Genomic DNA, 57,671 nt, shown 5'->3' with positions numbered 1-57,671 from the left:
ATCGCAGAAGGACGCGTACTCCCGGGCGTAGAGGATGAACGTCTCGTTATCACGAGACGCGGCTAGAACTTCGGTTTCGGCATGGATCTGCTCGGTGCGACGGTCGCGATGCGTCCCTGCGTTTCGATCGGCGCCCGGGCGTTCGGGTAGCCGGCGTAGTAGCCGGGCACGACCCGCCCCACCACCAGCTCTTCGAAGGGGACGAACTCGACGTCGGCGGACTTGAGCCGTTCCAGCGTCGGGCTCTCGACCCGTTCCGCGGCGAGCGCCACCGCGAGGTTCTGCTCGGCCGCGGCCCACGACGAGGAGCCGAGATAGAGCAGCTTCACGGGCACGATCAAGGCGGGCAGGCACCACGGGCTCACTCGCCAGGCCAGGACGGCGACGAGGAACGTGAGCGGCAGGAAAAGCCCGATGCGCAACGATCCTTCGGCGTTCTGCCGGTCGTATTCCCCGTAGAGCTGGTCCTCCTTCCCCAGCAGCCTCGGCCCGACGTAGTCCAGATCCTCCTTGGCCGATTCGACGTAGACGTCGAGCCGGACGACGGTTCCGAGGAGATGCCACCGGTGGAGGTAGTCGTCCATGGCCCGGCGCCGGTGATCGCCGCTTCGGACACCGGCGACGATCTCCGGGAGTTCCTGTCCCGCCCGCCGGGCGAAATCCTGGAGACCGGCGACATGGGACAGCACCTGGTCACGGAAGGTCTCGTCCGTGAGGAACCGGTCGGACAGCTTGTTGAGCACGGCGTCCCGCAAGGCACGCAGGATCCGGCGCCTGCCGCGGTATTTCGGCTCGATCCAGGCGATCCTTCGCAGTTTCGACCGCCGGAACAGCGGGGTCACGATCGTGTCCAGCCAATGCGTGACGGCGAGGGACATCGTGCCGAGAAGGTAGGCGGCGAAGGTGGCGGCCGCGAAGATCGCGGCCTTACCCGCCCAGGTTCCCAGATCCAGGAGGTCCTTGTAGACACCGGTGGCGTGGACGTCCGGCGGCAGACCGGGCCGCAAGGCGAGCCAGAGGCCGAGCAGCCAGACATAGCCCGCGGCGAGCGGCGCCCGGAGTTCCCGCAGCCCCGGAAGGAGACTCGACAGCATGGCCCTCCGCCCGCCGACGACCGGTCGCACCAGGCGTCGTCCTCCGGTCGCTCGCCGTTACAGCGCAACTCCCTCCCTACGGATTGAGCCGAACGGCGCAACCCTCGCCCCCACCCGTGCCAATCCGACAGACCTTCGCGTTTAGCGCTCGTTATGCGGGGTATCGGTTCTCCGCACGACAGAACGAGGGGCCTGACATGCAACCCACCGCCAGACGCGCGCACACCATCGCCCGCGATCTCCTTTCACTCACCAGAGCGGGCGAGGCCGACCGGCTCGCCGCCGCGCTGGTCTCCACCGCCTCGTCCGGCAGGCAGGGACCGGCGCTCGGCGACGTCATCGGCCGTCTTGTCGACACCTTTTCCCTGGCCGCCAAGGATCGCCGTCGTTCGCTGCGGATCCGTGAGCCGTTCACCCTGCGCCTGCGGGATCACTCGGGCCTGACGGTCCGGCCCGACAGACTCGACCCGGCGGTGGCGGCGATCGTCCGCGCCATCGCCGCCAGCGTCCGTGACGACCGCGACACCTGTGCCGACCAGATCGGGGAGGCCTGCGAGAACACCGATCTGGACCAGCGGATCCGGGTTCTGGCGCATTGCCTCGTCTGGACGTCGGATTTCCTCAGCACCGACACCACCGCCTATCCCCCGGTGCTGTCCTGCCTCAAGGGCTCGCTGCCCCATCGTCCACAGTAGACATTGCGCGGTTCGGATGACTTCACGCCCTACGTGTGGACATCCCTGACACGGCGGGGCAAGGTGGAACTCCGCGCACGAAGTCCTAGTCCCCGATGACGGGCGCACCTTGGCGGCCAGTTCCCCCGACCCAGGAGCGCAGACTTGGACGAGGTAGCGCCATCGACGGTACCCGCTGACTCCCGTGCCGACGCCACGGCGAGGCGGCTGCCCAACCCGGACAGCAGACTCGTCCGGGCGGCCGTCGCGGGTGATCCGGACGCGATCCGGGAACTGGCTCGTTTCCTTTCCCCGCACGTGTTCCGCTACTGCGCCTCCCGGCTCGCGACGGCCGGGACGGGCGTTTGCGACGCCCAGGACTGCGCGCAGGAGGTGCTGCAAGCGGTCCTGATCGCCTTGCCCCGCTACCGGTACCGCCCGGACCGGTTCCTCGCGTTCGTCCTCGGGATCGCCGGGCACAAGGTGGCCGACTTCCATCGGCGCCGCTCCCGCGAACCGGTGGCCTCCGTCCCCGAGGTCGGCGACGCCCTGACCTTCTGGGCACGCCGCGACCCGGACGAGATCGAGCGGCTGGAGCACCGGATGCAGGCCGGGGTCCTGCTGGCCCGGCTGCCGATGCCGCACCGGGAGGTGCTCGTCCTCCGGTTCGTGTTCGGCCTTTCGGCCGAGGAGACGGCCGAACGGCTCGGCCTGCCGAGCGCCGGAGCGGTCCGCGCGGCCCAGTTCCGGGCGCTGGCGCGGCTGCGTGCCCTGCTCACCGAGCGGAACGCCCGTTACGCGGCCGATGTCCCGATCATCGGCCATACCACCGAACCGGAGCTCGTCCCGGTATAGAACCGTCCACTTCGGACGATCGATTTCTTGTACGCCGCTTGTACGAGGGTCCTCCATCCTGTCCACCTATTCGGGGATACCACTGGAGGACAGAAATGAAGATCCGATCCAGGATCGTCAGAGGTGCCGTGGGCACGATCGCGCTGGCCGGGGCGATCATGCTCGGCGGCGCGGGCGAGGCACTGGCGGCGTCGGGCACGGTGAACACCGACTCCGGGGTGGCCGTGACGGTGCGGTCGAGCCCGAGCACCAGCGCGAGCTCGGTCGGCACGGTCGCGAGCGGCACCGCCGTCACGATCGACTGCCAGGCGAACGGCTCGACGGTGACCGGGAAGTACGGCACCACCGACATCTGGGACTACGTGCCGTCGAAGGGCGGCTACATCAGCGACGCCTACGTCTACACCGGCTCGGACGGCCGGGTCGCCCCGGACTGCGCCGGCAGCACCCTCTCCTGCTCCACCGCGGGCACCGGCAACCCGAGGACCTGCGCCGAAGCCGTCGCGTGGGCGAAGGCGCACGTGCACACCAACAACGACCCGGACTACTACCGCTGGTGCGACCGGATCAACTCGTGGGCCTACGGCTGGACAGCGAGCGGCTCGGAGACGGCGTACGTCCACTGGACCCAGCTCCCCGGTTCGTACAAGCACCCGGGTGACACCCAGGTCCCCGCGGGCGGGCTCGCCTTCTTCAGCAACGGCGGCACTGGGCACACCATGATCTCCATCGGCGGCGGCAAGTTCCTGTCGAACGACATCCACGGCAAGGGCAGTTTCACCGAGACCACGATCTCGGAGATCAAGAGCGCGTGGAACTACACCTATCTCGGCTGGTCGCAGCCGTGGTTCAAGATCAACCACTGATCGCGGACCACCTCGGCCACCGCCGGACGGAGGGGGTCCCCGTCCGGCGGTGTCCGTCCCGTTTGTCAGCCACGCTCAGCACCGGAAACCGCCCTTTCGTCGCATCGTGATAAAAAGCGGCCGCTCCGTCGGGTTAGAGTTGACGGATGGGCACCGAAGCTCTCGCTACTCCCGCACCCCGGGAGCAGCGTGTGCTCATGCAGGCGATGCTCACCCGGCTGCCCGAGTTCAGCGATCGCCTGGCCCGGCTGCTCAGCGACGAGGACGAGTTCTACCACCAGGTGGACAGCACCGCGCCGGACGAGTTGCGCAAGGTCTGCCGGGCGAATCTGGAGCGCGCGCTGACAGCGCTCGTCGAGGGGCGGGGGCTCCCGCTCGACGCGGCCCGCAAGACCGGACTGGCGCAGGCCCGGCAGGGTATCCCGCTGCCGTCCGTGCTCCGCGCGTTCCGGATCGGCGGGATCTTCGTCTACGAACGACTGCTGGAGCTGGCGGGTCCGGGATTCATCAACCCCGCGCGCACGGTGGAGATCAATTCCAACGTGTGGAAGACCATCGACCTCTACTCCGACGCGCTGACCACCGCGTACAGCGAGGTCGCCGCCGAACTCTCCCAGGAGAAGCTCGCCCTGCTGGACGGTCTCCTCCAGGGCAGGTTCGCCACCCAGGTGGAAGTCGAGAACGCCGCCAAGGAACTCGATCTCCCGGCGGCGGGCACGTTCGTCGCCGTCGTGACCGAGGCCGTCGAGCCGGATGAACGCCCCGGGGTCGAGGCGCTGCTGCGGGCACGGCGCTGGAAGTCGGTCTGGCGGCCGGGCGCCGAGATCGGCCTGGTCGTGATCGACCGCGTCGAGGACGTCCGCCGGCTGCGTGACGTCCTGGGCACACTGCCGCTGGCGGTGGGGATGAGCAGGCCGTTCAACGGGTTCCTCGACGTACCGGACGCGGTCCACCGGGCGCGGATCGCCCGCCGTTCGCTCGCGACGGGCGCCACCGGGGTCGCCGTCTTCGGTGACTCGCCGGTCACCACGCTGGTCGCGAGCGCGCCGGAGATGTCACGCGACGTCGTCCGCGCGGTACTCACCGGGCTCCTCGTGCTGCCCGCGGCCGAACGGCAGGTCCTGCTCGACACCCTGGTCGCGTGGTTCGCCGGGCACGGCTCCGCGAAGGAGGCCGCGGACCGGCTGATCGTCCACCCGAACACGGTCCGGTACCGGCTGCGCCGGGTGCAGGAACTGACCCGGCGCGACCTGTCCGATCCTGTCGACGTCGGGGAGCTCTACGTCGCGCTGGAAGCGGTCCGGCTCGCGGACGACCGGCCTTAAGAGCGTCTCTCCGGCGCCATGTCGGCGTCGATGATCTTCGCGAGGTCCAGCAACGTGTGCCCGAGACCGGGCCGCGCGGTGAGCCGTACCGCGAGCGTGCGGCCGCGCGTGGTCGTGGCGACCGGCAGAGTGACCTCGGGATTGGCGGACCTCGTCCACTGTGGACGGCGTCCGGCCCCGGACAGGACGATGTCGGGATGCGGCGAGCGCCGCCCGGGACGCCACCGTGATCTCCTGGCGTCGAGGTCGCGGATCACGTTGCCGTGCAACGAAAGCAACGCCGCGACGTCCGCGACCGCGTCGCGGAGCTCGACGTCGGTGATGGAATCCGAGTAGGCGCCGATGTCCAGCGCGCGGGGATCGATCGCGTCCTGCGGCACAAAGTTCCTTTCCACGCACCGGAAGTCGTCCGATAGTGGGCCCGCTCACGTTGTTCCCGGGAACAAACATGTTTGGCGGTCTGCGCCGAATGGCCGCTTCCGTACCGCCTTCCGGTCGCACGGCGTGCCTGTGACCGCCGGTCACACCTTTGACGCTGACCGGCCCGCAAGCCACTATCTGGCGACCGATTACCGATGGGTAATGTGGATGTTTCCGTGGTTTCACCAGGAGGACCGTTGCGACGAGCGTTGAGCCTGATCTTCTTGGCCCTAGGGGTGTTCGCCGTCGCCGGCGCGGTGTTGCTGCCGACCTACGTGAAACCCGAACTCGCCAAGGTGCCACTGAACCAGGAATCGACGTCGATCCTCGAAGGCACCGCGTCCAAGGTGCTCGCGGTGAAGACCGTGGACGGCAAGACCGTCACCGAGATCCGTGACGACGCCAAACTGAAGGCCACCGCCCACGTGGTGGCGAACTTCGCGCCGCCGGAGATGCAGGAGGGCACGGACGTCGCCGTATGGCTGATGGCCGTGTCGGTCGTCGACACCGCCGACGACACCGTGGTCAGCGCGAGCAAGCGCCAGGTCTGCTTCGACCGCCGCACCGCGGAGGGCTACGTGCCGCCGGGCGGCGACCAGGAGTCGAAGTGCTCCGACAAGAGCAGCTTCGTCACCAAGCTAGAAGAGAAAGCCGAGAAGGAGAACGAGAAGCCCAAGGAGATCCAGGAGTACAAGCCTCAGCCCGGCCTGAACTTCAAGTTCCCCTTCGGTACCGAACAGAAGGACTACCAGGTCTACGACGACAACACCGGCCGCGCGGTGCAGGCCCGGTTCAAGGGTGTCGACGAGATCAAGGGCGTCGAGGTCTACAAGTTCGTCCAGGAGATCCCCGACACGAAGATCTCGACGAAGAAGGTGCCCGGTTCACTCATCGGCGCCACCGGGGACTCGGTCGAGGCGGGCCAGTTCTACCAGGGCACCATCACCAGCTGGATCGAGCCGGTGACGGGGATCCAGGTCAAGCAGGAACAGCAGTCGCACCAGGAACTCCGGTCGGCCGCGAACCCCACTCCCACGGTGGTCTTCGACGGCAAGCTGGCCTTCACCGACGCGACCGTCGACGCGATGGTCAAACAGGTCGACGAGAACAAGGGCAAGCTCGACTTCATCGGGAGCACCGGGCCGATCGTGCTCGGGATCGCCGGCGCGGTCTTCCTCGCCCTCGGGGTCTTCCTGCTGGCGAAGCGCCGCACGCCTTCGCGGCACTAACGCTTGCGCAGCACCATCACCAGGTTCCACGACGCCACTTCCCGGACGCCGGGGACACGCACGATCCACTGGGCCCAGGAAGGGTGGTAGCGCGGGTAGACCTCTTGAAGATCGGCGAGCGGCGTGGCCTTCCCCCACCGGATGGCCGCGCCGGCCGAATAAGCGAAAAGGCTCTCGCCGAATTTGTTCTTCGGCTCCTTGCCGTTCTTTTCGAGATAACGCCGCCGGGCGTAGGCGCCACCGAGGAAATGCCAAGGCGCCGTCTCGTGCCCGCCCCATGGTGAACACCAGGGCGTGAACGAGGCGAAAACCGTCCCGCCCGGTTTGGTCACCCGGCACATCTCGGCCAGCATGACCTCGGGTTCGGAAACGTGTTCGAGGACATTCGACGAATAGCAGACGTCCACGGATCCGGTGCGCACCGGCAGTCGCGTCCCGCTGCCGCGCACCATGTTCTCCCCGGCCTCACCCCGCGCCGTCAGCTCGCCGACGTCGGGATCTATGCCCAGGTAGGCGGCTCCCGCGGCACGGAAGGCATCGGAGAAATAGCCGGGCCCGCCGCCGACGTCGACGATGGTCCGGCCGTTCAACGGAGTGTGCTGCGCCAATTGCCGGACGGAGTCATCGGCCAGCACCGAATAGAAACCGTCCGGATCCGTCTGCTCGGTGAGAAAAGCCCGGAACAACGTCACCGATCGGCGCAAGCCGGCGCGATGAGGGATCGTTTCAGGGGTCACCGACCGATTACCGACCATCGAACCATCGCTTTCCGAGAATGATTCATCTACCGTGTACGCACCGGTAACCTAGCATTGTCGCCAACAGGTTGGGAGAACCACGATGGAACGGCCACGTGTGCTGCTCGTCAACTGGCGCGACACCGGGCATCCCGAAGGCGGCGGCTCCGAGCGGTACGTCGAGCGGATGGCCGAAGGGCTCGCCAAGGCCGGGTACCGGGTGGAGATCCAGTGCGCGGCCTATCCGGGCGCGAACGCCGGGGAATGGCGCGACGGTGTCCGCTATCGCCGCCGCGGCAACAAGTTCGGCGTGTACCTCCACGCGCTCCGGGCGATCCGCAGGGCACACGCCGACCTCGTGGTCGACGTGCAGAACGGGATGCCCTTCTTCGCCAGGCTGGTGGCGGGCTGCCCGGTTCTCGTGCTCGTGCACCACGTCCACAAGGAACAGTGGATCAGCGCGCTCGGCGAGACATTGGGCCGGCTCGGCTGGTGGATCGAGTCGCGGCTGGCGCCGTGGCTGTTCCGGCACTGCCGCTACGTCACGGTTTCCGAGATCACCAAGGGCGAGCTCGCCGGCCTTGGCGTCGAGGGATCACGGATCACCGTGGTACCCAACGGTTTGGACACTCCCCCGCGCGGCAAGGCCGTCCGGGAGACCGAGCCGACGCTGGTCGCGGTCAGCAGACTGGTGCCGCACAAGCGGATCGAGCACGCGATCGACGTCGTCGCGGAACTGACGCGACGCTGGCCGACGCTGCGGCTGGAGGTGGTCGGCCAGGGACCGTGGGAGGAGGTCCTGCGCAAGCACGCCCGTGACCGCGGTGTCGAAGACCGGGTGCGGCTGCACGGCTGGGTGGACGAGGCCGCGAAACACGAGATCCTGGAACGGTCCTGGCTGCACCTGTGCCCTTCGGTCAAGGAGGGCTGGGGAATCGTCATCATGGAGGCCGCCGCGCACGGTGTGCCGTCGGTGGCCTACCGGGCCGCGGGCGGGGTGGCGGAATCCATTGTGGAGGGCAAGACCGGACTGCTGGCCGACGACTTCGCCGATTTCACCGCCCAGGTGGACGGTCTGCTCGCCGACCGGAAACGCCGGAGCGAGATGGGCCGGGCCGGCGTCACCTGGGCGAGTCTGTTCGACTGGGAGCACAGCGTCAACCGCTTCGAATCACTCGTGCGCGACGTGGCCGGGGTGGCCATCCCCCATCCCAGGGTCCTGACACCGCAGGGCTTCGACGAGCCCGTCGGCCAGCCCGGCCGCGGCGGCGGCGTCGAAGTCCTTGCGGCGTGCGCGCACGGTGACGGTGCTCGTCTCCCCGACGGTCGCCGCGCCGAACGCCACGCCTGAGCGGCCGCTGGCGGCGGGATAGAACGCGATCGAGGTGACCGCGTCCGCCGCCGAAACGACGCCGAGGTTGGAAACCAGGTAGGTCGAACCGAGCCTGCCCGCAAGCAGCCGCGTGCCCAACCGGGCGATTCTGCTGCTGCGGGCGGGGAAATCGGGTTCCGGCGGCTGCGTGGCCAGCAGCGCGCCGACTTCGGCGACGCCGGGATTCCCGCCGAGCCGCAAGCGGAAGAACGCGCTGTCGTGTTCGGGTTCCGGTGCGGCGCCGCCTCGCCACGACGCCCCCACGGCGGCCACGACCCGGGCGGTTTTCCTTCCGTGCCGGGCATTCCACGTCCCGGTCAACCGCGCGGCCGCCGCCGCGAAAGCCGAGGAACCGAACCGTGAGCGAGGGAGGATCCTGGCGCAGAACACGTCACCCGGGCGACTTTCGGCGCGTTCCGGGGTGATCCTCGCCGGAGGCGCGAAAAGCGCTTCAGCGAGCCTGTGGAAGGCCGACGTGAGAAAGGACCGATCCGCCGTGCGCGCGCCGATCCCCTTGGCGGCGGACGAAATCGGGACGTCGACGGCCAGCCCGAGGATGGCGAGCAGGCCGAGACCGTCGAGCGCGCCGTGATGCGCGGCGATCAGCACGACGGGTTCGTCGATGCCGACCGCGACGCGCAGCAACGGCGCACCGCGTTCGTACGCCGCCTCGGCGAAGCGATCGCGGGTCGCCGGGAGTTCCTTCCCGGGAACGGCTTCGACGTCGGGAGCGGCCCCGAGCCACGGTCGTTCCCCGACCGCGACCGCCAGCCGCATCCGCGCCTTTTCCGGCGTCAGGACCGAAGACAGCCTCGCTTCCAGGAGGATGCTCCAGGAGACGGTGGGGTCGCCGTAGAGCCCGACGACCCGGCTCGCGTGGTCGGAGGCGAGCTCGGACACCGGCTCAGCGGTTGCCGTAAATGACGGCCTCGGGGCCCGAATTCGGGTTGAACTGTTCCTTGATCTTCGCCTGCACCTGGGGCGCGGCGTCCGGATCGGCGGAGTTCGTCAGCGCGTAACTCCCCCCTGCGGCCGTTGCGAGCCCGATGATGACGGCGGCGGCCGCGCCGATGAGGGTGCCCAAGACCTACTCCTTCCGCGACAGGGAATTCCTGCGTCGGCTCAATGTACGCACCGGTAACTTGAGGCACAACAGTGCGGCGACGATCGACAGCAGCGCTACTCCGTTTGCCAGCACCACCGGGAGCGGTGATCGCGTCACGGTCACGACAGGCGCACCCGGAGTGCGGTAAAGCGTGAGCCACTCACCGGACCACACCCGTACCGCGCCGGTCAGCAACCGCGGGTCGACCCGTCCCGGCGTCCCGTGTTCGACCAGGATCCAGCCGATTCCCGCGCCCGCCAGGTCTTCGGGCGACTTCGCGGCGCGGACACGGTCCATTCTGGAATCCTCGCCGTCGATCACCTCGCCGCCGGCCCGCAACGTGTCGTCGGTGAGGACGGTCTCCGGCAGCGCGCGTGGCGCCGGATCAAGCTGGGTGCGGTGGTCGTTCCAGGCGAATCTGCGGAACGTGGACAGCGGCAGCGCGACGACGTCGCCGGGCCGGTCGTCCTCCGCGAGCACGCGGTGGACGGCGTTCCAGTCGTCCGGGTAGCGCACCGCTTCGAGCTTTCCCCAGCCGCCCCAGGCGAGGTCGGGCATGGTGAGCAAGGGAAAGAGCGCGGCGGCCACGAAGAGCGCCCCGCGTGCCGCGCCGGTCCGCGACCGTACGGCGGCGGCTTCGACCGCGAGCGCGAACCCGAGCGCGACCGGGAGCGCCCACCAGGCCACCCATTTCTGCGCGTCCCGCAGCAAACCCGCGCCGGGAACGTGGTCCATCGCCCAGGACAGCACGGGTTCGCCGAACGGCAGGGTCGCCAGCGCGGCGAGCACGACACCGAGAACTCCCAGCGACAGCAACGCTCTCGCCGGAGGTGTACCCCACCTTCGGGCCAGAGGACGAAGACCGGCCAGCGCCACGGCGACCGTGACGAGGATCAGCACCGGCGCCATCGGCGCGCCCCGGCTGCCAGGGACGACGTCGCCGTTCCAGATGCCGCCGAGCCCGAGCACGCTCAGGATCGCGGGCCCCCAGCTTTCCGCGCGAGCGCTGAAGGCGGCCACCCCGGCGGGATCCGACAGCGTGCCGCCGTCGTGCAGGAGTGTCGGCACGAGCCACGGCAGGTTGAGCACGACGGCGAGACCGACGGTATGGCCGAGTTTTCGCGGTCCGGCCAGGACGATCGCGGTGAGCGCGGCCAGCACCCCACCGGGTGGGGTGAGCACCGCGGGGGCGCAGGCGAGTACCAGTCGCGCGAGCGCCCTCGGCTCGCTTCGGCGCAAGGAGAGCGCTGCGCGCACGATCCACGGAAGGCAGGCGTAGGTGAGCAAGAGCGGCCAATGCCCGATGAACAGCCGCTCCGCGAAGTAAGCCGTCCACGCGTAACCGGTGGCGGCGACCACCCGCGTACCGAGTTGCTCCGTCGGAACCAGCCTCGCTGCGCCGTATGCCGCCCCGAAGAGCGAAAGGAACAAGACGATTTTCTGGACGATGTCGCCCGGAACGACCGCTGTCGCGAGCGCGATCACGGCGTCTGCGGGGACCGAACGCGGCAGCGCGGAGCCGAGCCCGACCGCGTCCGGGACGAGGGACTGACGCTGGGCGAACACCATGTCGTAGCTCAGGACGAAGCCGCGTTCCAGCACCGGGAGGAACACCAGCAACGCCAGCCCCGCCGACACCGCGGCCAGGATGAGACGTTCGCGCCGTGCGTCCAAGTGCTTCTTCCCTTTCCGCCTCGATCGCGGTTATGGTCGCGGAGATTACCCGCCGGTAATGGGAGCACCGTTGAGCGTAGACGTCGAGGTCGATCAGGCCAGGACCGACAAGCGTGTCGCGGCGATCCTCGTTTCGCTGGCGCTGGCGGCCAACAACGCCGGTGCCTACGCGCTGAGCATCGTCGCCGCGCGGCTGCTCGCGCCGGGCGCTTTCGGTGAGCTGAGTTCGCTGCTGGCGGTGCTGGTGATCGGCGTCGTGCCCGCGATGGGCCTGCAAACCGTGGTCGCGCTGCGCGTCGCGAGAAAGCCACAAGACAGCGGGACGCTCTTGGCGCTCGGACTCACGACGAGCGCCATCGTCGCGGCCATCGGCCTGATCCTGGCGCCGGTACTGGTCTTCTTGCTGCACCTCGGTTCCGTGGTGCCCGCGCTGCTGCTCGCCGTCACCCTGGGCCCGCTGACCCTGCTCGGCCTGTTCCACGGTCTGCTGCAGGGCAGCGGCCGGTTCGCGCTGCTGGCCGGGCTCATGTCACTCGAAGGCGCGGGCAAGGTCGGCGGATCGCTGATCGGTCTCGTGATCGGCGGCGACGCCACCGGCGCGCTGGCCGGGACCGCGATCGGCTCGTACCTGGTGATCTTCTGCGGCTGGCTCCTCTGTGGACGGCCGCGACCACGCAAGGCTGGTTGGCAAGCGGGCGACGTCCTGCACGCGGCGCAGGCGATGCTGGCGCTGGTCCTGCTGGTGAACCTCGACCTCGTCCTGGCGCGCCACACCCTCCCCGCGAACGAGGCGGGCGAATACGCGCTCGGCGCCATCGTCACGAAAATCGCCTACTGGCTCCCCCAGGCCGTCGGCGTCCTGGTGCTCCCCCGCTTCGCGAACGGCGACGACCGGCGCCGCATCCTGCCCGCCGCCCTCGCCGTCTGCGCCGCCCTCGACGCTCTCGTCCTCCTCGTTTCTCTCGTCTTCGGGCCACGCCTGCTTTCGTTCATCGGCGGCTCCGGCTACGCCTCCAGCACCATGCCCGTCTGGCCGTTCGCACTCGCCGGCTCGATGCTCGCGCTGGTGCAGATCCTGCTTTTCTCCCGGCTCGCCGCGGGCGACCGGCGAGTGACCGTGCTGATGTGGACGACCGTCGTCGTCGAAACGGTGCTGGTGACCACTTGGCTGCACGCTTCGGCCGCTCAGGTGGTGACGGTGGCCGCTTGCTGTGCCGGGGCTCTCGCCCTCTCCGGGGCCTTACTGGAACTGCGGTCGCGCCGCTGACTGTGTGGATTTTGTTGCGTCCAACGCTCAAAAATCCACACAGTCACGCACGAAAGGTCCGCTCACGAGACTGGACCGCCGGGTTTTGTCGGTGATCGACTCCATGCTGCTTCGGTGCGAAGAGGAGACTGGGCGCGCCACCCACTGATCACCACCGGTTCGCCGGTGATCGCGGCGAAGCAACTCGAAGCCATCGGCATGGCACGCAGCACGATCTCGCGACGCTGCGAGCCCGGCGGGAGCTGGCGGATGCTGCTGCCCGGCGTCGTGCTGCTCCAGAACGGCGAGCCGACGGACGAACAGAAGATCCAAGCCGCGCTTCTCCATGCCGGTGAAGACTCGATCTTGACGGGAGTACGCGCCTTGGAGCGATACGGGCTACGCAACCTTCCGGACACCGAAGAGGTCCATGTTCTCGTTCCGGCGGAGCGCTCGGTCACCGACAGCGGATTCGCCCACATCGAACGATCGCGCCGCTTGCCGAGTGCACGCGTAAGGTCCGGTATCCCGACGGCTCCGGTCCCCCGGGCGGTGCTCGACGCGGCTCGGAGAACACCGGACAGAGACAGCGTGACGGCGATGATGGCCGAGTCCGTCCAGCGAGGTTTCTGCCTGCCGCGGTCCCTCGCCGACGAACTCGACGAAGCTCGCCGGGGACGCAGCCTGCGAAACGCCCTTCTCCCGATCCTCGGTGGCGCCCGTTCGGTCGCCGAAGCCGACGCATGGAACCTGTGGCAGCGGTCCGAGCTTCCCGCGTGCCGATGGAACGTCAAGATCTTCGACGCGAACGGCAACTACATCGCGCAACCGGACGGCTGGTGCGACGAGCTCGCTGTCGCCTGGGAAATCGATTCCCTCGGTTACCACGCGGGAGAGGAGGGCTTTCGCGACACACTCGCCCGCAACGCGCGCTATACCGCGGCCGGGATCGTCGTCCTCCAGACGCTGCCGTCACGCCTGCGTTCGGAGCCCGGCAAGGTCTTGGCCGAACTTCAGGCGGCGCTGGACAGCGCGCGACTACGACCTCGGCCCGACGTCCGCCTCGGGTGACCGCCCCTCGAACCAAGGCACGCACATCGCCACCATCGCCGCCGCGCTCAGCAGCAGCGAAGCCTGCGTAACCGGTCCATAGGCCCACTCCTGACCATGCCCCAGCAGCCGCCCCAGCACCGCGACGAGCGTGCCCGCGACCATCCCGCCGAAAGCGAGATACCGCAGCGCGCGTTCGCTGAACTGGCGGGCCAGCAGGACGGCGATCAGCAGCACGATCGGCAGCATCCCGCCCAGCACGGCCAGCAGCCCGATGAGCACCACCGGGACCACCCGCCCTGAGCCCGCCCCGACGGCGACGTGACGTCGGCGGACCGGCCACAGGACGCCGATCAGCACCGCCAGGATAGCGACGGCGCCGATCAGCAGGCCCGACCGGTACTTCCAGTCCGGGGTGAACTCCAGCCGGACGACACCGCCGGAACCGGCGGGCAGGATCCAAGCCTGCTGCCAGCCGTCGACGCGCGTCTTCACCAGCGGGGTCCCGTTCAGCGATGCGGTCCAGCCCGCGTTGGCGTTCTCCGGGACGGCCAGGACGGACTCGTCGCCACCCGCGACGGTGACCGATCGGGACGTCGCCTCCCAGGAGTCCACGGTGACGGCGCGATGCCCGGCGGGAGCCCGCACGACACCGGCGGGCTTCAGCCACAGGTCCTGGACCACGAAGGACTCGGACCGGTCGGTCCGCAGTTCGTGTCCGCCCGCCGCCAGCTCGACACCGCCCTGGGAATCGGGGCACGCGGAGAGCGTCATCGGCCGGTGCGCGGTGAAATCGGCGAGGGTGCCGCGCACGGAGGTGTCGTAGTCGAAGCCGTTCAGGCGGACGTTCGGGCCCGATCCGCAAGGCAGCGTGAACTCCGCGGCGGGAACGGGAAGTTCGGCGCCGGTCAGCGACAGGCTCCCGATCCTCAGCGAGTTCCGGGTCCGCTGGTCGTCGTCGAGGCCGGCGAACGCGATCTTCAGCTGCGACGTCTCCAACGGCGGGAACGTCGCCGCGCCGGAAGCGTCGAGTTCGACGGAGCGGCTCGACGTCGGTGTCGTCAGTTCCAGCCGCGTGGGCGCGTGCGAATCGGCGGCGACACGGATTCCGGAGACAGTCTGAGGTTTCTCCCAGTCCAGGGTCATCGTCGGCCGCAGATCGGTGACGTCGGGATGCCAGGCGGTCGCGGGATTCCCGTCCACCGCGGCGAACGCGCTCGCCGCCGGATCCCCGCCCAGTTGCGAGGTCGCCGACACCTTCACCCCGGGAAGGGTGACCGGGACACGGCCACCTCCGGCGGGCAGCACGGTGCCGCCGAACTCGTAGGCGCTCTGCGACGTCGTCGAGAACAACCGCCGGATCCCGTCCGGTTCCTCGCCGTCGCGGGCGGCGGACGCGTCGCACCGGACGTGCCCGTTGTCCGGGACGCACGCGTACCTCGGCTGCTGGCCCCGCGTGAACGCGAATCCCGGCGCGGTACCCGGCCCCAGATCGGCAGGGACTTCGAGAGCGCGTTGCGGTTCCGCGCCGGGGATCTTCAGCTCCGAGATGCCGACGTTCCCGTCCTGCCTGCCGACCACGAGCGAAAGCAGTGTGATCCGCACCTTGCGCGTCACCCCCGCCGGCGCAGGGTAGGTGTGCGCGCCTTCGCCCCGGACGACCTGGTGCTCGACGGAACCGTTGTCCGTGGTGATCCGGATCCGGGTCGGCGGCCAGCCGACGCGGATGTCGTCGACCATCGCGAGATCGACCGTGTTCACCAGCCTCGGGGTGTCGAGTTCGACTTCGAGCCATTCCCCGATCGGCCCGGTGAAACTCGAGGAATGCCAGGCGGTGCGCGGATCCCCGTCCAGCGCGGCGAACGGCTGATGGCTCGGATCGGAACCGCCGAAGGCGTCCGCGAACGACGCCGCCGTCGACGCGGTCACCGAGCGGATCCCCCGGTACGCGGCCACGGTCTGGTGCTGCTCGCCCGGGAACGGCAGGACGTCCAGCGCGGCTCGCTGCTGTCTCGGCGACTCCCCCGCGGTCAGCGTCTGGCTCAGGTTGTCCCGCACGCCGCCGACGTTGCGTTCGGCGCGGCGCAACCCGTCGGTGACCAGCCTCGGTCCGGTCGGCGAACCGCCGTCCCCGGTCAGCACCGTCGGCGTGCCGGGGTCGAGCTGCCCGGAGTTCATCAGCGGCAGCAGGTTTTCCGGCCCACCGCTCACCGTCGGCACGTCCTTCGTGGACGTCGCGGTGACCAGCGGGACCGGCCGTTTCACCTCGAAGATCTCCAAAGGCCCGAACTGGGCCGACTTCTCGATCCCCGGCGATCCGGCAAGGCCGGCGCGCAACGTCGTGAAGTCGGGGGCGCCGACCTTGGCGCGGTCGATGTCCCCGCGCAGCACCAAGAACCGGTAACCCGAACGCGCGAGGAGGGCTGCGAGCCCGGGATCGCCTCTGCCGTCGGCCAGGGCCGCGTCGACCGAGTCCATCAGGCGGGTGTTGCCCTCCGAACCCAGCGGGACCTGGTTGCGGACGGCCCACGGACTGTCCGCGATGGCCTGCGCCGGTTCGTCGACGGTCCGGCCCCAGTCGTACTCGCCGAACCCGGTCGCGGGCAGCAGCAGCGTGCGCGCCGTCGCGTCGGTCTTGGCGACGTGGCCCATCGCGTCGTACCAGTACCCCGGCACCTCGTCCCAGCCCGGCCCCGGCCGCAACGTCAGCAGCCACACCGGCGCGGCCATCGCCAAGACCAGCAGCGCGCCGAGCGCGGGCCGCAGATTCCGCCGTACCGCCGGCGCGGCGCTCGTGATGCCGTGGACGAACGCCAGCATCAACGGGAGCCGAAGCACCGGCTCGAACTTGTGCACGTTGCGCAGCGGTGCGAGCGGGCCGTCGAGCAGATGCCGCACGGGTTCCGCCAGCGGGCTGTCGAGCGTCCCGACATAGCCGACGGTCAGCAGCGTCAGCCCGGTCAGCACGCCGAGCACCAGGAACCGACGCTCGGGCAGACCGCGCCGCGCGAGTCCGAACAGCCCGACCGCGGCCACCAGCCCGGTGGCCGCCATCAGGACGGGGTTGTCGATCAGCGCCCAGCCCGACGGCCACCACGGCGTGCCCTGGACGACGTAGGCGACCCACTGGTTCGTGCCGCGCAGCACTTCGAACAGCGACATCGGCGCGGTGGTGTTCGTCGCGGATTCGATGTAGTCCAGGAACGGCAGGCTGTACTGGCCGAGCAGCACCAGCGGCAGGATCCACCACAGCATCACCCCGGCGACGAAGACGAACCACCAGATGACGAGTTCGACGTGGGTGCTCCGCCATTTCCGGGTCAGCAGCCACAAACCGGGCAGGACGAGCGCCATTACGACCATCGCGCCGTTGATCCCGCCCATGCACAGCACAGCGAGCGCGGACAGCCCGGCGGCCCGGCGAGGCGAGCCGATGCGGTCGGCGAGGATCAGCGGCAACAGCACCCACGGCAGCAGGACGGCGGGCAGCATTTCCGAGGACAGCGAACCGATTTCGGTGACCATCCTCGGCGCGAGGGCGTAACCGACTGCTCCGATCAGCCGAGTCCGTTCGTTCCCCATCTTGAGTGCGCGGGCCACCAGCAGAGCGCCCCCGAAAGCGACCGAGAGCAGGATCGCGCACCACAACCGCTGCGCGATCCACACCGGGATCCCGACGGCCTGGCACACCGCGAAGAACGGCCCCATCGGGAACAGGTAGCCGTACGCCTGGTTCTGCAACTCCCCCGCCGTCGCCTGGGGATTCCACAGGTGCAGCGCCCGGCCGAGGAACGCCAGCGGATCCACCGCGAGGTCGAGTTTGGTGTCGAACGTCGTCCTGCCGGGACGCTGCACAAAGGACAGTACCGTCAGCGCCAGCACGATCCACGTGCTCGGCTTCTTCGCGAGGGCGCCGGGGGTTACCATCCGGTAGATACTAGGCGGAAACGTGGCTACTATGCGCCTATGACAGACGGTTTCGCAGAAGCGTGGTCGCTCGCCGAACCCGTCAAGGGCTGGATGACGCGGGATCAGGGCCTCGCCCTGTGGAACGCGGCGTCCCGCCTGGAAAAGGGCGATCTCATCGTCGAAATCGGCAGCCACCAGGGCCGTTCGACGATCGTGCTCGCCAGTGCCGCGCGCACGGTCGGCGCGCGGGTCATCGCGGTCGACCCGTTCGTCGACGGACGGCTGTTCGGCGGATCCCCGACCCGCCAACGCTTCGAGGCGAACCTTAAAAGGGCGGGCGTCGACGACATCGTGGAACTCGTGGCGGAGTACAGCACGAAACTGCGTCCTCACTGGGACCACCCGATCCAGTTGCTCTACATCGACGGCAAGCACGACTACTGGACCTACACCGACGACCTGCGCTGGTCCACGAACCTGGACGACGGTAAGGAAATCCTGGTCCACGACTGCTTTTCCTCGATCGGTGTCACCCTGGGCACGATCGCGAAAGTCCTCTTCGGACGGCGCTACACCTACCTCGACCGCGCGACGTCGATGGCCCGGTTCCGCCTCACCCCGCCGACGACGAGGGACAGGCTGCGCGTGCTCGCCCAGCTGCCCTGGTTCCTGCGCAACGTCGGGATCAAGATCCTGCTGCGACTACGGCTGGCCCCGGTGGCGAGAATCTTCGGCCACGACAGCCCGTACGACCCTTACTGAGTGAGCGGCCTGCCGACGTCGACCTTCGCGAGGCAGACGGGAGCGCCCTTGGCGGACAACCGGAAGTCGATCTTGTCGAACAGGCCCTCGATCGGCAGGTACATCGTGTGCAGTCCGGGCTGGAACCAGATCGGCACGCGGTCCACGAAGCCTTCGCCGCCGTCCGAAGTGAAGTAGTCGATCCGCAGCAGGTGACGGCCGAGAACGGGCGTGTCCAACGGAACCCGGACCGGCTCCTCGCCGACGGTGTACCCGCAACCCGCCACGGGGCCGGGCAGGCCACGGGAAATCGATTCCACGCCGGTGATCGTCCTGGCGGCACCCGAATCGTCCAAAAGGGACATCCGACTGGTCGGCTGGTCGAAGTGGAAGCCCGGGATCAGGCCCACCACCCGTGAGACGCGCGCGTTCTCACCGAACCAGCCGTGCAGGATGTCGTTCGGCACCGTGGTGTCGTACAGGACGAGATCGGGATCCCGCTCGATCGAGGCGCGCGCGTTGGCGAGGAAATCCCGCGAGTGCTCGAACCGCAACCCCGGCGCCAGCCGGGAGAAACCCACGGCCGAACTCGCGATCAGGACAAGGCACAACGCCAGGGCGAGCGGACGTTTCGCCGGGGATGGAACGGGATCCGAAGGCCGGTCGAACGGTTTGGGTTCGAGGAAGGCGAAAGCGAGGCACAGCGCGACGACGAGTGTCAGATCGGCTACGTAGCGGGGATCGCTGCCCAGTTCGGGGCCGACCTCGGTGAGCCGGGTGGCCGCCGAAAGCCCGATGTCCGCCGCGAACACCAGCGCCAGCAGCACCCATGCCTTCTTCGCCCGGAGACCGCCGACGCGGATTCCGGCGACCAGCACCGCGACGGCCACGAGCAGCAGCAGAATCCGCGCTACGACAGGGGAAGCGGCGAACGTCGCCCCGGGGCCGGGGCCCGACCACGGCCCGCCGGCCAGCCCCGGAACCAAGGTGTCGCCGAGCATCCGGCCGGTCATGTCCGCGACCGTGCCGACGGTGACCGGACCGCCGCCCTGCCCGACCTGGCTCGTCGTCAACGCCAGGAAGACGGCGGCGTATCCGGCGAGGACGACGACGAAGACGCCCATGAGCACGACGTGCCGGCGCAGGGAAACGCCGAGCAGCACGGTGATCCCGGCGATCAGCACCGGGATGAACACCGCCTTTTCGTAGAAGGCCAAGCCGAAGACGGTCCAGGCCACGGTGGCGATCGCCCAGCGCCCGCCGTCGGCGAGATACCGCACATGGGCGTGCAGCGCGGCGGTGGCGGCCAGGAGCACGGGCGCGAGCTGGATCGCGTACGCCCACCACAACGTCGGGACGAGCAGCAGGGGCGACGCCGTGAACATCGTGAACGGGACGAGAATCCCCCAGCGGCGCCCGAAACAGCGCACCAGCACCGCCCACAGCAGCGCCGAGGCCGCCGCCTGCATCACCAGGACCGGCGCCATCAGCACGGCGAAGTCCAGTGGAGCCCAGGCGGTCAGCAGATCGGCGAGCAGGAATCCGCCCGGCGCGAGGTGGCCGTGGTAATCCTGGAAGTAGTAGCCGAAGTCGAACGGGCCGGCCTTCGCGGCGTGATAGGTGATGACGAAATCGTCTTGCGCCAGGCTTCCGTGCAGCGCGGCCCAGGTGTGCAGGACGAACGGGATCACGGCGGCGACGATCGCGGCGATCGTGACCGGCGAAGGTCTCTTCCCCCGGACAATCACGTCTTGCCTCAATTCTTGCAGGTCGGCGGCTGGCACATGATCTTGCTCAGCGCCTGGTAGAAGACGTCCGAGATCTTCCGCGGATCGGGGGTGGTGAACGAATCCCCGCCGGTGGCGGTGGAGACCTGCCGGAGTTCGGACGCGTCGATGTCCGGCCCGATGCCGATCCCGATGACCGGCAACGGTTTCCGCGGATCCTGGAGCTTGCCCAGCTCTTCCAGCAACCTCGGCAGCCCGATCGTGTCGCCGTCCTCGTTGCGTCCGTCGGTGAGGACGACGACCAGGTTGATCCGCCCGGGTTTCCAGTTCTGCCTGGCGTTCTGGTACGCGGCGAGGATCGAATCGTAGAGCCCGGTCGCCCCGCCGGCTTTCGGCCGCACCGCCTGCAACTGCTCCACCCCGCCCGAGGCCGTCTGCTCGGCGATCGTCTTCATCGGCAACAGGACCCGGTGGTCCCGGTCACCGTCCAATTTGGTCGAGAACAGCCACAGCCCCAGTTCCGTGGTGGGTTTGAACAGCCTGAGCCCCTGCGTCGCGGCCTGCAAGGTGAGTTCCATCCGGCTCTTCCCGGTACCCGGCACGGCGGCGGCCATCGAGCCGGAGACGTCGAGCAGCACTTGGACCCGGGCGCTCAGATTCGTCCCCGCCCAGGCTTGCAAGGCGGCGTACAGGTCCGTCACGGGTGGGGCGCCCGGCGGACGCGGCGCGGGATCGGTGCGGCTGTCCAGCGCCCGCGGTACGGCGAACTGGCCGGAGGGCGCGCGGAATCCCGCGTCGGCGAAGGTCGCGGCGGCGAGCGGATCGAGCAGCAGTCGCAGAAAACGTTCCGCCGCGCCCCTGGATGCCTCCGAAGCCTTGGGCAGCACGACGTACGGGTAGTCGAATCCCCGCACCGGGACGTCCGGGTACGCCGCCACGAGATCCCGGGCGAGGACGGACTGTTCGGTCGCCGGGAAAGCGGCCGGGAACTGGCCGGGGGCGGGATTCAGCTTCCGCAGGGCGGCGGTGAAGGCCGCCGCGGGATCGGATGCCCGCTCGGTCAGCTTCCGCAGGCCGAGCAACGTGGCGACGCCGAGCGGATCCCGCGCCGGATCCGGCATCCCGACCGGGGAACCGTCGAGGACCTCTTGCCAGGCGGGCGGTTTCCCCGGCCAGCCGAACCGGCGCGCGGTCTCGTCGGGAAGTCCCAGCACCACCGGGGAATTCGCCACCGACTGACCTGATTCGGGCAGGTTCCACGCGCCGGCGTCCCTGGCCTGCGACAACATCGTGCTCGACTCGGGAACCCAGACGTCGGGTCCGCCGGAAGCAGTGGTCCCGAGCAGGTCGGCGGTCTTGGCCGACTCGCTCGCGGTCACGTCGACTCGGAAGCATTCTTCTTGTGGCACGGTCGCCGCGAGCCGCGTGAGCACCGGCGCGACGTCGGGCGCGGCGGTGATCTCGACCGGCGTCAGCGCGTCACAACCGTTGCCCGCCAACCGGGCCCGGAGGTAGTCGACGCCCCACCAGGCACCGAGCGCGACCACCAGCAACAGGCTCAAGACGACCACGGGCGCGTTGGAACGCCCACCACGCCTCGGGCCTACCTGCATGTGCATGCCTCCGAGGTGCGGTACGGGATCTGGGATGTTGCCCAATCCGCCCGCGCACGTCAACCCTCGGGTAACTTAGCGCGCCTCGCTACGGCAAACGGCCTAACCGAAGTAGCGTCCGGCGCCGACGTGGGCACCGGCCGAGCGCCACCAGCCGGCGTCGCCGGTCGAGTCGATCCCGTCCGCGATCACCGTCGCGCCCGCGATGTTCGCGGTCTTGATGAGGTTCCGCAGCGCACGTTCCGCCAGGGGTTCCGTCCGCCGTTCCGCGAGCCGGGGAGCGATCCGGACCGTCCGCACGGGCACGTCCACGAGACAGACGACGTCACCGGCCACGCCGAAGTCCTGCAATTCGGCGTCGACCCCGATTTCGGCGAGGAGGTGGAGGTTGTCGACGGTCTCCCCGAGTTCGGCGAGCACGGCACCGGCGGGGAAGCCCAGTCGCAGCCGTGACGGCCCGAGCCCGGTCGCGGCGAGCACGTTCCGCACCGACCCGACGAGGTCGGGGTCCGCGGCCTGATGCGGTGTCAGGCCAACGACCATCGGGAGCCTGTCGTCCGATTCCTCGCACGCCGTGCGGATGAGCCATTCGCCGAGCGGCACGATGAGACCGGTTTCGTCGGCGAAACGGACGCAGGTGTCGTGACCGATCCGGCCGTGGCGCGGATGGTTCCACGCGAGCCGCGCCTCGATACCCGCCGGTTTGCCTTCCGCGAGCCACGTCAGCGGCCGGAAGTGAACCTCGATCTCGCCGGTCTCCCAGGCACCCGCCATGGAGACGGCGAGGCCGAACTCGTGCCGTTCCCTGGTGTCGAGGGCGGAATCGGACAGCGCCCACTGCCGGTAGCCGTTGCTCTGCGCCCGGCGCAGTGTCATGTCGGACACGCGCAGGAGTTCGTTCGGCGCGATGTCGCGGGGCGGCCGGTGGACCACCCCGACGCAGGCCGAGACCGCGACCCCGCTGCCGCCTTCGAGGTAGACCGGTTCGGACAGTTCCTGGTTGATCATGCCGATGACGGTGGCGACGTCCGGGCTGGTGGCGGTGTTCTGGATGAGGATGCCGAACTCGTCCCCGCCGATCCTGGCGACGAGCGCCTCCTCGCCGCCCACGACGGCACGCAGCTTCCCGGCGACGTTCTTCAGCAGGTTGTCACTGAGTTTCTGCCCGAGACCGCCCGCGATCAGGGAGAACCCGTCGAGGTCGAGGTGATAGACCGTGACGCCGAAGGCCGGGTCCGCGTGCCGCAGCGCCCGCTCCAGGCGGGTACCGAAGAACTGCCGGTTCGGCAGGCCGGTCAGCGGATCGTGCAGGGCCTGACGGCTCAGCTGCCGCTGGAGCAGCGAGACGTCGGTGTCGCCGTCGACGAGGGTGATCAGCTGCTGGGCCTCGCCCGCCGGGTCGCGGATGACGGCGCCGGTGAACCCGGCCCACGTCGGCTCCTCGTCGTCGGCGGTGACGAGTCTTCGCGTCAGCTCTAGCCGCTGAGTCTCGCCTTCGAGCAGCTTCCGGTAGCCCTCGCGCAGGCCGTCCGCGTCTTCCGGATGAATCTGGTCGTAGAGGTTGAGCCCGGTCAGATCGGCGACGGGCCGGTTCAGCATCTCGGCGAACGCCGGGTTCACCCGCTGGACCCGGCCGTCCACCCTGGTGACGGCCACCCCGGTCTTCGAGCCGGTGAACAGCTGCTCGAAACGCGCCTGCGTGAGCACCAGCTCGCGCCGTGTCTCGCGTTCGAGGGTGACCAGCGTGCGGCTCAGATCCTCTTGCTGGCTCTGGATGCTTTCGCGCAAGGCCTCGCCGTAGCCGGACGCGAGCGCGCCCAGCACCTGCAACACCCGTTCGGGGAGCGATTTCACGCTCCGCAACTCCGGTTCGTGCAAGAGCCCCTTGCCGAGCACCTCCATCGTGCGACGCAGGCTGTCCGGCCCGACGCACCTGAGCGCGACGAGCCGCGCGCCGGCCTCGGCGGCCTGCGCGGGCTCGGAGTCGTCACTCAGCACCGCCGCGAACACCTCGTCCAGCAGAGCGGAGAAATGCTCTTCGATCTGGGCGTGGGTGTACGGAAGATACGCCGTGCCGGTGACCAGGTACGCCCATTTGCGAGCGAGCGTGGCCCTGGTCGGCGCGGCGTTCTTCCGCTTCGGCGATGCGGAGGACGAAGTTCTCTTCGGGGCGTCCGGCGATACGGAGAACTCATCGCCGTTCGGAAGTGGGGCAGTCACGTCCGCCGGTCCTGGGGTCGTTTTCGCATTCCGTGGTGGAGAAACATCCTCCACGATTCTCTGGCCGTACTCACGGTTTACCAGTCACCCAATCGGGTGGTAACCCTACGGTACTGCAACACCGACCTTGTCCCTCAGCCAATCGCGTGTGGCGTCCCGGTACAGCGACGCGTTGCGGTGCAGCGCCAACGAATGTCCGGCACCGGGCAGAACATACGTGGAAAGTTCGGCTTCGGGCGCGTAGTACGGCGCTTCCGCCGGACGCAGCGTCGCGCCGCTCGAACAGTCCCGGAGCGCGAACAAACCGCAGAACAGGATGTCTTTTTCCCCGATCGCCTGGAAAACCGGCACTCGGATCGCTTTCGTCGCGGGCAGTACGATCCCGAACACGGCGACGGTCCCCATTCCCGGGACCGAAACCTGATCCTTGGTCGCCTCGTCGGCGGCAATGACCTGCGGGTCGGAATTTTCCGCCGCGTAGAAGAGGCCGGCGCGCGCCCCCGGTTTCGTCGTGAAATAGAGCGGATCACTGCCGAGCGAACCGAGCTGGTCGTCCGCGAACGCGGGCTGCAGACCGAAGAGCACACCGAGGGTCAGGGCGGGTACCGACGGCAGATGCGTCATGCCGGAGAGGATCACGCCGTCCACGTCCTGGTACGTCGACGCCTCGGCGGCGACGATGCCCGAACCGACCGAATGCCCGACGATCACGACCTTGGCGAACGGGGTGCCGCCGACCCGCCCCGCGCGCAGATGCCCGACCACCTCGTGCATCGATCGCGCGAGCGCCGGCAGCAGGAGCGGAAGGCTCGGTGGCTTGCTGCTCCCGCCCGAACCGAGCTGATCCGCCGCGAAGGTCGCGTAGCCGTGTTTGGCCATGTCACGCTGGTACGAGTAGCGATCCGGGTCGTAGGGCAGGTCCCAGTAAGCGCTGTTGTAGGTGCCGCCGTGCACCAGCAACTGGACGGCCGCGGGCGCCGGGCCGTCGGGCAGGCAGAACCGGCCGTGCACCGTCGCCGGTCCGCCGAGCGGGCCGGTGACCGGCAGATCCACGTCGGTACACCGGATCTCGACGGCCGCCGCCGGGGCGGCGACCAGGAAACCACCGAGGAGCGCGCAGCACGCGGCCACCGCGGTGGCCAGTTTGAGCGGCATTCTCACAGAACCCTCTCCGGAATCGGAACGCTCGGAAGGAGCATGAACCTTACATCGGGTAATCGAACGCTCACCGCCCGCCCGGCGTTCGCGGCACCACGGTCATCGGCAACCGGTTCGGCTGCATGGTCGCTTTGATCTTGGGAAAGACCTTCACCCCTGGTAGCGGCTCCAGCCGCCACCTGGCACCGATCGTCGCGGCGACCAGGGCGATCTCCGTGGGCGCGAACTGGTGTCCCGGGCACAGCCGGGCGCCGGCGCCGAACGGGATGAAGGCGCCCTTCGGCACTTCGGCGGCGCGCTCCGGCTCCCAGCGATCCGGGTCGAACCGTTCGGGTTCGGGGAACCAGCGCGGATCGCGGTGCAGCGTGTGCTGACTGACCGCGACCTCGGTACCGGCGGGAATCCGCACCCCGCCGAGTTCGACGTCCTCCCGCGCGCGCCGCATCAGGATCACCGGCGGCGTCCGGCGGACGACCTCGTTGATGATCCGGTGCGTGTAGACCAGGCGCGGCAAGTGCTCGAACCGGGCGGGCCCGCCGTCCAGCACCTCGTCGACCTCGGCGTGGAACCTGCGCTCGATGTCCGGCCGCGCCCCGATCTCGTGGAAGAACCAGGCCAGCGCGACGGCGGTGGTCTCGGCGCCGGTGGTGAGGATCGTGATGACCTCGTCCTCCACCTGGCGGTCGGTCATCTTCTCGCCGGTCTCGTCGTCCTTGGCCAGCAACAGCATCGACAGCAGGTCGCCCTGGTCGCCGCCCTTCTCGCGGGCTTGAAGGACCGCGTCGCCGATGACCCGCCTCAGGCGCGCGGCCGCGGCGTCGAACTCCCGGTTCGCCGGGATCGGCAGCCGCTCCACGAATTTCGGCGAGAACGCCCGGACCATGACGTACTTCAGCATGATCGGAATGGACCGCTGGATTTCGGCGAGCGCTTCGTCGCCGAGTTCGGTGGAGAACAGCGTGCGCCCCGAGATGGTGAGCGCGAGGTCCTGCATCCGCCGGTCGAATTCGACCACCTCGCCCGGCTTCCACGAGTCGGCAAGGTCTACAGCGAGCTTCGTCATCGTCGTCTCGGCGTAGAGCGCGATGCGGCTCCGCTGGAAAGCGGGCAGCATCATCCGCCGTTGCCGCTGGTTGAAGGCTCCGTTGGAAGTGGCGAGCCCGTCGCCGAACAACGGCCGCATCTTGTCGAACACGATGCCTTTGTCGAACTTCCCCCCGTCGACGGCGAGCAGCCGCCAAGCCAGTTCCGGGGTGGTGACGAGGTAGACCGGCATCGGGCCGAAGTCGAGGCGGACTACGTCTCCGTGCGAGGGCAGGGACGACAGCAGTTTCAGCGGGTCGCGCAGCATCGGCACGGTGTGCCCGAGCAGCGGCCATCGGCCCGGTGCGACAGCGACGTCCGGAGGTGGTGCCATCGTGCTCGTCTCCCGGTGCCTGGACGCTGAACCCGGTCACCTTAGGACCGCCGGGCCGCGGACGGGGTTCCGCCGCCGCACATCCACACGATCGGACGATGGCAGCCGGTTCTCCGGCTCCGGATAGACTCCTGTGCCCCAACGGATCCCAACCGAACGGCGGCGACGACGGTGACTTCGAACCTGAGCTGGGTACCCCCCGAGGTCGACACGACCGTGCCGAATCCCGCGCGGGTCTACGACTACTGGCTCAACGGCGACCACAACTTCCAGGCCGACCGCGACCTCGGCGAACAGATCCTGAAGATCATGCCGGGGATCCGCGACGCGGCCCGGCTCAACCGCGCCTTCCTGCGGCGTGCCGCGCTGCACATGGTGGAGGCGGGGGTGCGGCAGTTCCTCGACATCGGCTCCGGGATCCCGACCGTCGGGAACCTCCACGAGATCGTCCAGCAGCTCGACCCGACGTGCCGGGTGGTCTACGTCGATCGCGAATCGGTCGCCGTGGCGCACGCCAAACTGCTGCTGCGCGGCAACGACCGGTGCGCTGCGATCCAGGCCGACCTCCGCGACGCCAACGACATCCTCGACGCGCCCGAAACCAGGGAGCTGCTCGATCTCGACCAGCCGATCGGGCTGTTCATGTTGCTGCTGCTGCATTTCGTGCCGGACTCGTGGGATCCGCACGCGATCCTGGCCCGGTATCGGGAACGCATCGCCCCCGGCAGCTTTCTCGCCATCTCGCACGTCGCCGCCGACGCGGACTCGAGCGGCCTCGACGAAGCCATCGAGGCGTACAAGAGCACCCAGAACGACCCCATCCCCCGGACCCACGACCAGGTGCTTTCGTTCTTCGAGGGCTTCGACGTCGTCGAGCCCGGCGTCGTCGGCTGCGCGATGTGGAACCCCCAGGGAGCCGGCGACATGTCCAACGACCCGGAGATCAACGCGCTGCCGTACGCGGGGGTGGGCCGGAAGCCCTCGTGAGGCCGAACTCGCGTGATCGGGCACGCGAGTTCCGCCTCCAAACACGCGAGTTACGGCTTCAAGCACGTGAGTTACGGCCTCGAGCACGTGAGTTACGCGTCCGAGCACGCGGGCCGGACCCTGCCGGGCACAGGCGACTCAGGGCAGCACGTCGGTCACGGTGTCCTTGATGACCTGCCACTTGCCGTGCTCGCGTACCAGCGTCAGGCTGATCGTGTAGTGCCTGTCGATGTTCTGCGACGGCGCCTTGTAGTAGGCGTCGAGGATCGCGAAGCCCATCTTGCAGTCCTCGACGACGGTGTGGGTCACCGTCCACGGCATGCTCCACTCGTACGGGAGCTTGAACTGCACGTCGACCACCGGCTCGACGTTGGCCTCGTAGCCGATGAACAGGTTGCCCTTGCGCCCGACGGTCACCATGTTCTTGTGGATGATCGCCCGGTAGCGGGCCTCGTCGCGTTTGTTGTAGCTGTCCATGTCCTCCCAGACGGCGCGGTCGAACGCGCGCTGACAGGCCTGCCGCTCGTTTTCGGCCTGCTGGTCACTGGCCGAAGCGGCCGGTACGCCGATGCCCGCCGCCGCCACGACCAGACCGGCCAACGCCGCGTAATACCGCTTGCGCATGGGGTTCTCCTCATCCTGTCCGTTTTCTTCCACCGGCAGGTTCGCCGGACGGCGCATCACAGCTGCATCACTTCCGCACCGGCGCGGGCGCGGGGCCGGTTAACCTCGCGGGAGGGGGTGCGATGGAGTTCCGGATTCTGGGGCCGGTGCAGTGCCGCAGTGGCGCGCGGCCACTGAAGCTGGCGGGATCGCGGCAGGAACGCATCCTGGCGGCGCTGCTGCTCGGCGCCGATCACGTCGTCTCGGTCTCGCGGCTGGTGGACGTCGTCTGGGACGACGATCCGCCCGCCACGGCCGTCCGCCAGATCCGCAACCTCACCACCGCCCTGAAGCGCTCCCTGGTCGCCGAGGGAGCCGACGACGACGTCCTGACCGCCGAGGGTCCCGGTTTCGTCCTGCGCCCGGGTACTTTCGACCTGCGCTCGTTCGAGGAGCACGTTTCGCGTGGCGAGTTCCGTGAGGCGCTCGGGTGCTGGCACGGACCCGCACTGTCCGGTGTGGACAGTACGGCTTTGCGCGGCGAGGCGGACGAACTCGACGAGCGCCGCCTGTCCATTGTGGAACGTTGCCTCGACGAAGAGATCGGCACCGGAGAGGATCGTGTCGCGGAACTGACGGCCCTGGTCGCCGAGCACCCGTTCCGCGAGGCGTTCACCGGACTGCTCATGCGCGCGCTGCACCAGCAGGGCAGACAGGCCGACGCGCTGAACGTCTACCGGCGGGCGCAGGCGCGGCTGGTGGAAGAACTCGGGATCGATCCCGGCCCGAAGCTGCGCGAACTCTACGAGCGGATCCTTCGCGACGAGCCGGAATACGGCAAGGCGCGCTGCTTCCTCCCTTACGACGTCCCGGATTTCACCGGCCGGGAGGACGAGATCCGCCTTCTCCTCGACGCCGTCCGGCTGGGGCGCCCGGTGGCCGTCGACGGAATGGCCGGGGTCGGCAAGACCTCGCTCGCCGTCCACGCCGCGCACCGGCTCGCCGCCGACTTCCCCGACGGGCAGCTGTTCGTGGATCTGCACGGCCACTCCCCGGGCCGCGAACCCCTCTCCCCCGAAGCCGCGCTCGAAGCCCTGCTCGGGCAACTCGACATCCCGGCGAGCAGGCTTCCCGGCGGCGTCGACCGGCGAGCCGAACTGTGGCGGACCAGAACGGCGGGCCGGTCGCTGCTTGTGGTGCTCGACAACGCCGCGAGCGCGGAACAGCTGCGGCCGCTCCTGCCCGGTTCGGCCACGGTCGCCCTCGTCGTCACCGGCAGGCGACGGCTGGCCGCAGTCGACGGTGCCGCGTCGCTCAGTCTCGAAGTCCTGCCGGACGAACAGGCGGGCGCGCTGTTCGCGGCGGCGTCCGGCAGGCCGGATTCAGGAGTGGCCGCGCTGTGCGGGAATCTTCCGCTGGCGATCCGGATCGCGGCCGCCCGCTTGCAGAATCGTCCACAGTGGACCGTGCGGACGCTCGCCGAGCGCCTGGGTTCCGAACACGACAGGCTGGCCGAGCTGAAGGTCGCCGGACGCGACGTCGCCGCGGCGTTCGCACTGTCCTATCGGGAGCTCGACGTCGCGCAACAGCGCATGTTCCGTTTACTGGGGCGGAATCCCGGCGCCGACATCGGCGTGCCCGCGGCGGCCGCGCTGGCCGGTACCGGCGAACCCGAGGCCGAGCGCCTGCTGGAGGACCTGCTCGACGCCCACTTGCTCAGGCAGCCCGCGCTGGGCCGGTACTCGTTCCACGACCTGATCGCCGAGCACGCCCGCAACGCCGCGAGTGACGAGGAATCGGCTCCGGCGGTGAGCAGGCTGCTCGACCACTACCGCGAAGGCGGCGGTTCAGGCTGGTACGAAACGGAACGGGCCAACCTGATCGCGGTCACCCGCCACGCCCTCGGCTCCGGTCGCGAAGACCACGCCTGGCGGATCGCCGTGGACACCGCGGAGCACCTCCGGGAGAGCGGGCATCTCGACGAACTGCTCGCCGTCGCGCGCACCGGCATCACCGCCGCCCGCCGGATCGGCGACCCGCACGCGATCCAGCTGAGCCTGGCAAGCCTCACCCTGGCGTTCTGGGAGAACGGTCGGCTCACCGAAGGAATGGACTGCGCCCTGGAGCGTTTGGACGTCGTCCGTGCCGCCGGCGACCGGGCGGCCGAGGCGATCGCCCTGTCCAGGGCAGGCGCCCTGCACAGCATGCTCGGCCGCTACCCCGAGGCGATCCGGTTCTATCGCGACGGGCTCGCCGTCGAAGAGGAGTCCGCCGCCGCCGCGCTCTGGACCAATCTCAGCAACGCGCAGGAGGTCCTCGGCAGGCTGGACGACGCGCTGGTCTCCGCCCGGAGAGCGGTGGAGCTGCGCGAGGAACCTCGCGGCATGATCCTGAGTTCGGCCCAGCTCGGTCTCGTCCTCGCGCGGCTCGGCCGGTTCGACGAAGCGTTCGACGTCATCGAACGCTCGACCACCGCCTCGCAGGATCTCGGCTATCCGTTCGGCGAGGCGTGGAGCCGGATCGACCACGCCGACTCCCTGCTTCTCGCCCACCGTCACGGCGAGGCGCGGGAGCAGGCCGAACGCGCGTGCGAGATCCTCACCCGGCTCAATCATCCGCTGCTGCTGGCGATGGCGGCCAACAGCCTGGGCACGGCCTGCGTCGCGCTCGGCGAGACGGCGGCGGGGCTCCGGCGGCATCGCCTCGCACTCGAAACGGCGAGGCGGATCGGCTACCGGCTGCAAGAAGCCCGCGCACTGGCCGGCTTGGGACGAACCCGAGCCGCGCGGGACCTCTACACGGCGATGGGCCTGCCTGCCGAATCACTGAAGGTCGTCACCTGAGGAACTCGGTGAGCGGCCCGCGCAGGACGTCCGGCTGGTGGAGGACGCCGTGGTCCTGACCCTCGACCGTGACATACCGGGCGCCGGGGATCGTGTCGGCGACCGCGCGGGTGCCCGCGCGCATCCAGGCGTCGCTCTCCCCGCCGTCCAGCACCAGCGTGGGCACGGAGATCTTGGCCAGCTTGCCGTCGGGCAGCACGTTTCCGGGACCGCACAGGGCGAGGTCGTAGGGCAGGGTGTGGGCGAGGCCGGCGAACCAGGCCCAGAACGTGTCTTCCCGCATCCCCTTGACGACTTCGGCCGGGGTGCCCGTCCCCTCGACCAGGAAGAGTTCCGCCGCGCCGTCGCGGTCGCCGTCGGCGATCAGTGCCCGGACACGGTCGAAGAGGTCGGCCGCCGGCCGGGGACGGCTGTCGTCGACGACGAACGGCGGCTCGTACACGGCCAGGCTGGTCATGACGACACCTCGGGCGGCCGCCTCCAGCGCCAGCACGGCACCCGACGAGTGCCCGAAGACCGCCGCCGAGCCACCAGCGTGGTCGATCAGCGCGGCGAGATCCTCGACCTCGCGTTCCACCGAATAGACAGCGCCCGCGCCGCTGTCGCCGCGGCCGCGCCGGTCGTAGGCGAACGCGGTGAAGTCCGGGGACAGCGTCGCGGCGAGACCGGCGACGGTCGTCCGGTCGTTGAACGCGCCGCCGACCAGGATCACCGGCGTGCCCTCGCCGGTCCGGTCGAAGGCGATCGGGGTGCCGTCGGCCGAGGTCACGGTCTCGAACGAGGTGGTCATCAGGTCCTCCACAGGGTCGCTTCGACTTTAGCTTCGTCCCTGGGTCGGAGCCGATGACCACCGCTCGACATCACTTCCGGAGATTCCCGAAGAATTCCCGGAGTTCGGTCACGACGTCGTCCGGGACGGCCATCGCCACCATGTGGCTCGGGCTCTCGTGATCGGCCCAGCGCACGATGTCGTTCTTGCGCGAGGCGATCTTCCGCAGGGCGGACGGCCCGCCATGCGACACCCCGGTCGGCACGAGCTTCTGGTCGATCGGCATCGCGGCCGCGCCCTCGTAGTACGGCCACAGCGAAGTGGCGCCGGTCCCGGTCAGCCAGTACAGCGTGGCGTTGGTGAGCAGCAGGTCGCGGTCGATCGGCTCGGCAGGCGCGGCGCCTTCGGGCCAGCCGTCGAACTCCTTGAACCGTTCGACCAGGTACGCCAGCTGCGCGACCGGCGAATCGAGGAAACCGAAGCTCAGCGTCTGCGGCCTGTTCGTCAGGTACGGCGCGTAGCCGCTACCACCGGCGAAGCGCTCCATCAGCCCCGTCAGTTCGGCCTGGTCCTGTTCGGTGAGCCCCTCGAAATCGGCCGGATCGCCCATCGGGACACCGAGTCCGGACGTGATGTGCGAGCCGATGACGTGCTCGGGCGCGTGCACCGCCAGGCAGGGCGTCACCAGCGCGCCGGCGTCGTTCCCGTGCGCGCCATAGCGTTCGTAGCCGAGACGGCTCATCAGCTCCGCCCAGGTCCGCGCCACCCGCGCGATGTCCCACGGCCGCTCGTCGGCCGGTTCGGGGAACGGCGAGAAGCCGAAGCCGGGCAGGGACGGCGCGACGACGTTGAAGGCACGCGACGGGTCGAGGCCGTGGGCTCGCGGGTCGGTCAGCGGCCCCACGACGTTCAGGAACTCGGCGATCGAGTTCGGCCAGCTGTGCGTCATGATCAGCGGGATGGCGTCCGGTTCCGGCGAGCGGACGTGGAGGAAGTGCACGCGCTGGCCGTCGATCTCGGTGACGTACTGCGGGAACTCGTTAAGCTGCTTCTCCCACGCGCGCCAGTCGTAACCGTCTCGCCAGTACTCGGCCAGGTCCTTGAGGTAGGAGACCGGAACACCCCGGCTCCATTCGGCACCGGGCAGCGCCGACGGCCAGCGGGTGCGGGCCAGCCGGCCGGCCAGGTCGTCCAGCTCGGACTGCGGAATGTCGATGCGGAACTGCTCGATGTCGGTCATGGACTGACCGTACGAGCCATTCAGGCCAGATCCTGACCTAAATGGCCCGCTACCGGCCATGCATTTAGTCCTCTAAATGCGGATCACCTGGGTCGCGCCGAACGTGTCCTTCACGGGCACCTCGACGGTCTTCCGCCGCACGGTCACGCGCAGGACGTCCTGCCGCTGCGTCGGGTCCGAAACGGCCAGCTGCCAGCCGTTCCCCTTCCGTCCCAGCGCCACCGACGCGGGTCCGGACACCGACACCTCGTCGACCGAACCGGCGGCGAAGAAGTTCGCGAGCAACGTCGCGTCCCACAGCCGGACGGCCTGCGCGGTCGCGGTGTTGGACCGCACGCGCCACGACCAGGCCGAGGCGATCGTCTCCAGCACCGACGCGGTGGGCAGCACGGCGTAGGCGTAGCTCGCGCCCGAAGGGGCGGCCCCGTGCTCGATCACCAGCTTTTGATAGCGCCGGGTGTAGGGCACCGTGGTGCCCTTGGTGTTGGCGCCCTTGTCGACGTCGCGCCAGGTCCCCGTCCGGTCCTCGCGCAGCGCGGTCACCTCCGCGTCGTCGAGCAGGACATAGCCGCCGACCTTCTCCAGATGCAGCCATCGCTTGCGCCGCAAGGACTCCGAACCGCCGACGAGGTGGCCGTCGGCGAGCAGGGCACCCGAGCCGTTCTCGCCGAGGTTGCGGTTCTCGATGGTGGTCCGGATCCGTTCGCCGGAGGAATCGGTGATCCCTGCGCCGAGGCACACCACACCGGACGCCGTGAAGAACCACGACTTCTTCGCGGTCAGCGTGCCGTCCTGCGAGACGAAGTCGAGGGCGTGCGCGCCGTGCCGCGCGTCCCAGCGGACACCGCCGCAGTGATCCTTGCCGGTCAACGGGACCGACTCCAGTTTGGGAGGCGGTCCGCTCTTGGTGGTCGTGCCCGGCAGCAGCCGCGGATCGACGGTCGGCCAGTAGGCGTCGGTGAAATGTCCTTTGGCCGTGGGCAGGAACAGGTACAGCGCGCCGTCGCCGACGTGCCAGCCGTGCAGGTTCATCGAGTTGATCGACTCGTACCGCGAGATCCGCGTCGAGGCGACGCCGAGCGAGGCCGACCAGCCCTCGGTGACGTGCACCATCCGGTCCTGCTGGCCGAACACCCGGTGCGCCGCGACCGTCCGCGCCGGACGGGTCCCGGTCGCCAGCAGCTCCTGCGCGAACTCGATGCCGGGGATTCCGACGAGGTCGGGGCCAGGCGCGAACCGCTCGGGGTCCGGGATCTTCAGGTACGGCGCGAAGGTGTCCTCGGTGATCCACTTCGCGGCGAGCCCGCCGAGTTCCTTCTCGCGTTCCCCGCTCGCCGACCGCGCCAGCAGCACGACCGCCCCGGTGAGCTGGTGTCCGATGTCGTGCGCGGATTCCCCTTGCCGGGAAAGGAACCGGCCGCGGACCGACTCCATCAGCGCGCCCGCGTGGACGAACGGCGCGAACGTGTCGGAGACCAGCGCGTACGCCGCCTCGCGGACGTCGGCGGGCAGTTCGAACTCCGTGCCCTTGGTGACGTGGATGGCGGAAGCGAGGGCGGTGAGCAGGATGATCCCGTAGTGCCCGGGATACGGCACCGAATCGTGCTGGAGGAAGGAGCCGTCGGTGTGGAAGCCGTCACCGGCGGCGCGGTGGAGCTTGGCGATGACGCTCGCCGCTCCCCCGCCCTCGACGTCGGTGAACGCTCCGACGCCGCGTTTGATCCGTTCGGCGTCGCCGAGGATCGCGCCGGAGACGATGGAGATCGTCGACTTGTCCGCGCGGTTGGCGCCGGTCTCGACGACGCTCGGGTTGTTCGTGCGGAGGTTCGGGTTCCCGGAGAACTTCAGCACCGGCTTGAGGTACTTGGCGAGTTCGTCCCGGGTCAGCTCGTCGGCGACGGTCGCGAGGACGTGCAGCAGGTAGAGCGGGACGCCGATCTCGTAGGTGTACCAGTTGCCGATCTCGGCGGTCTTCTCGCTGTACTGATCGCTGGTGTACAGCAGTTCCAGCGCGCCCTTGATCCGGGTGAGCACGCCCGCGTCGCCCGCCAGCGTGCCGCCCGGAGTGCCCCAGTTGACCGCGATCGCGCGGAGCCGGGCGTACATCGACGTCGTGAAGTCGCTGCCCGGGCCGAGCGGGAGGTCCTTCCACAGTGGACCGTCGCCCACCGTCATGCTGTCGTGGTAGGACTTCGCGACCCGATCCAGGTTCGCCAGCGCGGCGGTACGTTCCGCCGACGGCCGGTCGATCCCGGTCTGGAGTTCACGGTAACCGGCGACGATCGAGGACATGCCGCCCGTCCCCGACGCTTGGGCTGACGAAGGGCTGGCGAGAGCCGTCGCGAGAGCCACCGAAGCAGCCGCCGCCGCGCCTCCCCGCAGCGCCGTTCTCCTGTCGACGTAACCGAATCCGGGCATGACAGAGCCTCCCAAGAGGGGTCGAAAGACGGTAACCAGGGCGGCGGCGGGTGGTGGGGCCTCGTGAGTGGTAAGGACGGTTAGAACCGTCCTTACCACTCACGAGCTTTCTAGCGTTTCCCGTCGGTCCTGCGCGGCAGGCCCCACGGGTTGTTCTCCTGCAACGGTTCCGGCAGCAGCGCGTCGGGGAAGCCCTGCCAGGCGATCGGTCGCAGGAACCGCTCGATCGCGGCGGTGCCGACCGAGGTGCTGGTCGGCGCGGTGGTCGCCGGGTAGGGACCACCGTGTTCCTGTGCCCACGTGACGGTGACGCCGGTCGGCCAGTCGTTCCACAACAGACGGCCGGCGACGCGGGTCAGCGACGGGAGGACCGGGCGGATCCAGTCCACATCGGACTCTTCGCCCTGGATGGTCGCGGTGAGCCCGGGTTCCATCACGCCGAGCAGGCTGATCAGCTCGGCCTGGTCGGTGTAAGTGACGATCAGCGACGCCGGGCCGAAACACTCCTCGCGGACCGTGTCGCCGTCGGCGAGGAAGTCCTTGGCGGTGGTGGCGAGCAGGGTCGCGCCGTGCGAGATCCCTTCCGTGCCGCCGGATTCCGACAGCACCTCGACGCCGTCGACCTCGCTCAGCTTCGCCAGCCCGTCGGCGAAACCGGCCGCGATGCGCTCGTTGAGCATCGGCTGTGCCGGGATCGCCGCGACGGCCTCGCGCAGCGTGTCCTCCAGGCCGTGGCCCTCGGGCAGGAAAAGCAGCCCCGGTTTGGTGCAGAACTGCCCGGCGCCGAGGGTGAACGAACCCGCGTACGCCTTCGCGATCGCCTCACCACGCGCGTCGATCGCAGACTGGGTGACGACGACGGGGTTGACGCTGCCGAGCTCGCCGTAGAACGGGATCGGCGACGGCCGCGAGGTGGCGATGTCGAAGAGCGCCCGCCCGCCCGGCACCGAACCGGTGAACGACGCCGCCTGGATCCGCGGGTCCTTCAGCGCGGTGACGCCGGTCTGCTGGCCGTAGACGACCGCGAAGATCCCTTCCGGCGCACCGGCCTTGACCAGCGCCTCGCGCAGGACCTCACCGGTGCGGGCGGACAGCTCCGGGTGACCCGAGTGCGCCTTGAGCACGACGGGGCAACCGGCGGCCAGCGCCGACGCGGTGTCCCCGCCCGCGACGCTGAACGCGAACGGGAAGTTGCTGGCGGCGAACACCAGCACCGGTCCGATCGGGGCGAGCAGCCGGCGGATGTCCGGACGCGGTCCCATCGGCCACGCGGCGTCCGCGTGGTCGACGGTGGCGCCGAGGAACGAGCCGTCGGCCAGCACCTCGCCGAAGAGGCGCAGCTGGAACGTCGTGCGCTTCAGCTCGCCCTGCAACCGCGGGGCGGCCGGGAGATGCGTCTCCTGGTTGGCCAGCGCGATCAGCTCGTCGGCGGCCGCGTCGAGGGCGTCCGCCGCGGCGTTCAGCCAGGCGGCGCGCTGGGCTGGGGTCGCGGCCGCCGTCGTGCCTGCCGCATCGGCGGCGGCCGCGAGGATCTGTTCGAGCGTGGCGGGATCCGTTGCCTGGCTCATGATTTCGTGATTCTCCTAGAGTTCTTGCGCGGCGCTGACGGCGGCGATGAGATCCGCCCAGCGCCCCGGGCCGGCGAGGCCGAGGTGGTACAGGTGCAGTTCGGTGGCGCCCGCCTTGCCGAGTTCGAGGGTGTAGGCCTCGATGTCGGGAACCGGGCTCGCGGCCACCGCGGTGATGTAGCTGCCGACGGCGACCTTCTCCGGCAGCTTCGCCCGCGCCGTCGCGACGGCACCCACGCTGGGGTGACCGGGTGCCCAGTTCTGCAGCACCACCGCGTCGACGTCGGCCGGGGCCGACGGCGTCAGCCCCGGCAGCGCGCCGGTGACCCACGGGTCCATCGCGCCGTGCAGCACGATCCGGGGCCCGGACGGGATCTTCGCGAGCACCTCGCGCCGGAGCGCGTCGGTCGCGTTCTGGCGGGTGTCGAGCAGGACCTGCCGCAGGGTGGGCAGGATCTTGTCCTCGGTCGCGCGGAGGTCGCCGCTGTCGATCAGCCGCCGGACCTCGGCCCGCAGCTTGCCCAGCGCCTTCGCCGGGTCCTGACCGGCCGCGGCCCACGCGTCGAGACAGGCGTCGCAGCAGCAGATCGACAGCAGCCGCGCCACCGCGGGCGACCAGACGCCGTCGGTCTTCTCGTGCTGGTGCTGGTGAACGGCGCCGAGCGGACCGCAGGCTTCGAGGATGACCGTGGCGAAATCGAGCCCGGCGAGGCTCTCCGCCGTCACGTTCGCCGCGTACTCGCGCACCGCGGGCTGGCCGGGGCACAGCGCCCACGGGTACCGCTCGCCGAAGCAGTTCCGCACGGTGTAGTCCGGGAACCGGATGCCCAGCTGCGAATTGTGGGTCAGCACGATCCACGCCGCGGCCGGGATCCCCGCCTCGTTCAGCGCCCCGACGGCGTCGCCCGCGCTGTCGCGGCTTTCGACCCAGTCCGGCTCGGCGGGCTTCAGCTCACCCCAGGCCTCGTCGCGCACCGGCCGGTACAGCGCCGCGTGGCGCGCGACGACCGAAGTGCGCTCCGGCGACCAGGGCGTCGCCGCGCGGGCGCTGTGGTACGAAACGGCGACGGCGACCTCGTCGACGCCGAGTTCCCGTACGCGCTCGACGAACCCGGGATCGTCGACGACGTCCCAGGGATAGGCGTATCCGGTGACCTTCACCCCGTCACCACCGTGCTGTGTTCGGTTCGAAGTTTCCGACGAACTTCCGCATATAGGTCACGTCATCCCGTTTGGTCTGTCCACTGCGGACATATTCTTCATGGGCCCGCGCCAGCGCGTCGGGGTCGAGCTCGACCCCCAGCCCCGGCTTGTCGGGCACCGCGACCGCACCGTCGACGAACTCCAGCGCACCCGGGGCGATGACGTCGGCCGTCTTCCACGGCCAGTGGGTGTCGCAGGCGTAGGTCAGGTGCGGCGTCGCCGCGGCCACGTGCACCATAGCGGCCAGGCTGATCCCGAGATGACTGTTCGAATGCATGGAAAGGCCCACGTCGAAGCATTCCGCCGTGATGGAAAGGGCCTGGGTGTCCCGCAGACCACCCCAGTAATGATGGTCCGAAAGTATTACCCCGACCGCCCGCTGCCGGAAGGCGGGCTCGATGTCCGCGAAGCGCACGACGCACATGTTCGTGGCCAGCGGCATGTTCGCCTTCTCCGCGACCCGCGCCATGCCCTCGATACCCGGCGTCGGGTCTTCGAGGTACTCCAGGACACCGTCGAGCTCCTCGGCGACCCGGATCCCGGTTTCGACGGTCCACGCCGCGTTCGGGTCGATGCGGAGCGGGTGGCCCGGGAACGCCTCGGCGAGCGCGCGGATCCCGGCCATCTCCTGCTCGGGGTCGAACGCACCGCCCTTGAGCTTGATGGAGCGGAAGCCGTACTCGTCGACCATCCGCCGTGCCTCACCGACGAGCGCCTCCGGCGTGGTCACCTCGCCCCACGAGTCCTCCTCGGCGCCGAGGTGGGCGCCGAACTTGTAGAACAGGTAGGCGGAGAAGTCGACGGCGTCGCGCGCCTTGCCGCCGAGCAGATCCACCACCGGCCTGCCGAGGTAGTGGCCCTGCGCGTCGAGCGCGGCCACCTCGAACAGCGAGTACACGCTGGCCACGGTCTTGCTGACGGAGAAGCCGCCGGTGAGACCGTGCGCGTCGGCGAAGACGACCTCGCCCAGCGTCGTGGCGACCTTCCGGCGGAGGCCGGGCAGGTCGAACACGTCGTGCCCCTTGAGTTCCGGCAGCACCTTCCGGACCTGCTCCAGGAACGCGAGGTCACCGTAGGACTCGCCGAGGCCGACCACTCCGTCCTCGCAAATCAGCTGGACGACACCGCGTAGCGCGAAGGGCTCGTGCACCCCCATCGCGTTGAGCAGCGGCGGGTCGGCGAAGGCGACCGGGGTCAGGACGACGTCGAGAACCTTCATCTTCAGGCACCGGCCTCGACGGACTTGAGGACGGCGAATCCGTCGTCGACGATCTTCTCCAGGCGGGCGACCTGGTCGGCGGTCGGCTCGACCAGTGGCGGCCGGACCGAGCCGACCTTGTCCCCGCGCAGCCGCGCGGCGGCCTTGACCAGCGACACGGCGAAGCCCTGTCCCTCGTCCCGCAGCGCCACGAGCGGCAGGTAGAACCCGGCGAGCAGCGCCTCCATGACGACGTCGTCCTTCTCCGCGAGCGCGCGGTGGAAGCGGGCCGCGATCTCGGGGGCGAAGCAGTGCACGGCCGAGGAGTAGCGCGCCACGCCGACCGCGGCGTAGGCCCGAGCGGAGACCTCGGCCGTGGGAAGACCGTTGAAGAACAGGAAGTCCCGGGCGCGGTCGGTGTCGACCGAGCGGATCGAGGTGATGATCCGGCTCATCAGCTCGACGTCGCCGAAGCCGTCCTTGAGACCGACCACCGTCGGGATGCCGAGGAGTTCGACGGCGGAGTCCGGGGTGAACACGCCGGTGGAACGGTGGTACACGATCACCGGGATCGAGGAATCCCCGACGGCGTACCGGACGTGGTCGACCAGCCCGGACGGCGGGCCGGTCACCAGGTACGGCGGCAGGAGGAGGACGCCGTCCGCGCCGCCCGCCTCCGCCGCCGCGATCCCGGCACGGGCCGTCGCGGCACCGCCGCCGGCCCCGACCCACACCGGCACCCGTCCGGCGACGACCTCACGAGCCTTGCGCAGGATCGCTGCGTGCTCGTCCGGGGACAGCGAGCTGAATTCGCCCGTACCGCAGGCGACGAACAGCGCGCCGGCCCCGGCGGCCACGTGGCTCTCGACGGTTTCCGCGAACGCGTCGAGGTTGAGTTCCAGCCCCTCGGTGAAGGGGGTCAGGGGGAACGCCAGCAGGCCGTCGAGCTCGATCTTGGTCTGTGCCATGGATTTCTCTTTCGTTCTTATCGGTTGATCCCGGGTTCGGGTCCCGGTCAGGCGGGCACGGTGGTGCCGTCCTGCGACTTGCGGGGGGTGAGGTCGTCGTCGCGGTCGATGGTGTCGATGATCTCGTCGGTGGAGGCCTTGCGCTCGGGCATGAGGTAGCCGAGCCCGATGAACAGCGCCAGTGAGACCAGGATCGGGGTGGACACCGTGACCGCGAGGGTGGCGTTGTAGCCGTAGTAGGCGATCGCGTAGGCGACGAGACCGCCCGCCCACGAGATCAGCGCGGCGCGGGAGCCCGAGCGGCGGAACGCCGGGAGCATGCCGAGCAGCAGCGGTACCGAGATGGGGCCCATCAGCGCCGCGACCCACAGCACCACGATACCGAGCACACCGCCGAGTTTCTCGGCCTGCGTGGCCACCGCCATGGTCAGCACGACGAAGATCACCGTCGAGATCCGTGCGGCGAGCAGCCCCTGCGATTCGGTGAAGCTGCGGGCCTTCTTCCACAGCACCGGCATCATGTCGCGGGTGATGACCGCGGAGATCGCGTTGGCGTCGGAGGACACCATCGCCATGGTGTGCGAGAAGATCCCGGCCAGCACCAGCCCGACCAGCCCCGGCGGGAGGAACGTCGTGGTCATGATCGCGTAGGCGTTGTTGGGGTTGGAGATGTTCGGGATCAGCAGCGGGGCGGCGAACATCGGGAACATCATCACCAGCGGCCACACCAGGTACAGGATCGAGGAGAGCCGCGCGCCGCGACGGGCTTCGTAGGTGTTCGGCGCGGCCATGTAGCGCTGCGCCAGGTTCCACATACCGCCGTTGTACTCCAGCGTCTTCACCAGCACGTAGACGAGCAACACCACGGTGGTGAACTTCGACGTGGTCGGGTTGAGGTGGGCGGGCGGGAGGTCCCCCCACACGGTCCACAGGCCGGAGACGCCGCCGAGCTTGTCCAGCACGACCCACAGCATCACGATCGCCGCGATGGCCTGGATGACGAACTGGCCGAAGTCGGTGAGCGCGTCGGCCCAGAGACCGCCGACGGTGCAGTAGATCAGCGTGATCGAGCCGGTGATGATGATGCCCCAGGTGTAGGGCACGCCCGCGAAGACGTTGAGGATCGTCGCGACCGCGAACCACTTCGCCGCGATGTCGAAGATCTTCAGGAGGCTGCCACTCCAGGCCAGCGCCTGCTGCGTGGGCACGTTGAAGCGCTTCGCCAGGTATTCGAGCGGCGAGGCGACGCCGAGCTTCGAGCGCAGGCGGTTCCACCGCGAGGCGAACAGCCAGCTGCCGATGCCGACGCCGATACCGATGCTGGCCATTCCCCAGAAGTAGACGGTGATGCCGTCCGTGTAGGCGACGCCCGCGTACGCGACGAAGAGGACCGCGCTGTAGCCGGACATGTGGTGGGAGATCCCGGCCAGCCACCACGGCATCTTCCCGCCGGCGGTGAAGAAGTCGCTGACCGTGTTGACCCGGCTGTGCGACCACAGCCCGATCACCACCATCAGCACGAAATACGCGGACACCATGATCCAGTCCAGCAAATGCACCGCTGACTCCTTTCCGCGTTCACGAAGGTCCAGCCCGACCTGTTCACATCCATGAACGGAGTCTGTTATAGTGATTATGTTCATCCATAAGAACGCTGTTCGGGACGCTAATATGGCCAGGGTCACAAGTCAACGGCCGGTTGGAGGAGTGCGGATGCCACAGCAGGAAGCCCCCGCTGTCACGGTGGAGAACGGCGTCTCCGCCGCTCCCGAACCCGCCGGGGTCAAATCCGCCCGGCGGGCGATCGATCTCATCGAGACCTTCGCCGCGAACGACGTGTGGCTCTCCCTGTCGGATCTCCACGCCCGGACCGGTTTCCCCAGGTCGAGCCTGCACGGCCTGCTCCGCACACTGCTCGAAGCGGGCTGGCTGGAAGTCGACACCAACACCGCCCGCTACCGGCTCGGCGTCCGCGCGCTGATCTGCGGCACGGCATACCTGGACCGCGACCCGGTCGTCCCGTACGCGACCGAGGCGCTGGAGCGGATCCGGGAGAAGACCGGCTTCACCGCGCACTTCGCGCGCCGCGAGGGCACCGACGTCGTCTACCTGGAGACACGCGAGTCACGGCACTCGACGCATCTGGTGTCCCGCGTCGGCCGCACGCTGCCCACTCACGCGACCGCGCTGGGGAAGGCCTTGCTCGCCGAACTGACGCACGACGAGATCGACGGGCTCCTGACCGGAGAGCTGTCGGCGCTGACCCCGAACACCATCACCTCGGCCGAAGCGCTGCACGCCGAATGCGCGAAGACCCGCGAACGCGGCTATGCGGCGGAAATCGAGGAAGGCAGCCTCGGCGTCCGGTGCGTCGCGGCCGTGATCCCGTACCGCATCCCCGGCACGGACGCGATCAGCTGCTCCATGCCGGTCACCGAAGTCACCGACGCCGACGCCCAGCGCGTCGGCGAGCTCCTCGCCGAAATCACCGCGGAGCTCGGCCAGCAACTGCGCCGCGCCGGCATCCGCTGATCGTCTCGCACTTTCCTTAACTGACAAGGGGTTCACATGGCAGACCAGCGCGTCCTGATCACCGGCTCGGCGGGCATCGTCGGCACCCTGATGCGGTCGAGGCTGCGCCGTTCCGGCCGAGTGCTGCGGCTGCTCGACCTCGCCGCGCAGCCCGAGGCCGCAGGCGGCGAGGACGTCGAGCTGATCACCGCGTCGGTGACCGACCCGGAGGCGATGGCGAAGGCCTGCGCGGGCGTCGACGCGGTGATCCACCTCGGGGGGCACAGCCGCGAGAACTCGTGGGAAGCCACACTCGACGTCAACATCAACGGCACCCACACCGTCCTCGAAGCCGCGCGGGCGGCCGGCGTGCCGCGCGTGATCCTGGCCTCCAGCAACCATTCCGTCGGTTTCCGCCGCAACGACGAAGCGGGCGAGAACGGTCTCCCCGCCGATTCCACGCCCAGGCCCGACACCTACTACGGCGTCAGCAAGGCGGCCATCGAAGCGCTCGGCAGCCTGTACCACTCGCGGTTCGGCATGGACGTGATCGTCATCCGGATCGGCTCGTGCTTCGAAAGCCCGATCGTCCTCGGCCCGCGCGGGCTGACGACCTGGCTCTCCCCCGACGACGGCGCCCGCCTGTTCGAAGCCTGCCTGAGCTACCCCTCCCCCGGCTACCGGCTGATCTGGGGCGTCTCCGACAACACGCGCCGGAACTACTCGCTCGCCGAAGCCGAGGAGCTGGGCTACAAGTCGCTCGACAACGCGGAAACCTACGCCGACCAGCTGGCGGACCTGCCCGCTCCGACCGGGGTCGCGGCGGAGTACGTCGGCGGGCCGTTCTGCACCGCGCCGCTGGGAGCTCACAACCCGCTCTGACGAGCTTCCGGTGCCCCGAATGTGGCATTGGGGACATTGAGTGTCCCCAATGCCACATTCGGGGCGCCAGCCGGCGGAGAAGGAGTGGCCCGCGCGGTCAGCACACCGACACCCGCGGAGACCACCAGCAGCACCCCGAATCCCCATGGCGGCAATAGGGTCGTCCCGTCGGGATGGGTGCTCACCACGAGCCAAGTCGAGGCGGCGGCCGCGACAGCCACGCACCAGCCCCGCCACGCGACCGCCGCCCCGAGCGCCAACGGCCAGGTGAAGTACCAGGGGAACGCCACCGGCGTCAGCAGCGCCGCCGCCAGCAACGCCACCGCCGCGCCGCGGACCGCCGCACCGCCACCCGCCCGCGAACGCCACCACAGCCACGTCACCAGAACGGCGAGGACGGCCCAGCCCGCGATCCGGCACACCGCGACGGCGTCCGCGAAACCGGGCAGCGCCGCCCGCATGATCTTCCCGAGTGCGGTCGGGATCGACAGCCAGGGTTCCAGCCACGAATTCCCGCTCAGCGCACGGATCCAGCCGAGGTCGACCCCGGCGGCGACAGTACAGAGGCCGAACGTACAGACCACAATGGACACTGCCGTCACCAAGGCGCGGAAGAAGCCACGCCCACCTGACCGCCGTGCCCACACCCACACCAGGAACGGCAATGCCACGGCCGCGGGGATCTTCACCGCGGCGGCCAGCGCGACCAAGGCGAACCCGGTCCAAGGCGCCCGGGTGAGCACGAGCGCCGTACCGGCCGCGAGCAGTCCGACCATCAGCAAATCGTTGTGCCCGCCGGAAACCACGCAGAGCACCATCAGCGGATTCGCCACCGTCAGCCACAACGCTCGTTCCGGCCGGGCACCGAGAAACCGGCACAGGACGGGCAACGCGCCACAGAGCAAGGCCAGACCGGCGACCATCGCCAGTCGGGTCAAGAAAGCGCTGAGCACCAGGTTCTCACCGGTGACGGTGAGCACGCTCTTCACGATCAGGATGTGCAACGGCCCGTACGGCGAAGAGATGAACGACCAGCCGCCCGCGGCGTTGCCGGCGATCGGACCGGGAACGTCGGCGGGAACGTGCGTGTACGGGTCGAGGCCGGCGTGCGCCACCGCGCCCTGCGCGAGATAGGTGTACAGATCGGTGCTGAACAATGGTGGCGCGCACAGCAGCGGGACGCACCACAGCCAGGCCGCCCGCACGACCTCGCGTGCGCTCGCCGACCGTCCTAACCGGACCCAAGCAGCCAGCATCAGGACGAGGCCGAGGTACAGCACAGCGGTGGCGAGCATCCGGCCGTTCCCGGACAGCGCGGGACCGTTCCGCAGTGTCGCCCCTGCCCCGAACGCGCCGAGCGAGACCAAAACGGACCCGCCCAGTCCCACGGCCGCGCTCTTTCCGATGAAGATCATGCGACAGGTCTAGGCGGTGGGTGCTCCAGGGCCGTTAAGATCGACTTTTATCGGCTCTTTATCCGTCCGGCGTTCTACTGGGCACGTGGGGAATGGTTGATGCGGGTACTCGTGGCCGAAGACGAGCGGATGCTGGCGGACTCCATCACCGAAGGCCTGCGGCACCTCGGGATGGCGGTGGACGTCTGCTACGACGGCGACGCGGCACTCGAACGCGTCGTGGTCAACCGGTACGACGTCGTACTGCTCGATCGCGACCTCCCGCTGGTGCACGGCGACGAGGTCTGCCGGAGGATCGCCGAAGGTGACGGCGAAACCCGTGTCCTGATGCTCACGGCCGCGGCGGGAATCCGGGATCGCGTCGACGGGCTCGGCCTCGGGGCGGACGACTACCTCACCAAGCCGTTCGCCTTCGCCGAACTCGTCGCCCGGGTGCACGCGCTGGCCAGGAGAGCCCGTCCGGCGCTGCCGCCGGTGCTCGACCGGGCCGGGGTGGAACTGGACCCGGCGAAACGGTTCGCGTCACGGGACGGGCGGCCGTTGCCGTTGTCTCCCAAGGAGTTCGCCGTCCTGGAAGTGTTGCTGCGGGCCGAAGGACGGGCCGTCAGCGCGGAAGAGCTACTGGAGAAGGCATGGGACGAGCACGCCGACCCGTTCACGAACACGGTCCGGGTCACGGTGATGACGTTGCGGAAGAAACTCGGGGCGCCGCGGGTGATCCACACCGTGCCCGGCGCGGGCTATCGGCTGGGTACCTGAGGCGGTCGCGGGCGTCGGTGCGCGGCCGGATCGAGCTGGTCCTCCTCGGCGCGTTCATCGCTCTTCTGCTGCTGCTCTACCCGCTCGGCAAGTCGGCGGGCATGGTGTTCGGGACCTTCGTGGACCGCGACTTCTGCCCGCGGGGCACCGGCTGCGCCGACACGGCGGGCGGGCTCTGGTGGACTCTGCCGCTCATCGCTACGGCCGTGCTCGTGATCTTGATCAGGCGCCCGGTGGCGTCGTGGGCGGTACGGCCGTTGCCCGATCTCACCGCGACCATCGAGCAGCTGGGGCCGCAGAACCTCGGTCAGCGCATGCGGCTCGAGCAGACCGACGGCGAAATGCGGGAGCTGGCCGTCGCGGTGAACAGCATGCTCGACCGGGTCGCGGTCGGTTTCGAGGGGCAGCGCCGGTTCGCGGCGAACGCGTCGCACGAGCTGCGTACGCCGCTCGCGGTGCAGCGGACGCTCGCCGAAGTCGCGATGGTCACCGGTGGCGGCGAAGAGGTCCATCGGCTGGCGGCCCAGCTGCTCGTGGTCAACGACCGCAACGAGCGGCTGATCGAAGGGCTGCTCGTGCTGGCGGAGGCCGACCGGGGACTGCCCGGCACGATCCCGGTGCGCCTGGACGAACTGGTGGATTCGGTGCTCGCGAAGTTCGACGAGCGACTGGCCGGGCACGAACTCACCGTGCGCCGGGAAATCGCCGAGCGGACCGTGCCCGGCGACCCGCTCCTGCTGGAACGGCTGATCGCCAATCTGGTCCACAACGCGATCAAGTACAACCAGCCGCACGGCTGGATCGAACTGATCGTCGGCGACGAACCCGCGCTGAGCGTGCACAACTCCGGCGAGCGCGTGCCCGCCGAATCGGTCGACACGCTGTTCCAGCCGTTCCGCCGCCTCACCGCCGATCGCACGAACCACCGCGACGGAGCCGGACTCGGACTGTCCATCGTGCGCTCGATCGCTCTCGCGCACCACGGCCGGGTATCCGCCGTACCCGGTGAGGACGGCGGTCTGCGGGTCGACGTGTCCCTGCCCTGATCGCTAGCCAGACTTCCCGGTGGTGTCCGAAGCGGCCAGGGATTTGGCGGTGAGCTGCGTTTCGATCCGCCGGAGAATCGAGGTCACGGCCTCGATCTCGTCCGGGTCGGACACGATGCCGTCGAGCAGCCCGCTCCAGATCTCGCGGAGCTGCCGCAGGTTCTCGTGCGCGCGGGCGGTGGGATAGAGCCGGATCCGCCGGGCGTCGTCCTGGTCGGTTTCGCGGTGCACGAGGCCTTTCTTCTCCAGCCCGCGCACCGCCCTGCTGAAGTTGCTGGAGATCAACTGGGTGGCCTCGGCCGCGGCGCGGGCCGACGTGCCGGGGTTCCGGTCGATGAACCGCATCACGGCGCTTTCCAGCGGCGTCCAGGAGTCGGACGCGAACTCTCTGTTCGCGAATTCCTTGGAGGCGTGGATCTGACGGCCCACCGCCAGGATCAGGTCGGCAAGTTCGAACAGCCGTGACGTTTGCTCATCGTCCACCAAGCAATGGTACATTTGCTGTCAGTTGATAGCTATCATCTGATAGGAGTATCGGTGGACACATCGGTGGACACGCAGTCCCGCGGCACCATCCCGGTCCCCTTGCTGCTCGTGCTCGCCCTGCTGGCCAGCGTCGCCCCGTTCGGCATCGACCTCTACCTGGCGGCGTTCCCGCGGATGGCCGTCGACCTGGAGACCAGCGACACGGCGATCCAGCTGACCCTCACGACGTTCCTGCTCGGACTCGCGGCCGGGCAGCTGATCTTCGGCCCCGTGTCCGATCGATGGGGCAGGCGCGGACCGCTGCTCACCGGTTCGGCGGTGTTCATCGCCGCGAGCCTGCTCGCCGCGTTCGCGCCCACGATCTCCGTTCTGCTGGCCGCGCGGCTCCTGCAAGGACTGAGCGCCGCGGCGGGCATGGTCATCGGCCGCGCGGTCATCGCCGACCTGGCCACCGGCCGGGCCGCCGCCCGCGCGTTCAGCTTGATGATGATCGTCGGCGGGGTGGCGCCGGTGGTCGCACCGCTACTGGGCAGCCTGCTGGTCGACGCGATCCACTGGCGCGGAATTCTCGGCGTCCTGGTCGGACTGGCCGTCGCCATGCTCGCCGGATCCGCCGTGATGGTGCGGGAAAGCCTGCCCCGGGAACGGAGGGGCACCTCCGGCAATGGCGGGTTCCGGGCACTTCGGAGCCGCGCGTACCTGTCCCCCACGCTCACGCTCGTCTTCTCGTTCGGCGTGCTGATGGCCTACATCTCCGCGTCGCCTTTCCTGTACCAGTCGGTCATCGGGATGAGCGCCGTCGGCTACGGCCTGATGTTCGCGCTCAACGCGCTCGGCCTGGTGCTGAGCAGCGCGGCGGCGTCACGGCTGCTGCACCGCGCCGAACCGCGCCGCGTGCTCACCGGCGGTGTCCTCTGGCTCGTCGCCGCCTCGGCCGTGTTGCTCGCCATGGCGTTGCTGCCGATCAGCGTCGCTTTGCTGCCGGTGCCGATCTTCTTCGCGGTCTCGGCGCTGGGTTTCATCCTCGGGCCCGCCACGGCGATCGCCCTGGACGCGGTCCCCGGAGCCGCCGGAACCGGTTCGGCCGTCCTCGGCGCGACACAGTTCGGGCTCGCGGCCGTCGTCTCGCCGCTCGTCAGCGTGGGCGACGGGCATTCCGCGGTGCCGATGGCGATCACCATCGCCGTACTCGCCGTCATCGCGGCGATCCCCTGCTTGAACGCGACGGAAAAGGTGAGGAAATGACGCTCATCGCGATCGAAGAACACTGGATCCTGCCGGAGCTGACCGACGCCCTCAACGGTCTTCCGCCTGAAGCCCGCGACGAAAGCCTCGCCTTCAACGATCTCGGGGACCACCAGGAACGGCTACGGGACTTGGGCGCGGGCCGGATCGCGACCATGGACGCACAGGGCATCGACGTCTCGATCCTTGCCCTGACACCACCGGGAACCCAGTCGCTACCCGCCGAAGAAGCGCTGCGCCTGAGCCGAACCGCGAACGACGTCGCCGCCGCGGCCGTCGCCGCCCACCCGACGCGCTTCCGCTCCCTCTCCACGTTGCCGATGTCGGCGCCGAGTGAAGTCGCCGGCGAACTCGAGCGAGCCGCCGATCTCGGGCACGTGGGCACCATGGTCTATGGCCGGTCGGGCGACCGTTTCCTCGATGACCCCGCCTACGACGACTTCTTCGCCACGGCGGCGGCCCTTCGCCAGCCTGTCTTCCTGCATCCCCAGCTGCCCTCGGCCGCCGTCCGCGACGCGTCGTACCGCGGCTTCGACCCCATGTCCGACCTCGCGCTCGCCACTTTCGGCTGGGGCTGGCACCTCGACGCCGCGACGGCGGCGCTGCGGCTGATCCTGCGGGGCACCTTCGACCGGCATCCGGACTTGCAGGTCGTGCTCGGTCATTGGGGCGAGATGCTGCTGTTCTGGCTGGACCGGGCGGACAGCCTGTCCCGTGTCGGCGGCTTGCGGCGGCCGGTCTCGGACTACCTGCGGACGAACTTCTTCATCACCACGTCCGGCATGTTCAACCCGGCGCTGCTGCGGCACGCCCTGTCGGTGACTTCGACCGACAGGCTGCTCTTCTCGACCGACTATCCTTTTCAGCAGCCGACGCGGGAGGAGATCGACGCCTTCCTCGGTGAACTTCCGTCCGATGTGGACCGTCGGAAGTTCTCTTCGGGCAACGCTTCGGCCTTGTTCGGCATCTGACGGCCGGTCAGGTTCGCACGAATGTGTCAGCCAAGGCGAAAGCCGGCCGAGTCCGCACGCTCATCCGGCCGCGGCCGCCTTCCGCGTGGTAGTCCACCTCGAGGACGGGCCCGGACCTGTGGTCGTCGATCGTCACAAGGCTCACCTGTTCGCGGTAGACGTCGACAATGACGTCCGACGCCCGCGAATACTGGACGCGGACGCTCCACGCGGTCAGGTCCCAGGTGACGTGGAGTTCTTCGGACTCGGAGAGGGGAAGTCGCACCTCCCGCACCAGATGATCACCTGACACCGCCTCGGTGTGCGGGAGAACGCCGAACGCGGAGAGCCACACCTCGTCTTCGGCGACCACGAACTCCATGTCTTCAGCCTATCGCTCAGCCTCGCGAGGGGCTGCGTGGAGCGACGCTATGAACGGTCCGTTCATAGCAGCCGGCTCAGCCGATCGCCACCGACTGGAACGTCACCGGGATCCGCGGCGCCCCCGTCCCGTCCCCGACGCCCTGGGACTCGTCCACCCCGCCCCGCGCGACCTTGTCCAGCACCTGGAGACCCGCGTCCGAGATACTTCCGAACACCGTGTACTCCGGCGGCAGTTCCGCGTCACCGAAAACCATGAAGAACTGGCTGCCGCCCGAGTTCGGCGCCTGGGTCTTGGCCATGGCGAGGATCCCGCGGCCGTACTTGATCTCCGGGAAAAGCTCGTCCGGGACCGTGTATCCCGGCCCGCCCGTGCCGGTGCCCGCCGGGTCGCCGCACTGGAGCATCTGCAACCCCGACGTCGCGAGCCGGTGGCACGGGGTGCTGTCGTAGTACCCCTGCCGCGCCAGCGACAGGAAGTTCGCCACGGTGCACGGCGCGAGCGCGCTGTCCAGGGTCAGCCCGATGTCGCCGACGGTCGTCTTGATCGTGACCGCCGTCGTGCCGGACGCCGGGGTCGGCCCCGACGCAGGCGGAGTCGCCTTCTTCGGCACCTCGCCGCGGGTACTCGCCGGGTACGCGCATTCGCTCGGATCCGCCAGCGGCGTGGTGCGCTTCGGTACCGGAACCCGGTCCGCGGGGATCCGCACCGAGCTCGACGGGGCAGTTTCCGGCATGCTCGACGTCGGAGCCGATGACGAAGACGGCGACGCCACCGCGCCATCGCTCTTCGAGTCCGACAGGAAGAATCCCGGCGTCACGAAACCGGTGATCGCCACGACGGCGACCACCACGACCAGCCCCAGCACCCCCAGGCCGACCCAGAGTCCCGTCTTGTTCGACGGCGGCGGCTGCGGCGGGCCGTACCAGCCCTGCTGCTGCGGATAGGACTGCGGATACGGCTGCTGGTAGGGCTGCCCCTGCGGAGTCCCGGAACCGGGCACCTGACCTTCGGGTTCGCCCGGCTGCGGCGGCTGGGACATCTGCGCTCCTGTCATCCAAAGGAAGTACAGGGGCTACTCTCGCGTATCACCACGGACGAGTCACGGCATCCCCCACGGCGTGGCGTCCCCATTGGCAGGAACAGGCCGGATCTCGAGGTCGGGCCGGTCGCCCGCGCGGTGCACGACGGCCTCTTCGCCACGGCGCAGGTCGATCCGGACGTCGCCGTTCGGCAGCCGCCGCCAGCGTTTCGGCCTTCCCCACCGATCGCGGACGGTCAGCTCGCCGTCGAGGTCCGTCCGCAGCACACAAGGCGCCCCCGCCTCGCTGGCGACCTTGACCCAGCGCGTCTTTCCCCCCTGCCGTGAGGCGCTGAGCAGGAACGCGCCCTGCGTCCGGAAGTCGCGCAGCGCGGCGTCCGCCCACTTGGCGGGCACGGCCGGGAACAGCCGGATGACGCCGCCCCAGCTCTGGACGAGCATGTCGTGCAGCGACTGGGCCGCCGAGAGCGGCGTCTCGATGACCGGACCGGATTCCTTGTACATCGTGTTCGGTTGGATGTAGCGCCGCTGCAACTCCCCGAGGTAGAACTCCGCCTTCTCGCCACGCAGCATCTGCGCCGACATCGACGCGGCACCGGTGAACGTGTAGCCCTGCAGCGCGCCCTCGAAGCCCACCCAGTGGTCGAGCGAGGTTTCGATGATCCGCCGGTGTTCCGGCCGCTCCCAGGTGATCTCGTACAGCGGGTAGATCTGGAGCAGATGCGAATAGTGCCGATGCGACTTCGCGAACGGCACACCGGCGCCGATCATGTAACCGTCGGCGTCGACCGGATACGGGACCAGCGTGGCCAAGACCTCCCGCCACCGCCGTGCCAGCGGGTCTTCGATCCGCAGTTCGGCGGCCGACTCCAGCAGTGTCTTGCAGCCCCAGCGGATCAGCGCGAGGTCGTAGGTGCAGTCGGGCGCGTTGACGCCGTACTCCGGAGAGAAAGTCGACGGCAGGTGCAGTTTCCCGTCGGAGCCGGGGACGAGGAAGTGCAGGTAGTAGTTGATCGCCTTGCGCAGCAACGGGAACAGCGTGTCCCGCAGCAGCCGCCCGTCCATCGTGTGCCGGTAGGACAACCAGACGTTGTGCAGCGCCCAGGTGAGATTGCCGACTTCCGGCGTCGGCGTCTCCTTGCCGGGGATTCCGACCGGGAAACCGGAGTTCGTCCCGGCCGCGCCGTTGAGCAGGGTCATGTCGGTCGTGCGCGGGATTCCCGCGGAATCGTGCTGGTACGGCTCGGCGACCTGGTTCGACAGGTTCGCGCGGTACCTGCCGAGCGCGTGACTGACAGCGTCCAGCTCCAGGTGGTTCGAGCCGTGGATGAGCCAGTACTCCAGCTGGACATTGAGGTTCCACCACGTCGCCGGCCATGGAGTCGGTTCGAGCCACGGCCCGCAGGTCGCCATCACGGGTGCTTCCGCGCGGGCGGCCGAGGCGACTTTGTACAGCTGGATCCAGTGGAAACCCTGGAGCCGGGTGTCCGGAATGGACAGAAAGCTTCGCCGATAGTAGTCGTGCCACCAACGGCGATGTTCGATCGCGAGGACGTCGAACGACCCGGCACGCCGGACGGTCTTCAGCGCCTCTCGCGCGGCCGTCTTCCTCGGGTGAGACCAGGCCACGGACGTGTACAGCGTCCGTTTCGATCCCCTGACGACCTCGCGCCACGCCGTGACGTGCTCGCCGCCCGCCAGCAGGCTCTGCACGGAAAGCCTGCTGTCACCACTGTTTTCCAGTGTCGCGGGCGGGTTGGCGACGTAGCCGGCGGGCGGCGGCTTCCCGAACTTCGGGTCCGTTCTCGGGCTCACCGCCTCGGCCGGATGGAAGACCCAGCCGAAGCCGCGTTCGCCCTCGGTCGGCTCGATCTCGACGGCCAGCAGCGACTGTCCCGTGTGGATGATCGCGCGTACCGAGAGACTGCCCGCGGCCGTGGTGATCATGCCCCGGAGTTCGGCGTTCCAGAGATCCATCCGCCAGTCGATCCCGGTGATTGCGCCGACCGGTTCGAGGGTGAAATGGCCGATCGGCAAGCGCGCGAGCCCGAACAGGGAACCGAATTCGGGCCGATGATCCTGAACCTCGCTGTGCTGGACGTTGAACCGGACGGCGTTCCTGCCCGGTTCGGCGTAGATGCCCGAGCCGAGGAAACCGTTGCCGAGGAAGGGACCTTCAAACCAGGTCTTCGGCATCTTCCGCCACACCAGGTCCGCGGAGGCGAGAAAGCCCGGCCAGTCGAGGCCGCTGTCGATCTCCGCCGCCGAGGCGGACGGCGCGAACCCGGCCGCCGCCACGCCCGCCAGCGCGCCGCCGAGCATCGTCCTGCGCGTGATGTCCGTCATCGGACCTCCTGGCCGAGTCCCCATGCCGGAGTTCCGCGATCGCCGGGCACGTCGCGCGGCCCCAGGTCCGGACGCGCACCGCGCCGCGAGACGACGGCCGTCCCGCCGCGGCCGAGCGGAATCGAGATCGTGCCCGGCCCTTCGGCCCGCCAAGGAAGCCTTCGCCCGCAGCCGTCACGAACGTCGATGTCACCCGGGATCCCGTGTTGAAGCGTGAGCGGCTCCCCCGCTTCGCTACGGATACGGATCCATTCGGTCACACCGTTCCTGCGGGACGCGTCCACGAGGAAGGCACCTTCCGCGCGCAAGCTTTCGAAGGACGCGTCCGGCCATGTCGCCGAAACCGACGGGAAGACCTTGAGGACACCGTGATCACCCTGAAGGAGCATGTCCACAATGGACTGCGCGGCGGTGATAGGACTCTCGATCGCGAGGTTCGCGCCTTCGCGGTACATCGTGTTCGGCGTGAGCTGAGTGTCGGCCACGACCGTCCCATCGAGGAAGATCTTCAGGTAACGCAACGCTTCCTCGGGCGCGTCCATCACGGAACTCATCGACGACGCGGCCGCGAAGCTGTAGCCGTGCCATTTGTCCTCGGCACTCGACCAGTGCGCGAAAGTACGGCGCATGACGTCCCGGTCGCCGGGACGATCCCAGAGCTTCTCGCGCAGCGGATAGAGCCAGAGCAGATGCGAGAAGTGCCGGTGTGATTCGGCCAGCGGGACACCGTCGCCGATCAGCACACCCTGAACGGGATCCTGGTGGTATGGCACCAGTTTCTCGCCGATCTCGCGCCACGCGGGCACTCTCGGGTCGTCGATGCGCAGCTTGGCCGCGGATTCGACGAGGATGCGCGCGGCCCAGCGGATGAGCGACAGGTCGTACGTGCAGTCGGCCGCGTCCGCGTACTCGGGCGACCTTGTCATCGGCAAGTGCAGCCGCCCGTCCGGTCCGGCGGCGAGGAAGTGGCGGTAGTAGTTGAGCGCCTTGGCGAGCGTCGGATACAGGACGTCGCGCAGGACGCGGACGTCCATGCTGTGCCGGTACGCGAGCCAGACGTTGTGCAGGCCCCAGATCAGGTTGCCGGTCTGGTCGTTCTTCGTGGCCGGGCCGGGAATCCCGACCGCGCGGGTGCCGCCGGGCCGCAGCCGCCAGTCACCCGGATGCGAAAGGGCGTACGTGTCGCCGTCCCGATAGCCGGGAGGAACCGAGAGTTCGAGGTTGGCGTGGTCGCGGCGGAAGGTCGCCGTGACGGCGTCGAGTTCGGGATGGTTGCTGCTGTTGACGATCGGGTACGTGACCTGGACGTTGAGGTTCCACCACACCGCCGTCCAGCTGTTGCCGACCTCGGGGAACCACGGCCCCCATTCGGCGACGACCGGGCCGCCGCTGCGGGTGGCGCAAGCGGTCTTGTACAGCTGGATCCAGTAGAACCGCTGGATCCGCTTGTCCGGAATGGACACGAAACTGCGCCGGTAGAAGGCGTTCCACCAGCGCCGATGGCCGGCGACGAGCCTGTCCGGGTTCGTCGCCGACGCCCGGTGGACCCTGCTGATCGCTTCGGCGGTGTGAGTCGGTTCGGGAAACCCGTACGCGACCGTCGCCGCCAGAAGCCGCCGCGTGCCGATGGTCCGCTCACGCCACGCTGTCGCGTACCCGCCGCCCGCGTGCAGCGGCTGCTCGCAGTACTGGACCGCGCCCGCACTGGCGAACTTCGGATCGGGATTGGCCGTGTACTCGGGCGGTTTGCGGATCGTCCTTGTCGTCGCCGACTTGAGCGGCGTGAACCCCCAGCCCGCCGCCGCGTCCCCCGTGAGCGAGACGAGGAGGAGATCCTGGTCGTTGTGGACCAGTGCGGAGAACCGCACCGTCCCCTGGGTGGTCGTGATCGTGCCGCCGAGTTCGGCGTTGTACAGGTCGAGCCGCCAGTCCACCGCCGTGATCGCGCCCGCGAAGGTGAGGGTGAGGTAGCCGATCGGGAGCCGCGAGTACCCGATACCGGCTTCCCACTGTCCCCGCTGGTCCTGGACCCGGGAGTGACTGAGCATCACCTTGAGGACGTTCGGCTGCGCGCCCGCGTAGAACTGGACGCCGAGGAAGCCGTTGGCGAGGAACGGCCCCTCCTGCCAGCCCTTCGGCATGCGCTTCCAGACCATGTGCGCGTCGTCGACCACACTGCGGTGGACGTCCCCGGACGCCTGCGCCGGCGTGGCCCCTTGGGCCCACAAACCACCCAGCGCGGCGGTCCCCGCGGCAGCCTTCAGCATCGATCGCCTGGACAGCCCGCCCATGGGTCGCCTCCAGATTCATACTACGTTTACCGTAGATCAAGCCCTGGCGACCGGCATGTTTCCAGAAATAGACCAGCTTTGGCCAGCCTGCTCACCCGTAAAGCGGCAGATACATCCGACCTATCGGTCAGCGAGCAAGGTAGGCCCGGGTGGCTTCAGGCGATGCGTGACCGAGCAACTCGGCGGCTTCGTCGAGGTCGACCCCAGCTCGGAGAAGGTTGACGGCGTACGTCTTGCGCAGGGTCCGAGCGGAGACTCCCGGAAGTCCGATCATGATCGCGAAAGTGGTCACGAGGCCGTTGACCGACGCGGGTGGCACGCGACAGCCGAAGACGGTGACGAAGAACGCCGGATTCTCGGCGGCACCGGGCCGCTCGGCACGCACGCGAAGATAAGAGTCCAGCAACGGGCGAAGCTCGACCGGAAGCGGAACGGTCCGTCGCCGCCTTCCGCGCACGGTGACCGCCTCGGCGGACACGTCCCGCAACTCCAGCGCGGAAACCTCGCTCACACGAAGACCGGTGTGGCACATCAGGTGGATGAGCGCGGCCTTCCTGGCCGACAAGAGGTGAACCGCGGAAGTCAGCAGCCCGCGCAGCTCGTCGTCGTCGAGCGGCGACAGGGTTCCGGCCTCGAATTCCGTTCGCTCGCTCTTCATGGCCAGCTTGCCCTGGACGAGCGTGCCGAGCGTGGCACCCGGCCATTTCCGCCACCGATGGGGCGGGGTCTTGAGCAGGCGTTCCTCGGCGACCGCCGCGCTGTCGACGGCCACCGAGCCGAGCGCACCGTTGAGCACCTGCTGCTCACGATGCCGGTTCGCCCGGTTCACGCGCCGCTTGTGGCGCGGGATGTTCTTGCGTGAGGACTTGTCGTTCTCACCGTGCCGCTCACGACGATCCTTGGCGTAGCTCAGCCGCTTCTTCTCTTGCGGACTCTTCCTTCTCATCGCCCCTCCCCGGTGTGTCACCGGAAGATAGCGAGACATCTCGGCCGTGGACCACCGATTTACCCAACACCCAGCCGAGCCCCGGCGGCGTTGTACGCGGCCACGAGTTCAGCGGCGACCCGCTTCGGTTCCGTGCGCAATCGGCTGGGCAGTGTCTGGAGCACCGCGATCCCGGCGGCGGTGTACCTGCCGTTCCGCGCCAGAGTCGCGGCGTACTGCTGCTTACCGAAATGGAAGTCGTACGAGTCGATCTCCCACGCGAGGAGGACCTTCCGGAAGTAGCCATCCGGTGTACCGATGTACTCGCCGTTCTCTGTCCGCAGGGGCCGGTTCCAACTCGGTTCGGGCAAGCCCGAGAGCCGCCACACGTTCATCGCGTCGATCTCCGCGACCGACCGTGCTCCTCGCAGGACGTCACCCAGAACCTCGCGAGAAAGCGCACTGCCTCGGCTACTGCCTGCTTCGAGTTCCTGGATGAGGTCCTCGGGATTCAGCCCGCCGCGCTGAACCGCTTCGGTCAGCAACGCCCTAATCGGATCCAGTGTGGTGAAGCGGCGACACTCGTCGAGGGCCGCCCGGACGAGCGGAGCCATGGCCACTCCGTCCACGGTGACCGGCCGGGGCATCCGTGTGGTCCGCTCCACGAGCACGTATCCGGCGCTGCTGACCTGACAACCGGCGGGCACCAGCAGATGAATCCGGTCGGCCGTGGTCTTCGGCCCCCGCAACCCTTGCCGACGGCAGGCTTCAATTCCGGTGACGATCGCCTCCGAACCGCCGTAGAGCAGGGCGCCTTCGACCGCTTGTCCGCGAGTCGGCTGTCCTGAGGAGAGCAGCACCACTCCGGGCAACAACCGCTGCCAGGGCTGCCCCGGCCGACAGCGCCGATAGCAGGTCCTCTTCGGGACACCGACTTCGACGAGCCGCGCAACGGTGATCACCCCATCGCGGCTCAGCTTGTAAAGGGCCTCATGATCGCGAGCCCACTCGCCAGTTCGCACCCTAAGATCATCGGCGGCTGCACCCAGCAGCCGCCAGCCCTTTCCGCGCCGCCTGTGGACAACTCGCCACATCAGCCCCACTGTGGACAACTCAGACGTGCCCCCAATGTGGCATTGGGGACGTTGAGCGTCCCCAATGC

The 57,671-nt window shown here is 69.1% G+C and carries 45 protein-coding genes; 17 read left to right on the top strand and 28 right to left on the bottom strand.

The window, feature by feature from the left end:
- Nucleotides 1-62 precede the first annotated feature (62 nt).
- A complete protein-coding gene (locus ACFWMR_RS17540; RefSeq protein WP_143267084.1) occupies nucleotides 63-1,094 on the bottom strand; it encodes a hypothetical protein in 1,032 nt (343 codons plus the stop codon).
- Nucleotides 1,095-1,291: 197 nt separating this feature from the next.
- Here ACFWMR_RS17540 and ACFWMR_RS17535 point away from each other — a divergent pair, with 197 nt between their 5' ends.
- The 4 genes from ACFWMR_RS17535 (at nucleotide 1,292) to ACFWMR_RS17520 (ending at nucleotide 4,814) form a co-directional block, all read left to right on the top strand.
- Nucleotides 1,292-1,789, top strand: a complete 498-nt coding sequence (locus ACFWMR_RS17535) for a hypothetical protein (protein WP_378379079.1) — start codon at nucleotides 1,292-1,294, stop codon at nucleotides 1,787-1,789.
- A 144-nt stretch (nucleotides 1,790-1,933) separates the two neighbouring features.
- On the top strand, nucleotides 1,934-2,623 hold the full coding sequence (locus tag ACFWMR_RS17530) for a sigma-70 family RNA polymerase sigma factor (RefSeq protein ID WP_378275917.1): 690 nt from the start codon (nucleotides 1,934-1,936) through the stop codon (nucleotides 2,621-2,623).
- A gap of 95 nt (nucleotides 2,624-2,718) precedes the next feature.
- Nucleotides 2,719-3,489, top strand: a complete 771-nt coding sequence (locus ACFWMR_RS17525) for a hypothetical protein (RefSeq protein WP_378379078.1) — start codon at nucleotides 2,719-2,721, stop codon at nucleotides 3,487-3,489.
- A 146-nt stretch (nucleotides 3,490-3,635) separates the two neighbouring features.
- A complete protein-coding gene (locus ACFWMR_RS17520) occupies nucleotides 3,636-4,814 on the top strand; it encodes a PucR family transcriptional regulator (protein WP_093934342.1) in 1,179 nt (392 codons plus the stop codon).
- Here ACFWMR_RS17520 and ACFWMR_RS17515 read toward each other — a convergent pair.
- A complete protein-coding gene (locus tag ACFWMR_RS17515) occupies nucleotides 4,811-5,194 on the bottom strand; it encodes a hypothetical protein (protein ID WP_093934343.1) in 384 nt (127 codons plus the stop codon). The genes ACFWMR_RS17520 and ACFWMR_RS17515 overlap by 4 nt on opposite strands.
- A gap of 237 nt (nucleotides 5,195-5,431) precedes the next feature.
- On the opposite strand from ACFWMR_RS17515, the gene ACFWMR_RS17510 reads away from it, so the two are divergent.
- A complete protein-coding gene (locus tag ACFWMR_RS17510; protein ID WP_167406120.1) occupies nucleotides 5,432-6,463 on the top strand; it encodes a DUF3068 domain-containing protein in 1,032 nt (343 codons plus the stop codon).
- Here the strand turns inward: ACFWMR_RS17510 and ACFWMR_RS17505 are convergent.
- Complete coding sequence (locus ACFWMR_RS17505) at nucleotides 6,460-7,155, bottom strand: class I SAM-dependent methyltransferase (RefSeq protein ID WP_378379077.1); 696 nt, start codon at nucleotides 7,153-7,155, stop codon at nucleotides 6,460-6,462. The genes ACFWMR_RS17510 and ACFWMR_RS17505 overlap by 4 nt on opposite strands.
- 163 nt (nucleotides 7,156-7,318) lie before the next feature.
- Between ACFWMR_RS17505 and ACFWMR_RS17500 the strand changes: the two genes are divergently transcribed.
- Nucleotides 7,319-8,551: a glycosyltransferase family 4 protein gene (locus tag ACFWMR_RS17500; protein WP_378379089.1), complete on the top strand. Its 1,233-nt coding sequence runs from the start codon at nucleotides 7,319-7,321 to the stop codon at nucleotides 8,549-8,551.
- 925 nt (nucleotides 8,552-9,476) lie between these two features.
- Here the strand turns inward: ACFWMR_RS17500 and ACFWMR_RS17495 are convergent.
- Both ACFWMR_RS17495 and ACFWMR_RS17490 read right to left on the bottom strand, forming a co-directional pair.
- On the bottom strand, nucleotides 9,477-9,656 hold the full coding sequence (locus ACFWMR_RS17495) for a hypothetical protein (protein ID WP_093934345.1): 180 nt from the start codon (nucleotides 9,654-9,656) through the stop codon (nucleotides 9,477-9,479).
- 3 nt (nucleotides 9,657-9,659) lie between these two features.
- Nucleotides 9,660-11,351 (bottom strand): hypothetical protein, encoded by a 1,692-nt coding sequence (locus ACFWMR_RS17490; protein WP_378379076.1) that lies wholly within the window; start codon nucleotides 11,349-11,351, stop codon nucleotides 9,660-9,662.
- Between the two features lie 70 nt (nucleotides 11,352-11,421).
- Between ACFWMR_RS17490 and ACFWMR_RS17485 the strand changes: the two genes are divergently transcribed.
- Both ACFWMR_RS17485 and ACFWMR_RS17480 read left to right on the top strand, forming a co-directional pair.
- The gene (locus ACFWMR_RS17485) at nucleotides 11,422-12,618 is read left to right on the top strand and encodes a lipopolysaccharide biosynthesis protein (protein WP_378379075.1); all 1,197 of its coding nucleotides are present in this window, start codon (nucleotides 11,422-11,424) and stop codon (nucleotides 12,616-12,618) included.
- Nucleotides 12,619-12,732: 114 nt separating this feature from the next.
- Nucleotides 12,733-13,668 carry a hypothetical protein gene (locus ACFWMR_RS17480; protein ID WP_378379074.1) on the top strand — a complete coding sequence of 312 codons (936 nt, stop codon included), beginning with the start codon at nucleotides 12,733-12,735 and terminating at the stop codon, nucleotides 13,666-13,668.
- Here the strand turns inward: ACFWMR_RS17480 and ACFWMR_RS17475 are convergent.
- Nucleotides 13,636-17,574, bottom strand: a complete 3,939-nt coding sequence (locus ACFWMR_RS17475) for an alpha-(1->3)-arabinofuranosyltransferase (RefSeq protein ID WP_378379073.1) — start codon at nucleotides 17,572-17,574, stop codon at nucleotides 13,636-13,638. The genes ACFWMR_RS17480 and ACFWMR_RS17475 overlap by 33 nt on opposite strands.
- Nucleotides 17,575-17,613: 39 nt before the next feature.
- Between ACFWMR_RS17475 and ACFWMR_RS17470 the strand changes: the two genes are divergently transcribed.
- A complete protein-coding gene (locus ACFWMR_RS17470; RefSeq protein ID WP_378379072.1) occupies nucleotides 17,614-18,318 on the top strand; it encodes a class I SAM-dependent methyltransferase in 705 nt (234 codons plus the stop codon).
- Here ACFWMR_RS17470 and ACFWMR_RS17465 read toward each other — a convergent pair.
- From ACFWMR_RS17465 to ACFWMR_RS17445, 5 genes are all read right to left on the bottom strand, one after another.
- The gene (locus ACFWMR_RS17465) at nucleotides 18,312-20,045 is read right to left on the bottom strand and encodes a hypothetical protein (protein WP_378379071.1); all 1,734 of its coding nucleotides are present in this window, start codon (nucleotides 20,043-20,045) and stop codon (nucleotides 18,312-18,314) included. The genes ACFWMR_RS17470 and ACFWMR_RS17465 overlap by 7 nt on opposite strands.
- Before the next feature lie 8 nt (nucleotides 20,046-20,053).
- Nucleotides 20,054-21,637 carry a substrate-binding and VWA domain-containing protein gene (locus ACFWMR_RS17460; protein ID WP_378379088.1) on the bottom strand — a complete coding sequence of 528 codons (1,584 nt, stop codon included), beginning with the start codon at nucleotides 21,635-21,637 and terminating at the stop codon, nucleotides 20,054-20,056.
- A gap of 102 nt (nucleotides 21,638-21,739) precedes the next feature.
- Nucleotides 21,740-23,857 carry a putative bifunctional diguanylate cyclase/phosphodiesterase gene (locus tag ACFWMR_RS17455; RefSeq protein ID WP_378379070.1) on the bottom strand — a complete coding sequence of 706 codons (2,118 nt, stop codon included), beginning with the start codon at nucleotides 23,855-23,857 and terminating at the stop codon, nucleotides 21,740-21,742.
- Between the two features lie 105 nt (nucleotides 23,858-23,962).
- Nucleotides 23,963-25,012 (bottom strand): alpha/beta hydrolase, encoded by a 1,050-nt coding sequence (locus ACFWMR_RS17450; RefSeq protein ID WP_378379069.1) that lies wholly within the window; start codon nucleotides 25,010-25,012, stop codon nucleotides 23,963-23,965.
- Nucleotides 25,013-25,082: 70 nt separating this feature from the next.
- Nucleotides 25,083-26,432 (bottom strand): cytochrome P450, encoded by a 1,350-nt coding sequence (locus tag ACFWMR_RS17445; RefSeq protein WP_378379068.1) that lies wholly within the window; start codon nucleotides 26,430-26,432, stop codon nucleotides 25,083-25,085.
- Nucleotides 26,433-26,603: 171 nt separating this feature from the next.
- Here ACFWMR_RS17445 and ACFWMR_RS17440 point away from each other — a divergent pair, with 171 nt between their 5' ends.
- The gene (locus tag ACFWMR_RS17440) at nucleotides 26,604-27,419 is read left to right on the top strand and encodes an SAM-dependent methyltransferase (RefSeq protein WP_093934355.1); all 816 of its coding nucleotides are present in this window, start codon (nucleotides 26,604-26,606) and stop codon (nucleotides 27,417-27,419) included.
- A gap of 138 nt (nucleotides 27,420-27,557) precedes the next feature.
- On the opposite strand, the gene ACFWMR_RS17435 is transcribed toward ACFWMR_RS17440, so the two are convergent.
- Nucleotides 27,558-28,043, bottom strand: coding sequence for a hypothetical protein (locus tag ACFWMR_RS17435; RefSeq protein ID WP_093934396.1), 486 nt, complete (start codon nucleotides 28,041-28,043; stop codon nucleotides 27,558-27,560).
- Between the two features lie 122 nt (nucleotides 28,044-28,165).
- Here ACFWMR_RS17435 and ACFWMR_RS17430 point away from each other — a divergent pair, with 122 nt between their 5' ends.
- On the top strand, nucleotides 28,166-30,865 hold the full coding sequence (locus ACFWMR_RS17430) for an AfsR/SARP family transcriptional regulator (RefSeq protein ID WP_378379067.1): 2,700 nt from the start codon (nucleotides 28,166-28,168) through the stop codon (nucleotides 30,863-30,865).
- Here ACFWMR_RS17430 and ACFWMR_RS17425 read toward each other — a convergent pair.
- The 8 genes from ACFWMR_RS17425 to ACFWMR_RS17390 form a co-directional block, all read right to left on the bottom strand.
- Nucleotides 30,858-31,655 (bottom strand): alpha/beta fold hydrolase, encoded by a 798-nt coding sequence (locus tag ACFWMR_RS17425; protein ID WP_378379066.1) that lies wholly within the window; start codon nucleotides 31,653-31,655, stop codon nucleotides 30,858-30,860. The genes ACFWMR_RS17430 and ACFWMR_RS17425 overlap by 8 nt on opposite strands.
- 70 nt (nucleotides 31,656-31,725) lie before the next feature.
- Nucleotides 31,726-32,874, bottom strand: coding sequence for an epoxide hydrolase family protein (locus tag ACFWMR_RS17420; RefSeq protein ID WP_378379065.1), 1,149 nt, complete (start codon nucleotides 32,872-32,874; stop codon nucleotides 31,726-31,728).
- A 72-nt stretch (nucleotides 32,875-32,946) separates the two neighbouring features.
- The gene (locus ACFWMR_RS17415) at nucleotides 32,947-35,292 is read right to left on the bottom strand and encodes a polysaccharide lyase 8 family protein (protein WP_378379064.1); all 2,346 of its coding nucleotides are present in this window, start codon (nucleotides 35,290-35,292) and stop codon (nucleotides 32,947-32,949) included.
- Between the two features lie 110 nt (nucleotides 35,293-35,402).
- On the bottom strand, nucleotides 35,403-36,860 hold the full coding sequence (locus tag ACFWMR_RS17410; RefSeq protein WP_378379063.1) for an aldehyde dehydrogenase (NADP(+)): 1,458 nt from the start codon (nucleotides 36,858-36,860) through the stop codon (nucleotides 35,403-35,405).
- A 15-nt stretch (nucleotides 36,861-36,875) separates the two neighbouring features.
- Nucleotides 36,876-38,021, bottom strand: coding sequence for a hypothetical protein (locus ACFWMR_RS17405; protein ID WP_378379062.1), 1,146 nt, complete (start codon nucleotides 38,019-38,021; stop codon nucleotides 36,876-36,878).
- 4 nt (nucleotides 38,022-38,025) lie between these two features.
- Nucleotides 38,026-39,282 (bottom strand): glucarate dehydratase family protein, encoded by a 1,257-nt coding sequence (locus tag ACFWMR_RS17400; RefSeq protein WP_378379061.1) that lies wholly within the window; start codon nucleotides 39,280-39,282, stop codon nucleotides 38,026-38,028.
- A 2-nt stretch (nucleotides 39,283-39,284) separates the two neighbouring features.
- Nucleotides 39,285-40,229: a 5-dehydro-4-deoxyglucarate dehydratase gene (locus ACFWMR_RS17395; RefSeq protein ID WP_378379060.1), complete on the bottom strand. Its 945-nt coding sequence runs from the start codon at nucleotides 40,227-40,229 to the stop codon at nucleotides 39,285-39,287.
- A gap of 47 nt (nucleotides 40,230-40,276) precedes the next feature.
- The gene (locus tag ACFWMR_RS17390) at nucleotides 40,277-41,788 is read right to left on the bottom strand and encodes a sodium:solute symporter family protein (RefSeq protein WP_378278674.1); all 1,512 of its coding nucleotides are present in this window, start codon (nucleotides 41,786-41,788) and stop codon (nucleotides 40,277-40,279) included.
- Nucleotides 41,789-41,942: 154 nt separating this feature from the next.
- Between ACFWMR_RS17390 and ACFWMR_RS17385 the strand changes: the two genes are divergently transcribed.
- Both ACFWMR_RS17385 and ACFWMR_RS17380 read left to right on the top strand, forming a co-directional pair.
- Complete coding sequence (locus ACFWMR_RS17385; RefSeq protein ID WP_378278675.1) at nucleotides 41,943-42,761, top strand: IclR family transcriptional regulator; 819 nt, start codon at nucleotides 41,943-41,945, stop codon at nucleotides 42,759-42,761.
- Nucleotides 42,762-42,797: 36 nt separating this feature from the next.
- On the top strand, nucleotides 42,798-43,622 hold the full coding sequence (locus ACFWMR_RS17380) for an NAD-dependent epimerase/dehydratase family protein (RefSeq protein ID WP_378379059.1): 825 nt from the start codon (nucleotides 42,798-42,800) through the stop codon (nucleotides 43,620-43,622).
- Here ACFWMR_RS17380 and mptB read toward each other — a convergent pair.
- Nucleotides 43,607-45,037: a polyprenol phosphomannose-dependent alpha 1,6 mannosyltransferase MptB gene (gene mptB / locus ACFWMR_RS17375; protein ID WP_378379058.1), complete on the bottom strand. Its 1,431-nt coding sequence runs from the start codon at nucleotides 45,035-45,037 to the stop codon at nucleotides 43,607-43,609. The genes ACFWMR_RS17380 and mptB overlap by 16 nt on opposite strands.
- A 99-nt stretch (nucleotides 45,038-45,136) precedes the next feature.
- On the opposite strand from mptB, the gene ACFWMR_RS17370 reads away from it, so the two are divergent.
- Nucleotides 45,137-45,796, top strand: a complete 660-nt coding sequence (locus ACFWMR_RS17370; RefSeq protein WP_093934368.1) for a response regulator transcription factor — start codon at nucleotides 45,137-45,139, stop codon at nucleotides 45,794-45,796.
- Nucleotides 45,797-45,813: 17 nt separating this feature from the next.
- Nucleotides 45,814-46,842 (top strand): sensor histidine kinase, encoded by a 1,029-nt coding sequence (locus tag ACFWMR_RS17365; protein WP_378379057.1) that lies wholly within the window; start codon nucleotides 45,814-45,816, stop codon nucleotides 46,840-46,842.
- Nucleotides 46,843-46,845: 3 nt separating this feature from the next.
- Here ACFWMR_RS17365 and ACFWMR_RS17360 read toward each other — a convergent pair whose 3' ends face one another.
- Complete coding sequence (locus ACFWMR_RS17360) at nucleotides 46,846-47,325, bottom strand: MarR family winged helix-turn-helix transcriptional regulator (protein ID WP_378379056.1); 480 nt, start codon at nucleotides 47,323-47,325, stop codon at nucleotides 46,846-46,848.
- Between the two features lie 54 nt (nucleotides 47,326-47,379).
- Between ACFWMR_RS17360 and ACFWMR_RS17355 the strand changes: the two genes are divergently transcribed.
- Both ACFWMR_RS17355 and ACFWMR_RS17350 read left to right on the top strand, forming a co-directional pair.
- Entirely contained in the window at nucleotides 47,380-48,573 is a 1,194-nt protein-coding gene (locus ACFWMR_RS17355; protein WP_378379055.1) for a multidrug effflux MFS transporter, read from the top strand.
- Entirely contained in the window at nucleotides 48,570-49,544 is a 975-nt protein-coding gene (locus ACFWMR_RS17350) for an amidohydrolase family protein (protein WP_378379054.1), read from the top strand. Before ACFWMR_RS17355 ends, ACFWMR_RS17350 begins: the two co-directional genes overlap by 4 nt.
- A gap of 7 nt (nucleotides 49,545-49,551) precedes the next feature.
- On the opposite strand, the gene ACFWMR_RS17345 is transcribed toward ACFWMR_RS17350, so the two are convergent.
- The 6 genes from ACFWMR_RS17345 to ACFWMR_RS17320 all read right to left on the bottom strand — a co-directional run bounded on the left by ACFWMR_RS17345 (nucleotide 49,552) and on the right by ACFWMR_RS17320 (nucleotide 57,471).
- Nucleotides 49,552-49,905 carry a hypothetical protein gene (locus ACFWMR_RS17345; RefSeq protein ID WP_378379053.1) on the bottom strand — a complete coding sequence of 118 codons (354 nt, stop codon included), beginning with the start codon at nucleotides 49,903-49,905 and terminating at the stop codon, nucleotides 49,552-49,554.
- A 76-nt stretch (nucleotides 49,906-49,981) separates the two neighbouring features.
- Nucleotides 49,982-50,947 (bottom strand): peptidylprolyl isomerase, encoded by a 966-nt coding sequence (locus ACFWMR_RS17340; protein ID WP_378379052.1) that lies wholly within the window; start codon nucleotides 50,945-50,947, stop codon nucleotides 49,982-49,984.
- A 60-nt stretch (nucleotides 50,948-51,007) separates the two neighbouring features.
- Entirely contained in the window at nucleotides 51,008-53,293 is a 2,286-nt protein-coding gene (locus ACFWMR_RS17335) for a glycosyl hydrolase family 95 catalytic domain-containing protein (protein WP_378379051.1), read from the bottom strand.
- On the bottom strand, nucleotides 53,290-55,584 hold the full coding sequence (locus tag ACFWMR_RS17330; RefSeq protein WP_378379050.1) for a glycosyl hydrolase family 95 catalytic domain-containing protein: 2,295 nt from the start codon (nucleotides 55,582-55,584) through the stop codon (nucleotides 53,290-53,292). The genes ACFWMR_RS17335 and ACFWMR_RS17330 overlap by 4 nt, the downstream gene beginning before the upstream one ends.
- Before the next feature lie 127 nt (nucleotides 55,585-55,711).
- Complete coding sequence (locus ACFWMR_RS17325; protein ID WP_378379049.1) at nucleotides 55,712-56,530, bottom strand: tyrosine-type recombinase/integrase; 819 nt, start codon at nucleotides 56,528-56,530, stop codon at nucleotides 55,712-55,714.
- 59 nt (nucleotides 56,531-56,589) lie between these two features.
- Complete coding sequence (locus ACFWMR_RS17320; RefSeq protein WP_378379048.1) at nucleotides 56,590-57,471, bottom strand: hypothetical protein; 882 nt, start codon at nucleotides 57,469-57,471, stop codon at nucleotides 56,590-56,592.
- Nucleotides 57,472-57,671 lie beyond the last annotated feature (200 nt).

Origin of the sequence: Amycolatopsis thailandensis, assembly GCF_042723255.1 — a bacterium.
In the GTDB taxonomy this organism is placed as follows: Bacteria; Actinomycetota; Actinomycetes; order Mycobacteriales; family Pseudonocardiaceae; genus Amycolatopsis; species Amycolatopsis thailandensis.
The sequence above is the reverse complement of the archived record's forward strand: the minus strand, read 5'-3'. Positions and strand labels throughout refer to the sequence as shown.

Coding starts and splice junctions, on each gene's coding strand:
- ACFWMR_RS17460 (WP_378379088.1), bottom strand. CDS start 21,637: ATGCAGGTAGGCCCGAGGCGTGGTGGGCGTTCCAACGCGCCCGTGGTC.
- ACFWMR_RS17425 (WP_378379066.1), bottom strand. CDS start 31,655: ATGACCACCTCGTTCGAGACCGTGACCTCGGCCGACGGCACCCCGATC.
- ACFWMR_RS17430 (WP_378379067.1), top strand. CDS start 28,166: ATGGAGTTCCGGATTCTGGGGCCGGTGCAGTGCCGCAGTGGCGCGCGG.
- ACFWMR_RS17345 (WP_378379053.1), bottom strand. CDS start 49,905: ATGGAGTTCGTGGTCGCCGAAGACGAGGTGTGGCTCTCCGCGTTCGGC.
- ACFWMR_RS17450 (WP_378379069.1), bottom strand. CDS start 25,012: ATGCCGCTCAAACTGGCCACCGCGGTGGCCGCGTGCTGCGCGCTCCTC.
- ACFWMR_RS17350 (WP_378379054.1), top strand. CDS start 48,570: ATGACGCTCATCGCGATCGAAGAACACTGGATCCTGCCGGAGCTGACC.
- ACFWMR_RS17540 (WP_143267084.1), bottom strand. CDS start 1,094: ATGCTGTCGAGTCTCCTTCCGGGGCTGCGGGAACTCCGGGCGCCGCTC.
- ACFWMR_RS17520 (WP_093934342.1), top strand. CDS start 3,636: ATGGGCACCGAAGCTCTCGCTACTCCCGCACCCCGGGAGCAGCGTGTG.
- ACFWMR_RS17385 (WP_378278675.1), top strand. CDS start 41,943: ATGCCACAGCAGGAAGCCCCCGCTGTCACGGTGGAGAACGGCGTCTCC.
- ACFWMR_RS17370 (WP_093934368.1), top strand. CDS start 45,137: ATGCGGGTACTCGTGGCCGAAGACGAGCGGATGCTGGCGGACTCCATC.
- ACFWMR_RS17335 (WP_378379051.1), bottom strand. CDS start 53,293: ATGACGGACATCACGCGCAGGACGATGCTCGGCGGCGCGCTGGCGGGC.
- mptB (WP_378379058.1), bottom strand. CDS start 45,037: ATGATCTTCATCGGAAAGAGCGCGGCCGTGGGACTGGGCGGGTCCGTT.
- ACFWMR_RS17435 (WP_093934396.1), bottom strand. CDS start 28,043: ATGCGCAAGCGGTATTACGCGGCGTTGGCCGGTCTGGTCGTGGCGGCG.
- ACFWMR_RS17415 (WP_378379064.1), bottom strand. CDS start 35,292: ATGCCCGGATTCGGTTACGTCGACAGGAGAACGGCGCTGCGGGGAGGC.
- ACFWMR_RS17410 (WP_378379063.1), bottom strand. CDS start 36,860: ATGAGCCAGGCAACGGATCCCGCCACGCTCGAACAGATCCTCGCGGCC.
- ACFWMR_RS17330 (WP_378379050.1), bottom strand. CDS start 55,584: ATGGGCGGGCTGTCCAGGCGATCGATGCTGAAGGCTGCCGCGGGGACC.
- ACFWMR_RS17380 (WP_378379059.1), top strand. CDS start 42,798: ATGGCAGACCAGCGCGTCCTGATCACCGGCTCGGCGGGCATCGTCGGC.
- ACFWMR_RS17525 (WP_378379078.1), top strand. CDS start 2,719: ATGAAGATCCGATCCAGGATCGTCAGAGGTGCCGTGGGCACGATCGCG.
- ACFWMR_RS17395 (WP_378379060.1), bottom strand. CDS start 40,229: ATGGCACAGACCAAGATCGAGCTCGACGGCCTGCTGGCGTTCCCCCTG.
- ACFWMR_RS17475 (WP_378379073.1), bottom strand. CDS start 17,574: ATGGTAACCCCCGGCGCCCTCGCGAAGAAGCCGAGCACGTGGATCGTG.
- ACFWMR_RS17420 (WP_378379065.1), bottom strand. CDS start 32,874: ATGACCGACATCGAGCAGTTCCGCATCGACATTCCGCAGTCCGAGCTG.
- ACFWMR_RS17535 (WP_378379079.1), top strand. CDS start 1,292: ATGCAACCCACCGCCAGACGCGCGCACACCATCGCCCGCGATCTCCTT.
- ACFWMR_RS17340 (WP_378379052.1), bottom strand. CDS start 50,947: ATGTCCCAGCCGCCGCAGCCGGGCGAACCCGAAGGTCAGGTGCCCGGT.
- ACFWMR_RS17325 (WP_378379049.1), bottom strand. CDS start 56,530: ATGAGAAGGAAGAGTCCGCAAGAGAAGAAGCGGCTGAGCTACGCCAAG.
- ACFWMR_RS17470 (WP_378379072.1), top strand. CDS start 17,614: ATGACAGACGGTTTCGCAGAAGCGTGGTCGCTCGCCGAACCCGTCAAG.
- ACFWMR_RS17400 (WP_378379061.1), bottom strand. CDS start 39,282: ATGAAGGTTCTCGACGTCGTCCTGACCCCGGTCGCCTTCGCCGACCCG.
- ACFWMR_RS17445 (WP_378379068.1), bottom strand. CDS start 26,432: ATGGCACCACCTCCGGACGTCGCTGTCGCACCGGGCCGATGGCCGCTG.